This is a genomic window from Luteimicrobium album (assembly GCF_030161555.1).
GTDB lineage: Bacteria > Actinomycetota > Actinomycetes > Actinomycetales > Cellulomonadaceae > Luteimicrobium > Luteimicrobium album.
This window is the reverse complement of sequence record NZ_BSUK01000001.1, coordinates 1-52,036: the sequence shown is the minus strand read 5'-3', so window position 1 is coordinate 52,036 and position 52,036 is coordinate 1. Positions and strand designations below refer to the sequence as shown.

Sequence of the window (52,036 nt, the reverse complement as noted above, 5' to 3'; positions counted from 1 at the left end):
CTACGTGTCCGGCTCGCCGTTCGTGTTCCAGGAGCACTTCGGGCTGTCGTCGGGCGCGTTCTCGCTGCTCTTCGCGGTCAACGGCCTCGCGCTCGTCGCGTCCGCGCAGGTCAACGCGGCGCTCGTCCGCAAGATCGCGCCGATCCGTCTGCTGCGCACCGCGCTCGTCGTCCAGCTCGTCTTCGCGGCCGGGCTCGTCGCGTTCGCGGTCACCGGCGTCGGCGGCCTGCTGGGCGTGCTCGCGGGCCTGTGGCTCGTTCTCGCGATGCAGGGCATGGTCCCGTCGAACGCCTCGGCGCTCGCGCTCACCCGGCACGGCGAGATGGCGGGCACCGCCTCGGCGGTCATCGGCGCGCTCCAGACGGGCATCGCCGGCGTCGTCAGCCCACTCGTGGGGGTGCTCGGCGCCACGGCCGCGGCCATGAGCTCCGTCATGCTCGGCGCGATCGCCGTCGCGATCCTCGTGCTGGCGGTCGCCACCCCGGCGTTCCGGCGCGAGGGTGGTTTCCACGCGGGGGTCCCGGCGTCGTCCTGAGCCGGCCTCAGCGCGGTGGGCGAAGGGACCGGGCCGCGGTCTCGCGCACCGACGCCGCGAGCACGTCGAGCGCCGACGAGCGCACCCGCCACTGCTGCCAGTGCAGCCGGACGTCGTCCGCGCCGGCCTCGTCCAGCACCACGAGGTCGCCGCGCGCGACGAGCTCGGTCGCCTGCTGCTCGGGAAGCATCCCCCAGCCGAGGCCGAGGCGCACGGCCTGGGCGAACGCCGTCGAGCCGGGGACGTGGTGCCGCGGCGGGTCGATCCGTCGTCGCGTCTGACGGCGCAGGTACCGGTCCTGCAGGTCGTCCTTGCGGTCGTAGACCACGACGGGCGCGCCGGCCAGCGCGTCGGGCGTGACGTCCGGTGCCGTGCGCGAGCCGAACCACCGCCGCGCGAACGCGGGCGACGCGGCGGGCAGGTAGCGCATCGCACCGAGCGTCGTGACGGTGCAACCCTGGACCGCGCGCGCCTGCGTGGTGATCGCGGCCATGACCTCGCCGTCGCGCAGGAGCTCGACCGAGTGGTCCTGGTCCTCGCGCCGCACGTCGACGTAGACGCCGTCCCCGAGCCCGGCGAGCGCGGGCACGGCCCACGTCGCGAGCGAGTCCGCGTTGATGGCGACCGGGAGCACGACGCGCGGCGCGGCGCCCTCGCTGCGGTCCGAGCCGCCCGTCCCGGCGAGCGCGACCTCCGCCTCGGCGACGAGCAGGGAGACCTCGCGGGCGAGCCGGAGCAGCTCGCGCCCGTCCTCGGTCGCCGCCACCGGCTTGCTCCGGCGGACCAGCACCCGCCCGGCCTGCGCCTCGAGCGCCTTGATCCGCTGGCTCACCGCCGACGGCGTCACGTGCAGCGCGCGGGCGGCCGCGTCGAAGGTCCCGTGGCCGACGACGGCGTCCAGAGCCCGGAGCTGCGCGAGATCCCAGTCCATGAAGCGATGCTAACGAGTGTGCAGGAATCATCGTGGTACTTCAGCCTCGACGACGCCCCGCGGGGGTGCTGTCGCCGCTAGCGTCGTTCTTCGTGACCTCCGTGACCGCTGCGCTCTCCGGCCTCGCGTTCGGCCTGTCGCTCATCGTCGCGATCGGCGCGCAGAACGCGTTCGTGCTGCGGCAGGGCGTGCGCCGTGAGCACGTGGGGACCGTCGTCGTGATCTGCGCGGCGAGCGACGTGGTCCTGATCGCGGCGGGGACGGCAGGGCTCGGCGCCGTCGTCGCGCGGTCCGGCGCGGTGCTCGAGGTGGTGCGCTGGGTGGGTGCCGCTGCCCTCGTGGGCTACGGCGTGCGGTCGGCGCTGCGCGCGCTGCCGCGGCGCGACCCCGGGGCGTTGCACCCGACGAGCGAGCGGCCGCCGTCGGCGCTGGGAGCCACCGCCCTCACGACGCTCGCGCTCACGTGGCTCAACCCGCACGTCTACCTCGACACGGTGCTCCTGCTCGGCTCGGTCGCCGCCGGGCACGGCACGTTGCGCTGGGCGTTCGCGGTCGGGGCGTGTGTCGCTAGCTGGGTGTGGTTCACCGGGCTCGGGTACGGCGCACGCGCCCTCGCGCCCGTCTTCGCGAAGCCCACGGCGTGGCGCGTGCTCGACGGCGTGATCGCCGTCGTCATGGTGCTGGTCGCGGTCTCGCTCGTCGCGCGCTGAGCGCTACCCGGCGAGCGCCGCGAGCCTGCGGACGGCGTCGCGCAGCACGTCCTCACGCTTGACGAACGTGAACCGCACCCACGACCGCAGGGCGCGCTCAGTCGCTGAGCCCGGTGTGCAGAACGCCGCCACCGGCACGCCCACGACGCCCGCGAGCTCGGGGAGCCGGCGGCACAGGTCGGTGCCGTCGTCGAACCCGAGCGGGGCGGCGTCGGCCAGCACGAAGTACGTGCCCTGCGGCCGCACGACGCCGAAACCGGCCGCCTCGAGCCCCTCGCACAACAGGTCGCGGCGGGCGGCGAGCGAGGCGGCGAGCTCGCGCGGGTAGGTGTCGTCGGCGAGCGCCAGGGCGACCGCGGGCTGGAACGGCGCCCCCGACACGTACGTGAGGAACTGCTTGACCGTCCGGACGGCCGTGACGAGCGGCTCGGGCCCGGTCACCCAGCCGATCTTCCAACCGGTCAGCGAGAACGTCTTGCCCGACGACGACACGGTCAGCGTGCGCTCGGCCATGCCCGGGAGCGTCGCGAGGGGGACGTGGGCGACGCCGTCGAACGTGAGGTGCTCGTAGACCTCGTCCGTCAGGACGACGGCGTCCGCCTCGCGCGCGACCGCCGCCACGGCGTCCAGCTCGGCGCGCGTGAGGACCGCGCCCGTCGGGTTGTGCGGCGTGTTGAGCAGGATCACCCGGGTGCGGGGTGTCACGGCCGCACGAAGAGCGTCGGCGTCGAGCCGGAAGCCCTCCGGGCCGGGGACCAGCGGGACCGTGACGTGGCGTGCCCCCGCCAGCGCGATCCCCGCCGCGTACGAGTCGTAGAACGGCTCGAGGGTCACCACGTCGTCGCCGGGGCCCACGAGCGCCAGGAGCGCCGCCGCGATCGCCTCGGTCGCGCCGGTCGTGACGAGGACCTCGGTGTCCGGGTCGAGGTGGAGGTCGTAGCGCCGCGCCTGGTGGGCTGCGACCGCCTCGCGAAGCGCCGGGATCCCGGGGCCGGGCGGGTACTGGTTGGCGCCGCGCTCGGCGTCGGGTGCGATGGCGTCCGCGGCGGCGCGGCGGACCCACGACGGCCCGTCGACGTCGGGGAAGCCCTGGCCGAGGTTGAGGGCGCCGGTACGGAGCGCGAGCGCGCTCATCTCCGCGAAGACCGTCGACGCAACCGCGCCGTCTGGGGAGAGGAGGCCGGTCGCGCGGGCGACGTCGCGCCAGCGGCCGGGCGGGGACGGCAGGGTCTCGGGCGGCATGGCGGCAGCGTAGCGAGCGGGTGCTCCCTGCTGCCGTCCAGGTTCCCAGGGAGCAGGCAGGGGACTCACAGGGGGCGCAGGAGCGCGGCCGACGGTGGGCCCACGTCCGGGGAGTGGTCTAGGGATCGAGGCACCGATCGGTGCCGGACCCAGGAGGACCACGATGAGCACCGAGCACGACCACGAGCAGCAGCACGAGCGCACGCCCGAGGGCGTCGGGCCGGTCCCGCCGCCGCCCGTACCGGTAGCTGCACCCACGCCCCCTTCGCTCCGCCCGCACCTGCGCAGGCGGTCTCCGCGGTCCCGCCGGGCCTTCTCGTCGGCGCGGCCGAGCAGACGGAGCCGGCCGCCCCCTCGCTGCACGCCCGGAGCTCGCGGCGCGTCCTCGCCGGCTCGGTCGCCGGCGCCCTCGTCGTCGGCGCGATCGGCGGCGCGGGCGTCACCGCGCTCGTCAGCGGCGGCCAGTCCGCGCAGGCCGCCAGCGGGTCCGCGTCCGGAGCGCAGGTCGGCTGGCCGGGTGGCGGCGACGTCCCCGACCAGGGCAGCAGCGGCACCGGCGAGGGCGGCTGGGGCCAGGGGCAGATGCCGTCCGGCGCCCCCGACGGCGCGACCGGCCCCGGCTCGGACGGGACGGGCTCGGACGGGACCGGCTCGGCACCGGACACGGGTTCGGGCTCGTCGTCCGGGGCCGCGTCCGGCACCTCGACCGCGCTGGAGCAGACCACGGCGACGTCGTCGGAGGCGGCGGGCGTCGTCGTGGTCGAGGCGATCGTCGACGGTGGCCGCGCCGAGGCCGCCGGGACGGGCATCGTCCTCAGCGCGGACGGAGAGGTGCTGACCAACGCGCACGTCGTCGAGGGCGCGACCGAGGTCCGCGTCGTCGACACCGCGACCGGCACGACGTACACGGCCACGATCACCGGCGAGTCCACCTCGCACGACGTCGCCGTCCTGCAGCTCGCCGACGCCTCCGGGCTCACGACAGCGACGCTCGACGAGGACGACGACCTCGCCGTCGGCGACGACGTCACCGCCGTCGGGAACTCGGAAGGCACCGGGGTCCTGCGCGCCGCCGACGGCACCGTCACCGCGCTCGACGAGACCATCACGACGTCGCCCGAGTACGGCGAGACGAGCGAGACCCTCACCGGCCTCATCGAGGTCGACGCGGACGTCGTCTCCGGCGACTCCGGCGGCGCGCTGCTCGACGCCGACGGCGAGGTCGTCGGGCTGACGACCGCCGCGACGAGCGGGACCGCTGACGTCGAGGGTTACGCGATCGACATCGACGAGGCGCTCGCCGTCGTGCACGAGATCCTCGGCGAGACGTCGACGGGCGTCAGCGACACCGCGTACGTGGTCCTCCCGGACGGAGATCTCCTCACGATCGGAGGGCGCGGCGAATACTGAGATCCCGCGGTTCCCGCGCACCCGCGCGCCCCGACACGCGTCCCGCCCAGCGGCCAACCTACGGTGCCGAAGCCTACGGAGGGGTAACCTCCGCAGAGCCAGGCTGGACGTGCGACGACGCCGCGCCAGACCTCCACGACGGACGACGGGGAGCACCCCGTCCGTCCGCCGCGCGTCCGACGCGGGCCGCTCGTCACGTCCGCACCACGTGAGAGCGGAGGGTGTCGACGATGCAGCTACGGGTCGCGGGGACGAACGACGCGGTGGTCGGGGAGCTCGAGGTCCCCGTCTCGAAGTACCACGCGCACCGCGCGCTGGTCCTGGCCTCGCTCGCGCCGGGACGCAGCGTCGTGACGGGGGTGTCACGCACGCGTCAGGTCGAGTGGACGATCGGGGTGCTGCGCGCCCTGGGGACCCGGATCGAGGTCGTGGGCGACGACTACGTCGTCGACGGCGGGCCGTACTCGACGGCGCGCGCCGGGAACCTCGTGGACCACGGGTCGCACGCCGAGGACGGGATCCTCGACGTCGGGTCGTCGGGCACGACCCTCTACTTCATGACGGGCCTCGCGGCGCTCGCCGACCGCCCGGTCACCTTGACCGGCATGAAGTACTTCCGGCGCCGGCCGATCAAGGCCCTGCTCGACGCGCTCCGCGAGCTGGGCATCGAGCTCGAGTCCGACGCCGACCGGCCGCCCATCACCGTCCAGCCGCGCCGGCCGCGGGGCGGCGAGGCGCACATCGCCGGCACGCTGTCGCAGTGGCTGTCGGGCCTCCTGCTCGTGGCGCCGTTCGCCGAGCACGACACGACGATCCACGTCACGGGCGGCACGCTCAACGAGCGGCCCTACGTCGAGCTCACCGTGCGGATGATGCGCCACTTCGGTCTGGTCGTCGAGCCGTCCGACGACTGGCTGACCTTCCACGTCCCCGCGAACCAGACCCCGACGCCCGCGCGCTACGAGCTCCCGCCGGACATCGGGTCCGCGGCGTTCGGGATCGCGGCCGCGGCGGCCCACCCGTCCGACGTGCTGCTGCGGGGCCTGCGCGCCACGACGGCCGCCGACACCGACCACCCCGAGGCCGACTTCCTCGACCTCGCCGCCGCGATGGGCGTCCCGCTCGAGCGCGACCGGTCCACGGGCTTCGTGCGCGTGCGGCACGACGGCTCGCCGCTGCGCCCGGTCGACGTCGACTGCGGCCCCATCCCGGACCTGCTGCCCGTGCTGTCGGCCATGGCGTCGTTCGCGGAGGGGACGAGCCGGTTCCGCAACGCCGGCCACGTCCGGCTCAAGGAGTCCGACCGGGTCGGCGCGATGCTCCAGCTCGGCCGGCTCGGCGCCGACGCGGGGCTCGTGCGCGGCGACGAGCTCCACGTCACCGGCGGGAGACGCCTGCGCGGCGCACCGCTCTCGTCGTTCAACGACCACCGCGTCCTCATGGCGCTGTCCGTCGCGGCGACCCGCGCGGAGGGCGTCTCGACGCTCACCTACCCGCACGCGTACCGCATCTCCTACCCCGAGTTCCTCACGGCCATGACGTCGGTCGGGCTGGATCTCTCCGTCGTCGACAGCGCGCAGGCGGCCTCGGAGGTCGAGGAATGGACGGCGTCGGGCACGGCGACGGACGTGGTGTCGGAGGCCGAGGCGGGCGGTCTGGGCGCGCACGCGACGCCCGACGACGGCCCGCTCGTCCTGTCCGACCGCGTGCGTGAGCTGGCCCGCACCCGCCCGGACGCGACCGCCGTCGTCGAGGTCGGGGTCGCCGGGCCGGTGGCGACCACGTGGCGCGAGCTGCAGGACGAGGCCGACCGCGTCGCCGCGCTGCTGCTGGACCTGGGCGTCGAGCACGGCGAGCCCGTCGCGCTCCAGCTCCCCAACTGGCGCGAGTTCGTCGCGATCGCGCTGGGGGTCATGCAGGTCGGCGGCGTCGTGACCCCGATCATGCCGGTCTTCGGCCCGCGCGAGACGTCGATGACGCTCCAGCGGTCGCGGGCGCGCGTCGTGTTCCTCCCCACTTCCTACCGCCGGCGCCGACCGCCGCTCGAGCTCCTCGAGGCGGCGGAGGAGGCTCGGGCGGCAGGGCGACCCGTGTCCGTCGAGCACGTCGTCGTCCTGCGGACCGAGGCGCGACGCAACCCGGGCGCGCGCGTCGGCGAGCCGCCGCTGCCGGTCGAGGCCGCGGAGTCCCGCCAGGCGCAGGAGTGGACGTGGCGCTACTACGACGCGGCGCTCGCCTCGGTGGGTGGTGCGGCAGCGGAGCGGGTCGAAGCCTCGGGCCGCGTCGTCCGCCCGGACGACGGCTGCCAGCTCCTCTTCACCTCCGGCACGACCGGCGAGCCCAAGGGCGTCCAGCACCGGCACCGGACGCTCGCCCGGGCCACGTCGATGGAGGTCGCCCACCTCGGGCTGACCGGCGACGACCGCGTCTACGTCCCGTCGCCGCTCGCGCACCAGACGGGCTTCCTCTACGGGATGCTCCTCGCGTGGCGGCTCGGCGTCGCGGCGGTGATCCAGCCCGACTGGGACGCGCAGGTCGCCCTCGACCAGGTCTTCGGCGCCCGCGAGGACGCCGGCCGCGCGACGTTCGTCCAGGCGGCGACGCCGTTCCTCACCGACCTGGTGAGTGCCGTCGAGGCGGGTGCGCCCGCGCCGTCGACCCTGCGGATCTTCGTGCCCACGGGAGCCGCGGTGCCGCGGGCGCTCGCCCGCCGCGCGAGCGACGTCCTGGGCTCGGCGATGCTCGGGGCGTTCGGGACGACCGAGACGTGCCTCGGCACGCTCGCTGCCCCGGGTGACCGGCCCGAGGACGCCTGGGGCACCGACGGGCGGCCGCTGCCCGGAATCCGGATCCGGATCGTCGACGACGACGGCCGCGAGGTCCCCGCCGGCACCGACGGGAACTACGAGCTGCACTCGCCGACCATGTTCGACGGCTACCTCGACCGGCCCGACCTCACGGCCGACGTGTTCACGCCCGACGGCTGGTACCGCACGGGCGACCTCGCGCACGTCGACGAGCACGGGTTCCTCCACATCACGGGCCGCGTCAAGGACGTCATCAACCGCGGCGGGGAGAAGGTGCCGGTCGTCGAGGTCGAGAACCTCCTCTACCAGCACCCGCTCGTCGCGGACGTCGCGATCGTCGCCATGCCCGACGCCCGGCTGGGCGAGCGGGCGTGCGCGTTCGTCGTGCCCGCGAGGGCCGACGAGCACCTCGGGTTCACGTCGATGCAGAAGTACCTCGAGGCGGCCGGGCTGTCGAAGTACTACTGGCCGGAGCGGCTGGAGCACGTCGACGTCCTGCCGCGCAACGCCGTCGGGAAGATCCAGAAGAATGTGCTGCGGGAGCGCGCTGCCGCGCTCGTCGTCGCCGAGAGCGAAGGAGGACGCGCGTGAGCGCCGTCGTCGAGAAGCCGGTCGCGCTGGACGAGGCCGCGTTCGCGGACCTCAAGGCGGAGCTCACCGCGTGGGTGACGGGACCGGGCGAGGAGTGGTCCGAGCGGATCGAGGCGACCGGCGACGTCCCGCCGGAGCTGTTCGCCGAGCTGCGCGAGCGTGGATACCTGTCGCTCGCGGCACCGTCCGAGCTCGGGGGCCGGGGATCTCGTTCCCGCGCTACCTCGAGCTCATGGAGATCGTCTCCCGGTCGCACGCGTCGATCCGGATGCTCGTGCACGTGATCAACGGGACGTGGCGCGCCATGGCGCCGTACGCGACGCCGCGGCAGCTCGAGGAGGTCGTCAAGCCGTCGGTCGCGGGGGACAGGCTCGTCGCGTTCACGCTCACCGAGCCCACCGCGGGCACGGGCGCCGACATCCGCACGACCGTCCGGCGCGAGGGCGACACGTACTACCTGAACGGCGAGAAGCACCTCATCACGTTCGGCGTGAGCTGCGACTACTGGCTGCTCGCCGCACGCCTCGAGGGTACGCGCGGGCACGAGGGGACGGTCGCGCTGCTCGTCCCGAACACCGGCCTGCCGGGTGCCGAGGTGATTGACGACTCCGACACCATGGGCGTGCGGGGGACCGACCACGCGATCCTGCGCTTCCACGACGTCCCCGTGCCGGTGTCGGCGCGGCTCGGAGACGAGGGCCAGGGGCTCGAGGTCGCGCTCGGGGGCTTCCTGCTGCCGTCGCGCGTGTCCGTCGCGATGAGCTGCGTCGGGCTCGCGGAACGCGCCCAGGAGCTCGCGATCGACTACGCGAACCGGCGCGAGACCTTCGGCAAGAAGCTGCGCGACCGCCAGGCCGTGCAGTTCTACCTCGCGGAGAACTACGCCGACATCGCGGCCGCGCGGGCGCTCGTCCTGCAGGCCGCCCACGCCTACGAGGACGGCGCCCCCGACGCCGGCGCGCTGTCGAGCGCGTCCAAGATGGTCGCCGTCGACATGCTTGCCCGCGTCACGGACAAGGCCCTGCAGATCCACGGCGGCCAGGGCTACTGGCACCGCAACGCCATCGAGCGCGTGTACCGCGACGCGCGGGCGCAGCGGTTCGAGGAGGGCACCAACGAGATCCAGAAGCTCGTCGTCGCGCGGGCCGTCCTTGACGGCACCGCCGGCTTCTGAGCTCGCACCCGAACCCGTCCACCCGAGGGAGAACACCAGGCATGACCACCCCGAACCCGGCGCCGGTCGCCGTCGTCACCGGCGCATCCCGCGGCATCGGCAAGGTGCTCGCGCTCAAGCTGGCGCAGCGCGGCGTCGACGTCGTCGTCAACTACAAGACCAACGAGGACCTCGCCGAGAAGACCCTCGCCGAGGTCCGCGACGCCGGCGCCGACGGGATCGCCGTCCGCGCCGACATGGAGTCGCCCGAGGACATCGACGCGCTCTTCGCGGCCGTACGCGAGCGCTACGGCCGGCTCGATCACTTCGTCGCGAACGCGGCGGCGTCCGCGTTCAAGCCCGTCGCCGCCCTCAAGCTGCACCACCTCGACCGCAGCTACGCCATGAACGTGCGCTCGTTCGTGCTGGGCGCGCAGCGCGCCGCGGAGCTCATGTCCGGCGGCGGGCGGATCGTGTACGTATCGAGCTACGGCTCGCTGCGCGCCTTCCCGACGTACGCCGCGCTCGGTGCCGCGAAGGCCATGGCCGAGTCCTACGTCACCTACATGGCCACCGAGTACGGGCCGCGCGGCATCACCGTCAACGCCGTCAACGGCGGGCTCATCGACACCGACTCGCTCGACTACTTCTACGAGCGCGTCCCCGGTATGGCGCCCATGGAGACCGTCCTCGAGAAGCTCCCGCTCCAGCGCCCCGGAACGGCCGAGGACATGGCCGACGCCGTCGACTTCTTCCTGTCCGACAAGGCCGGGTACATCACCGGTCAGGTGCTGTCCGTCGACGGCGGGCTCACCGTCATCGCGCCGCCGTTCTGGTCCGACACGACGGGCGACCTCCGGGCCGCCGTGTTCGGCGCCGACGACGCGCACGACGCCGCCACGCCCGAGCAGGCGTGAGCGCCGACCCGCTTCCGCTGACCCGGCGGCCGTGGCGGCTCGGGGCCCTCGAGCTGCCGCACCGCGTGCTCCTCGGGTCCATGCACACCGGGCTCGAGGCGGCAGGCGCGTCCGCGCCGGGCGCCTGGTCGGCCGTGCCCGACGCGCGGGCCCTCGCCGCGTTCTACCGCGAGCGCGTCGAGGGCGGCGCGGCGCTCGTCGTGACGGGCGGGCTCGCGGTCGACGGCCCGGGGCGTGGGGGAGCGGACTACGCGGTCCTCACCGAGGCGGCGGTGGTGGACGCGTTCGCCGCCGTCACGGGCGAGGTCCACGCGGCCGGCGGGCTCGTCGCGGCCCAGCTCTTCCACGCGGGGCGGTACGCGCTGCTCGGGGGCGTCGTCGGGGCGTCCGGCGAACCCGAGGAGGCGGTCGCGCCGTCGCCCGTGCCCTGGCGCGCCGCGCGTGGAGCCGTGCCCCGTGAGCTCACGCACGCCGAGGTGCTGGCGACCGTCGAGCACTTCGCCGACGCCGCCCGCGCCGCCGTGCGCGCCGGGTTCGACGCCGTCGAGGTCATGGCCTCCGAGGGGTACCTGCTCAACCAGTTCTGCTCACCCCTGACGAACCTGCGCGACGACGACTGGGGCGGTGACGCCGAGCGCCGCCGGGCGTTCCCCCTCGCCGTCGTGCGGGCCGTGCGCGCCGCCGTCGGGCCGGACGTCCCTGTGCTCGTCCGGGTGTCGGGCGACGACCTCATGCCCGGGTCCTCGACGCCCGACGACGTCGCGGCGCTCGTGCGCGCGCTCGTCGGGACGGTCGACGAGCCCCTCGCCGACGCCGTGAGCGTCGGCGTCGGCTGGCACGAGTCCACCGTCCCCACCGTCCAGTCCTCCGTGCCCCACGGCGCCTGGATCCCTGTCGCGGAACGCGTCGCCACCGCGGTCCGGACCAGTGCCCGGCCCGACGTCCCCGTCATCGCGAGCAACCGCTTCACCGACCTGCGCGACGTCGAGGCGGTCCTCGCCCGCGGCACCGTCGACGCCGTCGCGCTGGCCCGGCCGTTCCTCGCCGACCCCGCCGTCGTCGCCAAGTCGCTCGCCGGCCGGTTCGACCTCGTCACCACCTGCCTCGGCTGCGACCAGGCGTGCATCGACCGGTCGCTCGTCGGGGAGCGCGTGTCGTGCCTCGTCAACCCCCGGGCGGGACGCGAGGTGGAGCTGCCGCTGCCTTTGTTGTGGGCGGGTGCGCAGCCATGGTCCGGTTCGCGTGGGGTTGGGTCGCCCCCTGTCGCCGAGCAAGCGGAGTCTGCGCCGAGCAAGCAGGGAAATCATGCTTGGTCGGCGCGGAATCCACTTGGTCGGCGGGGCGGGCGAGGGCTCGCCGTCGTCGGGGGCGGGCCCGCCGGGCTGGCAGCAGCCGTCGACACCGCCCGGCGAGGGCATCCCGTCACGCTGTTCGAGGCGCGGGACGTGCTCGGGGGCAGCTCGAGCTCGCCGCACGCGTGCCCGGCAAGGAGGACTACGCGGCGGCGGTGGCCGGGCTCGCCGCTGAGCTCGACCAGCTCGGCGCCGACGTCCGGGTCGGGGTGCACGCGCGGGTTGAAGACCTCGTCGGGTTCGACGGCGTCGTGGTTGCCACCGGCGTCCGGCCGCGACGGCTCGACGCCGGGCCCGGCGGGCTGCCCGGGGCGGACCTGCCGCACGTCGTCGACTACGAGACCGCGCTGCGCGACGGCGTGCCCGCCGGGAGCGTGGCGATCATCGGTGGGGGAGGCGTCGGCGTCGACGTCGCGACGTTCCTCGTCGAGGAGCACGACGAACGCGCGCGGGCCGCGCGGTTCGCCGCCCGGTTCGGTCTGCCGCCCTTCGGCGGGCTCGTCGGAGGGTCGCGCGACCAGCGCTGGCCCGCGCCGTCGGCCGCCCGGTTCCCGATGACGCAGCCCGGTCCCGGCGGGCAGGTCACCGTGCTGCGGCGCTCCGGGAAGATCGGGACCGGCATCGGGGTGACGTCACGCTGGGTCGTGCTCGGTGCGCTCCGGGACGCTGGTGTACAGATGCTCACCGGCGTCTCGTACACGCGGATCCGGCCCGGCTTCCTCGAGGTCGTCGCCGCCGACGGCGCGGCTCGCGAGGTCCCCGCGGACACCGTCGTCGTGTGCGCGGGGCAGGAGCCCGTTGCCGGCCTCGCGGGCGAGCTGGAGCGCGTCGGGGTCGCGTGCGCCGTCGTCGGGGAGCGCGGGACGCCCGCACCCTCGACGCCGTCCGCGCGACCCGCGAAGGGCTCGAGGCGTCCCGCGCGCTCCTGCCCGCCTGACGCCCCGCTCATTCGTCCGCCCCTCAGACGAACCTCAGATGTCCCACATCGTGGACAACGAGTGGACGGGTCACGGTTTGCACTGGCAACCTCGGCGCCGCGTCCCGGTTTTCCACAGGCCGCCGACGCGGGGCCACGCCCCCGCTACGGTGACCGGACGACGCGACGGTGGTCGGTCCGACGCCCGCAGGGGGCGCGACGAAGGGGTCGAGTGAACGGCGGGGACATCCTCGAGCGTGAGGTGCGCGAGCTCGTGCGCCGGCGTGGCATCGACCCCACGCGCGACGCGGCTGCCGCGCGGCAGCTCGTCGCCGACGCACTGAGCGACTACGACGAGCGCACCGCTCAGGGCGTCGTCCCGGCGCTCGACGACCCGCAGGCCGTCGCCCGGCGGGTGCTCGACGCCGTCGCCGGCTTCGGCCCGCTCCAGCCGTACCTCGACGACCCGGAGGTCGAGGAGGTCTGGGTGAACGGACCCGCCCAGGTCTTCGTGGCCCGCCGTGGCGAGCCCGAGCTCACCACGACGATCCTCAGCCCCGAGCAGCTCCGCGACCTCGTCGAGCGCATGCTCGCGTCGAGCGGCCGCCGCCTCGACCTGTCCAGCCCGTTCGTGGACGCCGCCCTGCCCGGGGGCGAGCGGCTGCACGTGGTCATCCCCGACGGAAACCGGCGACGCCGAGAGTGCTGACCGGGTGAGAACAAGGCCTCCGACTTAAGTTGCCCGAATCAAGGGTTGAGGCTTCAACCATCGCGCGGCGCCGTGTGGGTGGCGGCGGGGACTCTCGGGGCCATGGGTAGGCAGGACGAGTTCACCGCGGCGTGGCGGGCGACGCGGCATGACCCGGTCGAGCGGCTGAAGATCGCGCGCACGACGACGGACCGTGAGGTGCTCGCGATCGTCGCGCCGGAGTGGTTCGACCATGACGCCGCGCTCGAGCTCGTGCACGCCGTGCTCGGCAACCCGGTGTGCAGCGGGTCGATCGCCGGCCGGTACGTCGGTCACCGCGACGCCGGGGTGCGCCTGCTGCTAGCACGCCGGTCCGACGCGCACGACCCCACCCTGCAGGTCCTGGCGCTCGATCTCGACGACGACGTGCGCGCCGCCGCGCGAGCCGCGCTCGACGCACGCCCGGTCCGGCCGATGCACGGCGTGTGACACGATTCTCGGCGTGGAAGCTCTGGACGCCGTTCTGTGGTGGCTCGCGAGCGTCGTCGTCGTGGTGCCCGTGGCCGTCCTGACGAAGCGCCGCATGGACCGCAAGGCGCGGCGGTGACCTGGACGGCAGCCCAGCTGACCGGCGAGCTCGGCGTGCGCGAGCACCGGGTCGCACGCCTCGCACGTACCTGGGGTTGGGAGCGGACCGGCCACGCGTGGCTCTTCACGGACGAGCAGGCCGACCTGATCCGTGAGCACGTCCGCACGTGGGACACGAGGACCCCGGCGGTGTGCAGCGTGGACGGGTGCGACGAGCGCGCCTCCGCGAAGGGGATGTGCCACCCCCACTACCTCCGTGTCTGGCGCCACGGGTCGACCGAGGCCCGGACCGGCGGCGAGCACCAGCGCGCCAAGACCCACTGCCCCCACGGGCACGAGTACACCCCCGAGAACACGATCGTGTACCCGTCCGACGGGCGGCGACGATGCCGGACGTGCCGGCTCGAGGCGTCGAGTTGACGGTGTGAGTTCCGACACCGTTACGGCTTCGTTACACCATCCGCCGAGCGAACTTGCTATGGTCCTCGCATAGCTCCCCACCGTCCTCCGGGACTGGTGGGGCTTTTTCTACCCGGAGGGGCACGATGGAGCGTCGCTCGGTCAAGCTGGTGATCGACTACCAGAACATCCATCTCACCGGCCATGGCGTGTTTGTGCCGGACTCCGTGCCGCGGCACGAGTCGCTCATTCACCCCTCTACTTCGCGAATCAGTGGCTGTCCGTGCGCAACCATGTGCTCGCCAGCACCGCGATCGCAAGCCATGACGATCCGGTGCAGTACGTGATCGAGAAGGTCGTCGTCTATCGCGGCCTGCCGTCGAACACGGAGAACCCGAACGCGTACCGGAGGAACCTGGCGCAGCAGTCGGAGTGGACCCGCGACCCCCGCGTTGAGGTCATCCATCGCGGACTTCGCTACAGCTGGGTCAACGGGGAGCGGCACGCCCAGGAGAAGGGCGTCGACGTTCTCGTAGCCCTGGATTTCGTCCGCTCAGCCGATCGGGGTGACGCCGATGTCGTCGTCCTGGCATCTCACGACACTGACCTTGAGCCCGCGCTTGCAGCTGCCTTCGAGAGCGGCAAGGTCGGAGTCGAGACGGCAGGTTGGGACGGGTGTCGTGTGCTCAGGGTGCCGGGCCGACGCGTCTGGCACACCCGACTGCATGGAGACGCCTTCGTCAGAGCAAGAGATCGCAAGGACTACACGTAGCACGACAACGCCCCCGCTCACCTCGCGAGAGGTGAGCGGGGGCGGTGTCGTGTGCGGGGTGATACTTTCCGGTGGCATCTGGTGCCGCTGGCTCGAACGGTGGCAGGCTCCGCGCATGTCCACTGAGCGCAGGTTCATGCGGTTCGTCTACGAGTTCGAGGTCGAGGTCGAGGACCTCATCGATGGAGCGGTCTTCCGGAACGACGTCCTCGGGGACGGTGAGGGCAACATCGTCGGGATGCTTGCCCGTGAGGAGCCCGAGTTCGAGGTCGCCAGCACGTTGCTCCGGATGACGAGTGACATGTTCGGGCCCGGAGGGCGCCGCGCGGGGCTGAAGTTCGTCAGCGGATCCATGATGCCGCGGTACGTCGACGAGAACGGGAACTACACCGAGTTCACGTTGCCTCCGGTGCCGGGCCGCAACGACGGGTCGCTCGAGATGTCGTGAGGTCGTCGTCGCGGCCCCCGGCGCAGCACGACCGGACTGGCATGGCGCCTGCGGCCTCGTTGACAGCGAGCACGGCCCCGCAGTGTGGGCACTTCGTGATGATCACGTCACGGCCGTCAGGCATCGGGGGTGAAGTCCGGTGAGGGGTTGGTGACGTCGGGGTCGGAGATGACCGCCGTGCCGTCGTCGGGGACCGCGGGCGGCGCCTGGTCGGCGGGCTTGTCGGCGGTGAGGTGGAGGAGCGCGAGGACACCGCCCGCGGCGCCGACGACGCCGGCGAGCGAGGTCAGCCAGTCGGTGACGGACTGGGCGCGCTCGGACGCGTCGGCTGCGAGCGACGGGTCGACGATGCCGAGCCCGAGGGTCACGACGCCGGCGACCACGCCGATCACGTAGACGGCCTTGCGGTACTTCTTCGGGATCGTGATGCTCACAGGGTCACCCCGTAGGTCTTGAGGGCGGCGACGGTCTTCGGGCCGACGATGCCGTCGACGACCAGGCCCGCGCGCTTCTGGAACTCGCGCACGGCGGCCTCGACCTTCGGGCCGAAGATTCCGTCGACGGCGAGCTTCGCGTACGCGGGGAACTTCTTGTTCAGGCCGCGCTGGAGGTTCTTGACCTTCGTGCCGGTCGAGCCCTTCTTGAGCACGGAGCTCGATGCCTTCGCGGGCTTCGAGGGGGCGGGCTTGTGCGTGTCCCGGCTCGGCACGTAGTCGTAGTGCCACCGCTCGTTCTTGTCCTGGATCCACCCGTAGGCGGCGGCGTGCGCCTCGAGCCACGCGTAGTCCGCGGACCCGAAGTCGACCGCCTCGCCCCGGCAGTGGTTGGACTGGCTGGGCGGCAGGGCGAAGTTGTAGCCCGGCTTCCCGGCCTTGTACCCGTCGTAGAGGACCTGCTGGTCCGCGGTCGACCGGTAGGCGGACGTCACGTGGAACGCCGACCCACGGGCCTTCTGCATGCGCGCGAACGACGCCGCGGCGTCGGGCATGAGCCGGTGGCCGGCCTTGTCGATGGTGGTGAGCGTGCTCATCGTGGGTGCCTCCTGGGCAGGGCGAAGGGCCCCGACGTCGGGCGACGGCGGGGTGAAGGTGGGGTGGGTCAGTCGCGGGTGAGGTGCTCGTCGAGGCGTTCGGCGACCTCGGTGACTGCGGCCTCGACCCGGGAGAGCGTGCGGGCGGTGCGGCGTTGCGCGCCGGCGTTCTGTGCGGCGGCCTTCGCGACCCGTTCGACGGCGTCTGTCAGATGGTCGACGTCGTCGCGCAGGTTACGGTCGTGGTCGTTCTGGACCTGCGCGCGGATCGTCTCCGAGGTCTGCTCAGCGCGTGACTGCTGCTCGCGGATCTCGGCTAGGACCTCGCCGTGGTGGCGGAGCTCGCGGTGCGTGCGCCGGTTCAAGAGCCTCGCGAGGACCGGCGCGACGATCGCCGTGATGACCACGGACCCGATCGTCGCGATCAGCCAGTCGTGCCCGGTTGGCGCCGGGGCGGCGGTGTCGTCGGCGAACTCGGCCCAGAGGGTCACGACCAGGTGCATGCGGGGTCCTCCTCGCGTGGTGGGGGTGGCGCGTGGGTGTCAGTCGGCGATCTTCACGGCCGTGAGGAATGGGCTGTAGTAGGCGGAGGCGATGGTTAGCGCGCTGCCGCTGTTCTGGCCGAGCCTGATACCGAACGCCATTCCGCCCGTCGATGCGCGGTAGACCGAGCTGACGTTCAGCGAGTCGACGGACCCGGAGCTCTTCACCTGGGCGAGTGCGACGTTCGCTCCGAAGCTGCCGTCGGAGTTGACCACGCTGAGGTACAGGGACCGGACCCCGGTTGCGTTGGACGGGAACGCAGCCTGCGCGGACAGCGACCACAGGCCCTTGGGAACAATCAAGCACCCGACCTGTGACCCGGTCCCCAGGGTCACGCCGCCGGACAGCTCGGAGCCCGTCGCTCCTGCGAACGTGTACAGCGTGTCGGTTCCGGACGGGATCGACTGGCCGGCCACCGAGTTCTGGAAGCGGCGACCGAACACCGCCGGAGTGCTCTTCCAGACGAGGAGCCACTGTCCGCCGATCGCGTAATAGAGCGCCTTCTCACCCGTGACGGCCTTGAACATGCCGTCGGCTGGGGAGGGGATCGCGGACTGGAGCGCGGTGAGGGTCGGGTACTGCTCGGTGGACCTGTCGAGCAGGAAGCTGAACAGCCCGGATAGGTGGTCGGGGACCTTGGGCGGGTCGTTGTAGTCCGGGAGGCCGGTGAATCCCTGGCGCGGGTCAGTCTGCATCGGTGGGCTCCTCGGGCTGCGCGGGGACGGGTGGGTCGGGGTAGTCGGCCGCGACCGCGACCACGGACGTGGAGGTGATGACCACGGACCGCACCGTGTCGGGGTCGAAGCCGAGCGCCCGGAGCACGTCGACGGGCGGCGTGGTGTTGTCCACGGGTGTCGGGTCGGTGGCGGCCTGGGCGGTGTCGTCGCTCGCCCCGTCTGGGGTGTCGGTCATCAGGAGCCTCCCGAGTAGGTGATGAGCAGCTGCCCGGTACCGCTGTCGTCGCCGTCGCTGTCCTGGTGGGAGAAGAACGCGTCCAGGGACGTGGCGGGGGCGTAGAACCCGATCCCGGCGATGGTCGAGGCGAGCCACGCGGTGACCCACGCGGCGGGCACGGTGAGCACCTGGATCTCGCCGATGATGAACGTCGGGAACCGGATCGGCCCGTACCCGGGCGCCCACGCCGGCGCCCCTGAGGGCAGTGCGGTGTAGGTGTGGGCGTACATGATCGGGGCGACCGGGTGGGCCGAGCCGGAGCCGCCGGCGAACGTGGACGAGCAGCGCAGGATGATCTGGACCTGGGAGATCGTCGCGCCCGAGGGGACGGAGGCCGCGAGCGGGTAGGTCAGCGCCGTGGCGTGGAGGTAGTTGTACGGCGGCCGGTGCCCTTCGGTGTCGCCGGCCTGGGCGTCGGAGAGTCCCTGCTCGATGAACGTCCGAGAGAAGTCCGAGTCGGTGGCGTCGGTGTCGGCCCACCACCAGGCGCCGGGCGCGGACCCGTCGGTCGGGATCTCCTGCTCGCCGCCGTAGTTGTGCGACGGCAGCACGAGCACCTGCTGGTCGGGCACGAGCACGGGACGCGGGGTGGCCTTGGAGACCACGAGCCAGCCCGTGGTGTGCGGGACCACGGACACCCGGTCACCGACCGCGGGGGACGGGTAGGCCGACGACGCCCACGACAAGGACGTCGTCGTGGACCCGTCCTCGAACGCGACGGTCACGAGCTGCTGGCCGGTGTCCACGGCGGTGATGAACCCGAACCGGGGCTGGGCGGGGAGCATCTGGGCGACCATGCGCCGGATCGCGGCGGGGGAGGTCATGAGTCCGTCACCGCCCCGACGTCGCGTGTCGCCACGGAGAACTGGCCGCCCGGGACGAGGGGCAACGTGAAGTTGTCGACCATGTGCCGCCGTGCTGTCGCGAACACCCGGCCGGGGTCGGTGACGATCTCGACGACGTCGAGGGCTTCGAGCCCGGCGTGCGGGATCGTGGCCAGGTCCAGGGACTCCGCCCCGCCCGTGGACAGGGCGAGCTGGGTGGACGCGGCAGCCTGGCAGTCGGCGAGCGTGGTCAGGCTGGGCATCGACACGACCTTGGTGACCTTCCCGTAGGCGCCCGTGTCGGGGTCGCCGTAGAACGTCGGGGACGTCGGGTCCTTGTCCCAGTCGACGCCCGTGGTCGCGACCGTCGCACCGTCCGGGGTCGAGCCCTGCACCGCGACCCGGTTGTAGACCCCGGTGCGCGAGGACGTCCGCGCCGCCTCGAGGAGCGACCCACCCGCCTGGGGTTGGAACCGCCACACCGGCTTCGTGGCCAGGGTCGGCAGGTCCGTGATGACGAACCGGCCCGTCGGGTCGGCGTAGACTTGGACGGACAGCGACGCCGCGAGCTCGCTGATCGCCGTCCACCGGTCATCCCACGTCGTCGGCGTCACCCGGCGGTCCCGGCGGGTCAGCACCGCGACCTCCGCGTCGGGCAGGGTCTCGAGGATGAGCTGGCGGATGATCGCGATCCCCGACGGGTTCGAGAACGTGCGGGGCGCGGTGAAGATGTCGTCGACCACGTAGGCCTCACGCGAGACGCCGGCGATCGTGACTTCCGTCAGGCCAAGGTCCGACCCGGCGCCGGAGTCGATGCGGAACCGGCCGACCGGGACCACGAGCAGCGTCCCGTCCGCAGCGACGAGGGCGTGCCGGACCCGGAGCTCTTGGCCGTAGTGGCCCAGGACGTCCGAGGGCAGCGACGGGAGCGCCGGGACCTGGGTGTAGGTGCCCGACCGCAAGAACGGCGGCACCGTGATGTTGATGCTGCGCCGCGCCGACTGGGTGCGGTCCACCGTGATGGACCCGCCCGTGATCGGCAGCGACACCACCGACCCGTCAGGCCAGCGCACCGGCTGGCCGGCCCGCCATACGTCGGCGAAGACCCGCAGCCCGTGCGAGGCGACCAGGGTCTCCCCGTAACCGCCGGGAACAGGCCACATGTCAGTAGCTCCCCGTCGCCAGGTCCAGGTACGTCGGCACACCGTCCAGGAGGTCCTGATAGGTCGCGAACCGGTCCGCGACCTGGTTGTAGGTCATGCCCGAGAAGCCCGTGGCGTCGCCGGCGGGCATCGCGACCTGGTCGACCGTGAGGGTGTGGACTCGCCACCCAGACACGTCCGAGCGTGCACGGCCCGGGTTCGACGTCGACCACGACGTCACCTGGTAGTACCCGGACGGGAGTTCCGGCTCGGCCGGTTGCCCGGTCTGCAAGAGCACGACCCCACCGGGTGCGCCTTCGAGGACCGCTGCGAGCGCGGCGAGCTGCCCCGGGGTCCTGGTCGCGACCTCGAGCGTCGAGGACGCCTGCGCGAGCCCGGACGACTCGGCGACTCGCTGCCCGCCCGGGACCTGCCAGGACCCGCCCTGCGTCTGGCGGGTGACCTGACCGAAGTCGCGCAGCGGGACCCGGCAGTTCAGGTCCGCGCGGCCCGGCACCTTGACCCACAGTCCCCACGCGGCACCCGTCGTCTCGACGGTGCCCGAGAGCGCGACCGGGTCGTCGTCGCCCACCGCGGTCGCCGCATACGTGACCGCGGAGTCCATGGGTGCTTCGTTGTCCGAGGACAGCAGCACCCCACCCACCACGGCCACGGCGACAGACCCGCGCACGGGGACCGGGGACGCCCCAGCCACCGTGCGCGTGACCGTCACCGAGGTAGCCGTCGACCACCCGGTGTCGCGCCCGTCGATGACGAGCTGGACCAGGTTCCTCGCGGTGTCGAACGTCGAAGCGAACGTCATCACAGGCTCCCTGTGGAGTAGGCGGCCTGAGCGTCCTGGCGGGCCGTGTGGGCGACGACCACGCGGGACGCCTCCACCTTCATCCGCCCGACGAGCGCCCCATCGGTGTCGACGACGACGAGCTCGCGCGGCATCGTCACCTCCACGCGCTGCCCGGCCGCCGCGGCCGGTACCGGGGTCGACGAGGGCCGCTGCACCGTGAGCACCGCCCCGGCGTTCCCCGCGGCGAGCGCGGACTGGTTGCGGGCCGTGGACGCCGTCGTGGACACGAACTCGTCCGGCATGAGGAGGGCGTGCACGGAGTCCGCGCCGGCCTGCCCGCCGACGACGAGCCCGCCGCCGGCCTTCTTCACGACGTTGCCCTTGGCGTCGAGCTTGAGCCCGAAGGGCTTGAGCATCGCGTTCGTGAGGGTGTTGCCGACCTTCGCGATCGCGTTGTTCGTGTCGGTCAGCGACTTCGTCAGCGAGTTGACCGCTGTCGTCGCCGCGGTGAGCCCGCCGATGGTGTTCGCGGACGTGAGCGACTGGCCTGCTGACGTCCCCGCCTTGGCGACGGTGTTGTAGTCCGACTTCACCGCGCCGAGGTCCTTCACGCTCATGGTGTTGAGCGCCTGGACGAACTGGATGCCCTGCTCGGGGCTCGAGGCGAAGATCGACAGCGCCTGGTTGACGATCGCCTCCGAGGCCGGGGAGGTCCCGAGCTTCTTCTGCAGGGCCTGCAGCGCGTTGGTGAAGGTGGTGGCGTCCTTCGCCTGCTTGTCCGCCGCCGACGTGATGCCGGCGCCCGTGTAGCCGCCCTTGGTCGCAGCCGTGGTGTCGGTCGTGTACCAGACGTTCCCGTACTTGTCGGAGTGCTGGATCTGGTTCGACGTCGCGTCGGTGGGCGCGACGTAGGCCGCCGACAGGTCGAACGTCCCCTTCACCGCTGACGCCGCCGAGTCGGCGAGCGACTTCATGTCCGCGAGGTGGTTGTTCGCCTTGTCGAGCGCCGCCTGGTACTTGTCCGCCGCCGCGTAGAGACTCGTGAGCGACTTCTCGGCCGTGTTCGCTGCCGTCGTCAGCGCGGTCTTCTGCTTCTTCGACAGCGTCGACGACGTGGCCTCCTGCCGCGCCTGGTCCGTAACCCCGAGCGCGGAGTCGAGCCCACCCGTGATCGCGTCAGCGACGTCCCCACGGCGGATGTCGGTCTTGAGATCGGACCCCAGAGACTTGAAGTCCGCCGCCGCCTGCTTGGCCGCGGCGGTGTCGGCCTTCTGCTTGTCCGACGCGGCCTTAGCGGCGGCCTTGTCCTTGTCGCGCTGCTTGATCGCGGCCGCGAGGCTGCCGTACTTCTTCACGAACGCCCGGGCGGTGTCCGCGTCCTCGAGGGCCTTCTTGTCCTCGTGCTCCTCGCTGTCGCGACCGACCGGTCCAGTCCGCGCAGCACGTACCGGGTCTTGTGCTGCTTACCGTGCTTGTCCTTCGGCCCGTACTTCTCGGTCTCGGCGAGGTCCCGCTTGTCGTCACGGACCGTCTGCTTCAGCTCGAGGTAGTCCGACCCAGACGCGTACCGGTCCTGCCAGTACTCCAAGCTGTGACCCTTGTACGACGTCGGGGTCTTGCTGACCTTCCTCCGCCCGCGTACTTCGGCAGAGTGTCGTTGTTGATCGCCTCGACCAGTGCGGCGTGCTTGCGGTAGGAAGCCGCGTTCACGACGAACTCGTCGTTCGATGCGGCGATGAGGATCTTGTCGTCCCGTGGGCCGCCCGGGCCCCTGATCTTCCCTCCGCCCGCGTAGAGGTCGACCTTCCCGTTCGCGACATGCACGCCGACGACGGACTGCGAGCTCTTCACGCCGACGAGCAGCGTCGGGCGGGCCGACTTGATCTTCTGCAGGAACGCCTGGAGCTGCAGCTGACCCTCGTGGGTGTCCAGGTCGAACGTCGTCTTGACCTTCTCCGGGACGAGCCCGAGCTGCTTCGCGTAGGCCTTCGCCGCGGCTTCGCTCATCCCCGCGGCGTGAGCCTGCTCGACGAACGCGTCGTAGCCCTTCGCGATGATGCGGTTCGCCTCGGTCTGCGACCCGGTCTGCTTCTCCGTCGCGTCCGCGTACGCCAGGACGTCCTGGGACAGCGCGAGGAGGGCGCGCTGGTTGTCGCGGCCGGCCTGCGTCGAGTCCTTGAGGGCCTTCCCGGCCTTGACGTCCGCGTCGGCTCGCGCGATCGCGGACTTCTCCTGGGCGTCGGTGAGCTTCTTGCCGCCGTTCGCGGCCTTCTCCTGCGCCTCGTAGGCCTTGATCTGCTCGGTGCGGTACTTCGCGACGCCGTCGGCGACCTTCGCGACGGCGTCCTCGTAGTCGAGCTGCGCGGACTTCGTGTCGCCCATCAGGGCGGCATGCTCGCGAAGGGCCTTGTTCGAGTCGTCGATGGCCCGGTTCGCCTTGACCTGCTCGACCGTGACGCCCTGTGTCGCGGCCGTCAGCTCGTCCGCGGCGTCGGCGGCGTCTTGGAGCTCGTCGACGTGCGCCGAGATCGCCTTGATCGCGTCCTTGGTGGCGTCGTTCTGGTCGACGAGCGCCTGGTCGCGGATGATGATCGGACCGGTCGACGTCGCGATCGTCTTCGTCGTGAGCCCGATCTGCGTCTCGAGGTCCGAGGACGACTTCGTGAGCTCGTCGAGGGTCTTCTTCGCGCCGGCGAGGTCGCCGCCGGCCTCACCCTGCAACAGGGTCCCGATGGACTGCCCGGTCGCCTCGGACTCCTTGCGGACCTTGTCGAGGTTCGTGACGGCGTCCTTCTGCCAGACCTCCCACCACGACTTCTGGTCCACGATCGTCGTCCCGAAGTCGACGAGCTTCGAGTCCCAGTCGACCGAGTTGATCTCGCCACCCGCGGACACGATGTCCTTCGCGAGGTCCTGCACGTCCTGCTTCGCCTGGTTCACCGCGTCCGCGGTCCCCGACAGCAGCGCCTTCCCGAGACCGATCCCCGCCGCGGCGAGCGCGCCGCCGATCAGGCCAGCGGGCCCGAGGTCCGCGACAACACCGCCGAGGGTGCCCTGCACGACGTCGACGGCGGAGTCCATCGACCCCTGGAACGAGGACGCGACCTCGGACAGGTTCGCCTTCGCCTCGTCCCGGAACGTCTCCACCGACTCCGACGCCCCGCGAAGACCCCGCTCGGTGGTGTGCTGGTCGATGTCGACCGGGATCTCGACCTTCTTCTTGCTCAGGGCCTTGATCTGGTCGTCGACCTGCTCCGCGGTCCGCATCGCCTGCTGCGCGTCCGCGGTGATCTCCGCGACGGTGCGCGTCCGGTTCACGTTCCGAAGCTCCGCCTCGAGCGCCGCCAGGTCCGCATGTGCCTGTGCGGCGTCCGCGACCACCGTCGGGGACGCCTTCGCCGCAGACAGGTCCTGAACGAGGCGCTGCACCCCGGTCAGGCCCTGGGTTGCAGCCGCGGTGTCGGCGCCGACCTTGACCTTCGGGTCCTGTGTCTGCGCGAGCTTCGCCATCGCAGCCTGGACCCCGGAGATCGACTTCTCCGCGGCGTCCGCGCCGTCGATGCTGATCTTGCCTGCAAGGGTCCCCAGGTCCAGGCTCATGCGTCACGCCTCCGTGAGTCCGAGGGCCCTCGCGAGCCGGGTCGTGTACGGGGGGTCGAGGAGCGCGAGGACCCGCAGAGACAGCCACCGCCACGACCGGGCGGCCAGGAGACCTGGGGTGGCGACGTCGAGGCCGAACCGTGCGTGCAGGTCGACCTCGACGTCGTCCCACGCGTCGAGGATCGCCGCCCAGGTGACCTGGACGGACGGTGTCAGGAGGCGTGTTTCTTCTTCGGGCGGGATGTCGTAGTACTCGGGGATCCCGTCGCCGTCGTCGCCTCGGGCGTAGTCGTCGACGGTTCGGGGTCGGTGCTCGTCGACGTCTCCGCTTCCCCCAGCGGACGCTCCCAGAACGCCCGCGCCACGTCGACGTTCGTCACCACAGCGAAGTAGGCGGTGTACGCGGCGTGCTTGAGGACCTCGAGCGTGATGCCGGCGTCGGCCATCTCGTCGAACACGGGTCCCAGGGCGTCGCGCATGAACTCCTCCTCGTCGCGGGCGAGGAGGTCGCGCTGGGCGTTGGTGCGCTGCTTCGCCGGCGTGGAGGCGGCGGCGAAGACGCGTTGCAGGCGGAGCCCGACGAGCGCCGGCGGCGAGGGCACCACGAAGGTGCGCCCCGCCACCGGCAGCTCGAGGAGGTTGCCGTCGAGGACGTCGGACAGGTCGGTGAACTGCTCGGCCACGGGTCAGCTCTCCTCGTCGGTCAGGCGCCGCGCGTGTACGCGAGCGCGTCGGACGTGCCGGCCGGCGTGACGACCGTGATGTTCGCGGCGCCCGCCGACCCGGCCGGGACGACGGCGACGATCGTGGCCGAGTTGACGACGAGGAAGCTCGTGGCCGCGGTGGCCCCGAACTTCACCGACGTCGCACCGCCCAGGTATGCACCGCGGATCTCGACCTGCGCGCCCTGCGCGGCCGCCGACGGCGACGCGGACGTCAGGGCCGGCAGGGTCGCCTCCCCGGTCGGGTTCGTGATCGGCTCGCGGGCGCCCTGCCCGAGGAGTGTGATCGCGACGGAGTTGAGGCCGGTCGGGTCGCCACCGTTCGGTGCCCACTGCACGAGGGCGTCGCCCTCGTAGGCCTCGCCGTCGGAGCCCTGCCGCTCGTACCAGCGCACGTGCACGATCTCGAGGAGTCCGCGGCGCCGCGCAGGAACTCCTGGCCGACGTCGTAGGCCCCGGCGGAGTCGATCTTGCGGAGCGCGGTCGCGGTCAGCTGCCACTTGCGCTGCGTGACGGCGTCCGAGCCCCAGCCAGGGGAGTCGTAGTCGGATGCGTCCTGGGTAGTCGGGTTGACGACGGGCTGCAGGGCGTTGAGTCCGCGGACCTGCACCCACGACGGGTTGTCGGGGTCGGAGGCGACGTCGACGTCGCAGCGCCACGTCGTGTTGACGGTCGGGTTGAGGGCCTCGATGGGCATGGTGTCTCCCGGTGGTGGGGTGTGCTGGTGGTCGTGTGGGTGCGCCCGCCGCCCGGGCGGTGCGCGACGTGTCCCGCCTCCGGGGCGGTCAGTCGGTGACGTACACGGACGCGTGCGCGGTCGTGACGTAGAAGTTCGAGCTCGTCTCCTCGCGGCCGGCGTCGTCGGCGCCCAGGAGCGCGAGGGACGCGCGCCAGGCGTGCGCCACGTACACGCCTCCGAACGTGAGCTGCTCGACGCCGTGGAGGTGCTCGTACACGGCGTCCGTGAGGTCGTTGACGGGCCGCGGGTCAGCGCCACGCGGCCCGCGGGCGCGGACCTGCACACCGATCACGGTGTCCGAGAGGGCACTGGAGGTGACGGGGTAGGAGGTGATCGCGAGGACCTGGTCGGGGGACGCGGGCATGCGCCCGACGACGATCCCGACCTCGGACGCGGTGTACGCCGGCCCATCGGGCCGCCACACACCCACGCCCGCGTCAGCGAGCATCTGGGCGACGCCTTCGAGGAGGTCGGTGGTCCAGCCCATCAGCTGCTCCCGAGGGCTTCGCGAGCCGCCTGGGCGACGATGTCCCCGACGGTGCGGGCCTCGTCGTTCAGCGCGGACTCGAGGTACTTCGCCTGCCGGCCCTCGTCGTGCCGCAGTGACAGGTCCTCGTGCTGGCGGACCGCGTACGGCGTGTCGTACGAGATCGCGACCGTCGTGCCGTTCTGCGAGGTCGCGCCCGACCGCTCGAGGGTGCCTTCCTCGTGCGGGACGCGGGCGTTCGAGACGGTGAGGACGTGCTCGGCTGCGACGCCGAGACCGCGCTCGATGGCGGCGCGCAGGGCGCCGGGCCGGTACCTGCCGGGCTGCATGCTCGCCATCAGGTCACCGTCCATGCGACGTGGTCGGGCAGGTCGAGCGGCCCAGACGTGCGGCGAGCCTGCGTGATGACGGTCGAGACCCGGCCGTCCGGGAACGTGATCGTCGACCCGGGTGGCCCGTCGGGTGCACCGGGCGGCGCGTAGACGGTGGACGAGGAGACGACCTGTTCGCCGTCGGGGGCGCGGACGAGCTGCACGGTGTCGTCGACGAAGCACGCCACGTCGGTCGGGGTGCCGAAGGTGGGGCCGTAGCCGCTGTCTCCGGTCTTCGGGGTGAGGGTCACGGTGTGGACGAAGAAGTCGTCGAGCTCGCTCACGATCGCCTCCGATGACGCGTATGACGCGTATGACGCGTCTGCGGGTTGCTCTCAGGCGTGTGCGGGCGCGTAGGGCCGCAACCTAGAAAGTCGTGTCATCGCGTCATCTGCGTCATACGCGCAGGTCAGAGGCGTGACGCGTGAGATTCGGTCGCGTCATGCACGCGTCATCCGTGGGTGCGGACCCCACGAACCAGGCCCGCATCCGCGAGGATCCCCAGCGCCTCCGGGGTGAGGTCGTCGGCGAGCTGCGCGCGCCGCGCCGCGGTGTCGTCCGCGCCGGCGTACGAGATGTTCGCCGGGCCGAGGGCCCTCGACGCGACGACCCGCCCGCCCGTGCCCGTGTCCACGCCGGCCGTCGTCGGGTCGATCCCGAGCGTGGCCCACGTGGCGGCCTGCGCGCACGTCGCATCGCTGAACGCCTGCACGACGTCGGGGTCTGTCGGTGCGCCGGTGTCGTTGGTCGCGTACCAGGCGGTGACGGTCGCGCGGCGTACGAGGCCCGACGCGACCCGCAGCAGCGTCACCGCGTTCGCGGGCGCGGCCGTGCCCGTCCATGCGGCGAGGTCGGCGGGTGTGGCGTAGACGAGGCTCATCGTCGTGCCCTTCGTGTCGGTGGGTGCGCCGGGCCAGGGTGCGTGGCCGTCTCCCTGGCCCGGCGCGGTCTCACTCGGTCGGCTGCTCGCCGTCGCCGGTCTGCTCGTCGGAGGCCGCCTTGCCGACGAGCACGGCCAGGACGTCCTCCTTCTTGGTCGCGCCGCCGAGGTCGACCCCGTGCTCGGCGGCGTACGCCTTGAGCTCGGGGGCCTTCCAGCTCGCCGACGGGTCGCCCTCCGGGAAGGGCGGCGTCTCAGGCGCCTCGACCGTGTAGCCGTGGCGCGCGAAGTACGCCAGCGCCGCGGCGTCCTCCGTCTCGCCGGTGCCGTCCTTGAAGTCGACGCCGACGACGGTCCCGTTGAACCCCGCTACGGGGGTGCGCACGGTAGCCATCAGTCGCCCTGCACCTTGATGTTGCGCAGGACGGCCGCGGCCTTCGTCGCCTTGAGAGCGACACCGACCGGGCCGAGCTCGACCTCGCCCTTCTTCACCGCGCCGGGCGTGGTGAAGTCGGGCAGGAACGTGGCCACGAGCTGGCCGCCGACGGTCGAGATTCCGTGGAACCCGTCGAGCCCGACGCGGTACGCGTACAGGTCCGTCAGGCCAGTCGTCGAAACGGTCGCGACCGTGCGGGTCTCGATCGGGATGATCGGGTCGTTCGTCCCGGCCTTCGCGCCCGGGTCGGCGAACACGATCGACCCGTACTGCTCGCGGACGATCGGGCGCCCGTTCTGCCCGACGAGCCCGTCGACCGGGTTCTGCGTGTACATCCCGGCGCGGCGGGCCGCGGCCCGGAATCGAGCGAGCGCCTTCGCGTTGCCGAGCACGATCGTCGGTGTGCCGTCGAGGAGCGCGAGGAACTCGTCGATGACGTCGAGCGCCACGTTCGCGGCGTTCGCGTCCGAGAACGAGGACCAGTCCGTGACCACGTCGACGTTCATCTCGGTGTCAGACCCGGTGAGGGCCTTGTCGAGACCGTCGAAGCCGTTGGCGTCGGTCGCGGTGTCGCCGTTGATGACGAGGTCCTGGAACTTCGTCCGCGTCGCCTTGATCTTCTGGTTGAGGTTGAGGGTCACGGCACCCGACGCGGCGGGCCCGAGCTTCGCGACGACGCGGTCCACCTCGAAGCTGCCGCCCATGACGGCAAGGTCGGTCGTGTACCGGGTCGTGGTGACGTTCTGGGCCGTGTACTCGCTGTTGATCGCGCGGGTCGCGGCGGTGGGCTGGGTGACGAGACGGCGGTACCCGTAGGTCAGGGTGTCGCCGCCGCCGGACGGGTTGACGACGTCGTCGAAGACGAGGGAGTCGAGGATCTCGGACTCCTTGCGGAACTCGTCGATGACGGCGACGTCGACGTCGTCCTGGGTGTTGTTCTTGGCCTCTACGAGGGTGACGGGCATGGGTAGGCTCCTTGGGCTACTGGCCGTACGCCGCGGTGACGGCGTCGGCGAGGGACTTGGGCTTGGTCTTCTCGCCGGTCCCGCCGGCGTGGTCGACGCTGGACGCTCCGACCGCCTGGGTCGCGAGCTTGGGGTTGTCCTTGACCGCGTCGGTGATGGCGGTCTTCACCGCGTCGGCGAAGCCGTCGTCGGTGGGGTCGAGGTCCGCGACCTTCGTCAGGAAGGCGCGGGAGTCGAGGAGGGCGCCGGGATCGGCCTTGAGGCCGGGGGCGGCGCGGAACACGGCGAGCTCGACGCGCGCCTGCCGAGCCTCGGACGCGGAGTCGGCGGCGGTCTTGGCGAGCTTGGCGGGGTCGGGTGCCTCGTCGCCCTTGACGAGGCCGAGGGCCTTGCCGATCTCCTGGGCGAGGGCGTCGCGGGCCTCCTGCGCGGCGCTCTGCTTCGCGTTGACGCGGGCGTCGCCGGCCTCCTTGCGCAGGTCGCCGATGAGCTTCTGGACGCCGGGCGGCAGGGAGTCGACCTTGCCGTCCCACTCGCCGCCGTCGTCGCCCTTCGGCTGCTGCACCTGGCGCTGCTGGACGGCCGCGGCGAGGTCAGCGGGCGACGGCGTGGTCGGCTTCTGCCCGTCGTCGCCCGGTGCGCTCTCCTGGCTGGCGCCGTCGGGGCCGGCGATGGCGTCGGCGGGCGCGGAGAAGAAGCGCAGGCGCTCGAAGCGGCGGGGCATGCCCGGGGTGGGCAGGGTGACGTGCGTGATGCTGGTGGTGTGGAACATGGTCCAGTGCCTCCCGGGCGCTGTTGTGGGTGGTCGGCCCTACGGTTCGGGCCAGGTCGCACGCACCAGGCGCGCGACCAACGAAGGGATCGGACGACATGGCAGAGAAGGCAAGCGCGGACGCGCTCGAGGCAGCGATCGTGAAGCTCGCGGCGAAGGCGCAGGAGGCGCCCGGGGCACACGCCCTGGAGTACTCCACGGCGGCGAAGGACCTCGCGGAAGCGCGCGCGTGGCTCCTGAACCCGGCGCAGCCGCACTGAGCTAGCGCGCCTTCCCGATCTGCTCGCGCGCCGACTGCCGCTTCAGCTCCGGGTTCGCCGCCAGGTGAGCCCGGAGTGCGGCCTGCCACTCCGCGACCTTCGCCGCCGCGGCCCGGCGGCCGGGCTCGTCGAGGGCGATCGCCTCGCGCATCTTCCACGTTCGGATCCCGCGCTCGAGCGCTCGCTGCCGCTGCTGCGCCTCGTACCCCTCAGGCGAGCTGCGCGGCTTCGGCGCGACCGTGGCACCCGGCACGTACGCGTTCAAGCTGTGCCGGCAGTTCGGGTGCTGGAACCCCGCCGCCCGCGCCTCGGCCACCGACCCGGCGACGTGGACCTTCACCGGCTGGCCCGTCGTCGCGGACCGGACCTCGACCGTCCCGACGGACTGCCCGCTGATCGAGAGAACCTTGCCCTCCCACGGTCGGCACAGCGGGCACTCCCGCGGCGCGTCCGACACGAGCACCAGGTCCAGGCCCGACGCCGAGAGCGTCGCGACGTGCCCTTGGATCGCGGCCCCGCCGGCGCCGGTGCGCACGGCCATCTCGACGTACGACGCGAGCTGCCACCGCCGCCCGGCCGAGTCCGTGAACCCGCCGATCCCGCGACCCAGGAGCCCGTCCATCGCCTGCTGCGCGGCCTGCCGGCGCGTCTGCGCCCCGACGACGACCGTCGACGCGGCCTGCGCGACGACCCGCTGGTACGCGTCCGTCGACGCCCGCAGCACCGTCGCCGGGAGGGCGCGGAGCTTCCACGTCGTCTCCGCGGCGATCTGCTGCACCGCGGCCTGCGCCGCCGGCGACAGTGACGGCACCTCGAGGCCGAGCGCGGTCAGGTCGGCGGCCGCCGCGCCCTCGCCCGCCGCCGCGGCGTCGAGGATCACCTGCAGCAGCTCCTTCGTCGCCGCGTCCTGCACGGTCGCGAGCTGCTCGGCGATCTCCCGGCGCAGCGCCTCGAGCTGCAGCGCCTTCTGTTCCGCCCAGTCCGGTGCGTCCAGGCCTCGTGCGACGCGGTCGCGGATGAGGCGGAGGACGACGAGCTCGGCCTGCGCGTACAGGGTGGAGACGCGGCGCGCGAGGCGCTCACCGAACGACGGGTCGACCGGCACGACGGGCCTCCCGTCAGAACGTCGGGACGGTGTCCGGGGACGTCAACGACTGCTCGGCGACGATCCGGGCGACCTCCTCGTCGACCTGCTCCTTGCCCCAGTCCGGGTGCACGAGCTGCACCTTGACCTGGGTCGAGGCGGCGCGGCCGGCTTCGAGGGCCTGCGCGGTCTGCGCGAGCGTCAGGACGCTGTCCTGCACGGAGTCCGGGAACGTGACCGTGACGTGCGCGCTCGTGTCGAGCTGGGTGCCGAACACCGAGGCGTCGATCGTGAGCATCTTGCCCATGAGCTGCTGCACCGCGGGCCGCTCGAGCCGGATCTTCCGGTCCCGCGTCTGGAACGACGCCCGCTCCCGGGCATGCACCTCGGTAGCTGTGATCGCCCCGCCGTCGCCGCCGTCCTCACCGAACGTCGCACCGGCGTACCCGGCGGACTGGATGATCCGTGCGACGAGGCTGTCGGCGGTGCGCAGGTGCTCGTCGACGCGGATAGCGAACTGCTGCGCCGTGATTGCGAGCGCGCCGTTGACGTCGCCGAGCGGGGCCTTGACGGCCTCGTACACCTCGGCGTCCAGGTCGAACGACGCGCCCTTGCCGGGCCCGGCGTCCTGGAGGTACGTCGTCGGGACGATGAGGCGGGCCTTCGCGAGGCGGATGTCCCGCATCAGCGACGACCACGTCTCGTCGAGGTTGTCCATCAGGCCCTCGACGCCGTCCAGGTCCGAGCGGCCGAGCGCGCGGCCGATCGGGTGGTCCCGCCACCGCCGCTGCGGTGTCTGGTTCGGCACGTACACGACGGCGAGGCCCGGGGTGCGGCCCGCGGCGAGCGCACCGTCCGCTGCGACGAGGTCGGCGAGCGGCGCCGTCGCCGGCTGCTCGACGAGCGGGACCCCGCGGCCGAGGTTGTCGCCGGTGCCCTCGTACAGGGCGTGGAAGACCAGCCCGAAGCCGGCCGGGTCGAGCTCGTGGCGCTCGAGGTGCCGCCACACGGTCCCGCCGTGGTGACCGACGACGTGCCAGAACGTGACAGCGACAAGGCGCCCCCACCGGAACTCGGGGAGCGCGGCGTCGGCGTCGACCGTCGTGACGAACGGGGCGTCGGCGAGCTGCGGGTCCCACGTGACCCGGTGGTACCGGCCACCGAGCGCGGCGCCGAGCTCCGCCCCGGCGGCGAGCGTGGTGGCGAGGGCGTCGTCGACGTACCCGGCCACGCGCGCGTTCGTCGCCGTGTCCTCGCTGTCGGTCGTGACGACGGGCGGTTCCGCGTACAGCAGGTCCGCCGACGCGCGGCACAGGTCCGCGGCGATCGGGACGTGGGTCTGGTCGCGGCGCTGCGCGAGCCCGTTGTCGGGTCGGCCCCACCAGAACCTGGCGAGGGACCCGACGACGCCGCCGGCGTACTGGGCCCGGCGTGTGGTGGACGCGCGGTCGTCGCGCTGCGCCGTCCGGTACGCCGCGGTGAGGCGGTCGGGGGTGCCGACGTACCAGGCGTCCCAGACGTCCTGCTGGGTGCGGATCGGGGCGAGGACCTTCGGGGGCCACGCGGTGCCGTTCTGGGGCAGCGGCATGCGGGCCTCCTCGGTGGTGTGGGACGCTCGGGCCGTGGACGGTGTGAGCTGGCTGTATCTGGTCGTGCTTCTCGTCGTGCCGATCGCCTACACCGTGTACATCCGGAGGCGCGACAACCCGGAGCTTCGGAAGCGTCGCCGCGGTCGGTAGCCGGTCAGTCGGTCGTGTCGGCGCCGGGCGCGTCGTCCATCGCGGGTGCGACGGGGACGGCGGAACGCCAGTCGTGGCGGGTCGTGTAGATCGCGTACCGCAGGGCGTCGACCTCGTCGTCGTCGGCCTTCACCGGCGCCGTCTCACCACGCGCGGTGGCCTTGTCGTCCCACACGTACCCGGTGATCCGTTCGATCAGACGAGGGCACGTCGCCGACACGACGAGCTTGTCGACGGCGAGCAGCGACGCGATGAGCTGGATGCCGGGCAGGACGGCTTTGTGGGCGTTGCGGACGCCGGGGACGCCGTCGTGGAACAGCTGGTGCCGGAACGACGCCGCGGCGGAGTCGACGGCGACCCACTCGGGTCGCTGCCACGCGTCGTGCGGCCGGGCGGCGAGCCAAGTGCGCAGCGAGGTGGCGTGCTCGCCGATCGTCGCGTGCCCCGGCGCCCACTCGTCGAGGACGTACAGCCGGTCCCCGGTCGCGCCGTCGCGCGTGTCGGGCCCGACGCCGAGGAGGTAGCCGCGGGTCGCGTGCTGGTCGCCGTAGTCCACGCCGAGCGCGAGCACCCGGTCCATCGTGGGGAGCGCGTCGGGGTCGATGACGTGGCGGGCTGGGTCCCACTGCTCGTAGACGGCGCCGGCGGCCTGGACCCACTCGCCGAGGATGAACCGGCGGTACCAGAGGCCCACGTACTCGCGCTGCACCTGCTCGACGTAAGCGGGGTCGAGGTGCGTGTTGTCGGTGAGGCGGAACCGGTGGACCTGGTAGCCGAGCTCGGCGGCGCGGTCGATGACCTGCCGCTTGAGCCAGTGCGCGGGCCCGTCGGGGTTCGTCGTCGCGAACAGCTGCGCTCCGGGCACGGACATGCGGCCGAGGAGCTGCGTCCAGAACGCCTCGCTGACGAGGGTCGACTCGTCGACGTACGCGCCGGCCACGGTCAGGCCACGCAGCACGGCCTCGGAGCGGGCGTCAGACGCGCCGAGGACGTGAACCGTCCGCCCGAGGATGACGCCAGTCGGTGCGCCCGCGGTGTACGCGACGTGCCGTGCCAGGGTGCCGAACAGGGACGGGTCCTTGAGGGGGCCGAAGACGTTGCGGGCGATGGACTCGCGGGTGCGGCCGACGACGACGAGCTCACCACCGCGCGGGGCCTTCGCGACGAACAGCAGCCAGCGCAGCAGCGACGCGATCGTCTTCCCTGACCGGATGCTCCCAGTCCACTGGACGACGCGGGCGTCCGCGTGGGCGATAGAGCGGATCTGCGCGGGGAGAGCTGCTGGCGGACGGCGGCGACGACGGCCGGCGTCGCGGTCGCGACGGGCGTCATGGTGCACCATCCTGGTCGGCGGCGGCAGTGATCGCGTTCGCGATGCCGTCGAGCATCGACAGGGCGTCGACGATCCCGCCGTCCGCGTCGTGCACGGCGATCTTCAGCGACCGGTCGATCGCGGCCCCGGCGGCCTGGACGAGCTTCAGCTTGTCCGAGGGGATCGGCTCCGGGGCTTCCTTCTCGTCGTAGTCGTGGTCCTTGCCGCCCCAGTCCCAGTACAGGTGCGGCCTCCACAGCTGGGACCGCAGGCGTTCGGCGTCCTCGAGGAGCGCGAGCTCGAGCGCCGCGCGCCGGCCGCGGGCGTCGGTGACGTTCGCGGTCGTCGCGGCGAGGGTCGCGGTGCGGTCGACGAGGATCCCGAGGTGCTGCATGCGGCGCCCGACGGCGGTCTTGGACCGGTCGAGCTCGGCGGCCATGTCGCGGACGGAGTGGCCGGCGGCGGCGAGGTCGCGCAGGTGTTGGTCGTCGGCGGCGGTCCAGGGGCGGGCAGCGGGCATCGCTCGTCACCTGCCTGGGCTGGTCTCACCGCGCCGGGCGGGCTGTTGACGTCGCGCGGACATGGGGCGACCCCGGAGCTGGTGGGCTCGACGGGGGTCGTGTGGGTGTGTTCGGGCATGCCGAACGCACGCCCAGTATGCGGGCCTGTGGATAAGGGGTCAAGGCGCAGGTCAGTCCGGCGTGTCGTCGCTCGGCACGCCGTGCTCGTCGACGCGCTGCAGCCCGCCGTTCTCGAAGCGGCGCCACCACCGACCGGCCACATCGCGGAACGTCATAACGGCACGAGCGCGCCCGTCAGCTTCGAGCACGCGCTCGGGTGCGACGTAGGCCATGGGGGCGCCAGGTGGGAGGACGGCACAGTGCGTGACCTCGATCCAACGATTCGTGCTGTCGGTGACGAGGCCGACCTCGACGTCGAACACGGTCTGCTCCGAGCCGTTGAAGACGACTGCGGCGTCCACTGACGTCATGAACGTCGAGCCCAGCCGAGGGCCGACCTCGCGTTGCTGGACCTCATGCCAGGCGATGACCCTGAGCGCCTGCGCCTGGCGCGCAGCCGTGTCGCTTGCAATCTGCTCGGCGACGCGGACCTCGCGCGCCCGCTCGCGGTCATCGCGCGTGACCCACCAGCGAACGAGTGCGACGACGCTGGACGCGGCGACGATGACGAGCGCGCCGAACGATCCGATGGACGAGAGCACGTCCCACGTCGTGGTGGTGTCCTGCATGGGCCGGAGCGTACCGGCCGCCGCCCACCTCACGCCGCGGTGGCCGCGCTCCGGTGCGCGAGCACGGCGAGCCACGTCCCCGCGTCCCATCGCAGGGGCTGTCCGTCGTCGTCGCGGCAGGTGCGGCACAAGACATCGGCGGCGTCGCCGGCGTACTGCCATCCGGGCGCGAGGTACAGGCGCCGATTGCAGTCAGGGCACGGCGGGAGCGCCGAGGGTGCGGGCGTCCAGGGCTGCTCGTCGTCGTGGGCTTCGTCGAGGAGCGCGCGGCAGCGACGCGCCCAGGCGGTGAGGTCGTGGGCGGCGTCGCGGACCGGGGGCCGGCCGCCGTGCCCTGACGCGATGGCGTGGTCGACGAGCACGGGCAGGCGCCCGATGGCGTCGAGGGTCTGGCGGTCGCCGTCGGGCCGGAACCGCGCCTGCTGGAACAGGAGCAGCGTGAGCGTGGACTCGTGGCGGCGGACGGCCGCGGCGATGTCGAGGGCGAGGTTCGCGGCGGGCCCGTTCCAGGGGATGCGGTGGATGTCGGCGCGCCCGCCGAGCTGCGACTCCGCGACGGTGTTCGAGGCGTGGGGGATGAGGGCGTTGACGCGGCGGAGGAGGCCGTGGGGTGCGGCGGTGAGGGTGCGGGCGGTGGTGTAGAGCTCGTCGACAGCGATCACGGTTCCTCCTGCTCGTGGATTCCATCCTTGACACGTGGCGTTCTCGGATGGAGCGTCTCGGCATGGGGCCGAAGAAGAAGAAGTGCGAGTCCTTCGCGATCTTCGAGAAGAACAACGCGCGAGCAAGCTTTCTGATCCAGGACTTCACGCTGGCTCGGAAGGCTGGGCGGCCGCAGGAGATCGAGCGCGCTCTGCTGCAGGGTGCAGTCGTCTTTTCGATCGGGGCGCTGGACAATTTTGTCCACGAACTGATCCTCGAAATTGTGCCCCGGTTCGGCGGAAACGGTGACGCGCTGCACGAGCCGCTTCGCAACATCGCGAGAGACGACCCGGCCCTCGCGCTCCGTGTTGCGCTGGCACCGACGCCTGAGCGTCGGCGTGAGGAGTTGCAAGCAGCGCTCGATAAGTGGCTGGAATCGAAGTCCTTCCACGGAGTCAGCGCGGTCGTCAACGGGCTGAAGTACTGCGGCGTTGACTTGTCGGAGGTGGGGTTGCCGACGAACTGGCGAGCGCGCGTCGAACACTTCACGGAGATGAGACACAAGATCGTGCATCGAGGGATGAGGCCGAGCCTGACCGTCGAGAACGCAACGGAGTGTGTCGATCTGATGGGTCGGCTCGCCGCCAACATCAACGACGAGGCTGTCAAGAAGTACCACCCGTAACTCGCGGCTTCGACGCAGCCAATGAATCTGCCAACGCGCGAAAACCGTGACATCGCCGCGATGTGAGCGAATCGTGACACCGACCATGGACCCATCGTCCACACTGCAGTCAACACACACGGGACGCCCATGGGACGTCCCGGCGACGACTCTGCTACTGGAAGCTCTGTGCCGCGGGGCGCTTGTAGAAGTAGAACGCGACCTCGTCGGCGCCACGCTCGGGGAACCACCTCTTGCCGAGCAGGTTCGGGAGCGGCTGGCCAGGCTCGGTGATGGTGAAGCCGTGGCGACGGTAGAACTTCTCGAGCTGGTCCGCCTGCAGGTCTGCGGTGACGACGCCGAACCATGCGCGGACGCCTGTGGAGGCGAGGCGAGTCTCGAGGTGGTGCACGAGCGCGCCGCCAATGCCGCGGCCGCGGGCGTTCGGCTCAACCGCCAGTAGGTCGAGTTCGCTGTGCTTGTCCAGCACGTTCGCGTAGGGTCCTCGGCTCCCCAGGATCGCGGAGCCGGCCGCGACTTGTGCACGGCACGAGAGTGCAGCGCCGAGGAGGTGACCGTCTTCGTCGCGGGCCTGAGCGATGACGGGGGCGTAGAGGTAGTCGTGCTCCGGCGCGGGCACGGCGTTGGGTGCGATGCCGTGAATCGCACTCGCGAAGAGCCGCTGGACGGCGGCGCGTTGAACGGTCGTGACTGCCTCGGTGATCTGCACGGCGTCACCGTATCGGTGAAGGTCACGTTCACGCAGCGAGCTCCTCGAGATCGGGCCACTGGCCGCCGTTCATGGCGGCGAGGTGCGTGGCGGGGACGTCGTCGATGGGGTGGCCGAGGTGGCGTGCGCCCATGGCGGCGAGGATGAGGGCGTCGGCTTCGTCGTTGCCGGTGATGTCGACGGTGGGGTGGCGGCGGATGACGGCGGCGAGCACCTGGTCCTTGCCGGCGTTGCCCTTGCCGGTGGCGTACTTCGCGCGGGTGGTGGGCGGGACGACGGCGACGGCGTCGACGTGCTGGACGATGCGGTCGATGACAAGCCACCACAGGCCGGCGCGTTCGGTGGCGTGCGGGGATCGTGCGGCGTAGGCGAGGCCTTCGATGACGACGAGGTCGGCGCCGTCGGTCCAGGAGGCGACGTTCGCGACGATGCGGCGGAGGCGGTTGTGGCGGCCGTGGAGGTCGTCGTGGTCGGGCTTGGTCTGGATGCGGTCGACAGCGGCGTGGCGGCCGGCGATGACGGCGACGCCGGTGGAGGTGAGGAGAGGTCGAGGCCGACGATCTTCACGCGTGCGCCTCCAGTGTCCCGTACCAGGCGGCGTCGTAGCCGAGTCTGCTCAGGATGTCGGCCCGTAGCGTGTCGGTCTCTCCGGGGAAGCTCGCGGAGCCGTCGGCGAAGGTGGTGGCGAGGGCGGCGAGCATGTTCGCGGTGCGCAGCTCGTGGGCGACGGCGAGGCTCGCTTCCGTCTGGGCCTCGGCGAGCAGGTACCGGGCGTGGTCCGGGTCGGCTGTGTAGGCGCGGTCCAGGCGGTCTCCGGCCCGGTCGGCGTGGCTGTTCGAAGGCAGGTTGGGCATGGGGTGCTCCTTGGGGTCAGTACGGCGGTTCGCCGTGCATGGGGTCGGCGGTGCGGGTGGTGCGGAGGCGCAGGGGTGCGCGTGAGAGGGGTGGGCGCCCGCAGACGTGGGCGGCGAGGACGACGACGTGGTCGGCGGGTGCGAGGCGGGCCAGGGGTGGGACGTGGGGTTCGTGGCGGGGTGTGAGCTCGTGGCGGCCGGCGAAGGTCCAGAGCTGCCAGGTGGGGGTGTCGAGGATGACGGCGGCGGCTTCGAGTTGTGGGGTGAGGGGGTGGGGGTCGCAGCGTGCGAGGCCGGCGCAGCGGGGTGCGTCGAGGCCGACGACGGTCCAGCGTGCGCAGCGGGGGCAGGGGCGTGGAAGGGCTCGTCCGGAGGCGAGGGTGGGTGTGGCGCCGTGGGTGGTGGTGAAGGCGGTGACCCAGGCGGGCTCGGAGGTCGCGGCGGCGTCGAGGTCGTCGGGTTCGAGGTCGAACAGGGCAGTCATGCTCGTTTCGCCGCCTCGATGAGGAGTGCGGCGACGTCGCGGTGCAGCTCGTTGCGGCGTACGGCGTTGCTGGGCGGCGTCGCGGCCAGGGTCGCGAGGAGGTACGACCAGGCGTACCCCATGAGCTCCTTGTCGGTGCTGGAGCTCGCGAGGCGGTCGGCCCAGAAAGGGTCAGGCACCGAGGCGGCCGGGTCGTTCATCGGGTTCCTCCGTCGTGGTGGTCGTGACGCGTGATGCGTGGGTTGGGTATGACGGCAACGCACGTACGTACGTGCGGGCGTAGGGCGTCATGTTGGAAAGTCGCGTCATCGCGTCACCACGCGTCATAACTGCAGGTCAGAGCGCGTGACGCGTGCTGTGGGTACGCGTCACGAACAGGCACGCACGCGTCACGATTCGTTGCCATGGGCTACCGCCACCCCTGCTGGTCGAGGCGCTCGTCGAGGGTCGGTGACGCGTCCCGTGACGCGTCGGGGCCGTCGTCCTCGATGTCGTTGAGGCGGATGCCGGCGAGGTATCGGGCCGAGTTCGACCGCTCGGTGCGGATCCCGTACTTCGACCGCAGCGCGACGGTGAACGTCTTCGGGGACATGGGGGTTGCGCCGGCGTCGGTGCACCACCGCTCGTACGCGGTGCGCAGCTGCGCGGACCGCACGCGCAGGTCCTGCCGGTTCGGGTCGCCGGTGACGCAGCAGTCGGTGACGAACCCGGCGACGGTGTCCTGTTCGGTCTCGTACGCCTTCGTGGCTGCGGTGACGGCGTCGGGGGCGGCGAGGCCGCGGGCGAAGTAGTCGGCTGCGCCGCGGATCGCCCACGCGAGGATCGCGGGGCCCTCGTCGGCGATGAGGCGTTCCTCGAGGTCCTTGACGCGGGCGCCCTCGGGGACGGTGTGCACGAAGGGGACCATGACGACGCGCCGCCAGAACGCGAGCCCGCCGACCCGGACCTCCGGTTCGTGGTTGGACAGGACCCACAGGGTGTGGGTGGGCGTGAAGTCGAAGAGGTCCTCGCGCATGAACCGGGCGGAGATCGTGTCCTTGCCGGTCAGGGACTTGATGCGGGCCTCGTCGAACGTCTGGCCCTCGTTGATCTCGGAGGTGACGGTGAGGCGCTGTCCTTGCAGTCGGGCGAGCTCGGTGGGGTGCCCGTGGTTGCGGGTCGCGAGGAGCATCTCGGCGGGCGCTTGGCCGGAGTACCCGTCGGCGCCGAGGCCGACGATGTGCTGCAGGGTCGACATGAACGTCGACTTGCCGTTGGCGCCGGACCCGTGGGCGAAGAAGAAGACCTGGTCGAGGACGGCGCCGACGAGGGACATGCCGACGGCGCGCTGGACGAAGGCGATCATGTCGGGGTCGCCGGCGAACGTGTCGGCGAGGAACCGGTCCCACAGGGGTGGGACGCGTCGAAGTCGGGCGCGACGGTGGTGGTGCGGGTGTGCAGGGCCGCGGGGTCGGGTTGGGACAGTGTCCCGGTGCGCAGGTCGACGATGCCGGCGGGGGTGTTGAGCTCGTAGGGGCGAGCGTCGAGCTCCTTCGCGGCGACGACGATGCGCTGGTCGGATTGGGCGAGTCGCAGGACGTCGGTGACGCCGCGGGCGCTGAGGGCTTTCTTGCGGTAGGTCTCCCAGCCTTCGCCTCCGGGGAGGCGGCGGACGAGGGTGCGGGCGTGTTCGCGGACGAGCTCGCGGTCGTCGACGGACCAGTGGTGGCCGGTCCATGTGAGCCATCGTCCGCGGCCGGTGGCGTAGCGGACGGTGTCGGCGTGGGCGTCGACGAACAGGAGGGCGGTGTTGTCCTGGTCGGGGGTCGCGACGCGGTCGGCGACCTGCTCGGGGGCGGGCTCGTCGACGACGTGGAGCTGCGGGCGCGGCGCGGGCGGGACGGGGAGCGCGCCGTCGGCGGTGGGGGCGATGAGGCCGGCGAGGTCGTCGGCGGTCGGGTGGTCGGGCACGGGGCGCAGAGCGGTGGCGCGCTGCCCGAATCCGGCGGCGGCGAGGGCCTTGGCGGCGGCGGTGTGGTCGCCGCCGTGCTCGAGGACGGCGAGCGCGCCGAGCTTCGTGTACGGCACCTCGGGGGCGAAGTCGGTGGACGAGGTGAAGACGTAGAGGCGGTCGCGGTCGTCGGCGTGCCCGGTGGTCGCGCTGATGCCTTGCCCGCGGTCCTTGCCGGGGCGGAGCCAGTAGCGGGTGCGGCCGCGGGCGGAGACGAGGGTCCAGCCGTGGGGGTGAGGATGTCGGCCCAGTCGGTGCGGTTCTCGTAGTCGTCGCCGGGTGTGACGCCCTGGGTGGGGTCGTGCGGGGCGACGGGCGTCGACGTGGTGGCGTGCTCGGGCTGCTCGTCGAGGGTGCGCAGGATCGCGCAGAACGCGTCGAGCTCCTCGGGGGTGAGGACGGCAGCGTCTGCAGGACCGCCGGCGAGCCGCACCCACGGGCGCCCGGATGCGTGGTGGCGTGACGGGGCGACGACGACCTGGCCGCCTTCGCCGCGGGTCTCGGCGAGGACGAGGCCGTCGGCGGCCCGCGCGAGCTTCTGGTTGCCGAGGACGGGCTGGTGGGAGTCGGTGCGGACGTGGAAGTGGACGCCGCCGGACGGGGAGTGCTCGAGCCACCCGGAGGTGACGCGGGCCCACAGGTCGCCGAGGCCGGTGTCGGTGGCGAGCTGCGCGAGGTCGGGGAGGTGGTGGGCGGCGCGGCCCTCGATCTCGATCATGACGGCGTTGCCGGAGACGTGGCCTTGGACGACGCCGAGGTCGTAGCCGGGGTGGGTGAACCAGGCGCGAACCCGGGAGTCGTCGGGGCGCTGGTCGGTGTACTGCTTCCAGGCGGTGAGGGCGGGGGCCTTGGTGCCGTCGTCGCGGATGGGGATGACGGAGTAGCCGGCGTCCAGCAGCTCGAGGGCGGCGGTGAGGACGTCGTTGGTCACTGGGGCTCCTGGTCGTCTTCGGTGAGGCGGTCGATGCGGTCGTCGTCGAGTTCGTTGTCGGGCGGGTCGGGGTGCTCGGTCTCCCAGAGGTCGTGGGCGCGCCAGAAGGTGGTGTGTGCGGCGGCCGCGAGCGTCGTCATCGCGCGTTCCGGAGGCTCTTCGTCGCGACGGCGATGGCGCCAGCCGACCGGTGCAGGATCGACGCCGCGTTCCGGTTGACGTCGGCCCGCGCCGCGTCGTCGATCGGAAGGAGCCACCACGTCGACGACTCGGGCCCGGCAGACCACACCGACCAGCGACCGCGAAGACCGTCGACGGCGAGCACGTTGCCGGGTCGGACGTCGCCGGAGCGGAACGGCTGGGGGAGCTTGGTGTCGGTCATGTCGTCCTCCCGGGACGTCGAAGGTGTTGGAGGTGCTGGTGGTCCCCGCGCCCCGGATCGAACGGGCTGGGGCGCGCCGGTTGCGCGCGCGGGGTGCCGCGGTCAGGCGGCGGTGCGCAGGAGCGCGATGACGGACGCGTCGAGGCCGGTGGCGCCGGCGATCGTGGCGTCGTCGAGGCCGAGCGCGACGAGCTGCCGCGCCTTCTCCCCGGCGTCGGAGCCCGACGGCGCGGGGGCGGGCGGCGCTGCCTGGACCGGCGTCGTCGTCGGGGCCGGGGTGGTGCCGAGGAAGTCGCCCGACTGGGCCGCCTTGTCCGGGGCGGCGTACTGGGCCTCCCAGAGCTTGCGGTCGGAGTACCCGCGGGTCTTCGACGGCTCCGTCCCGACGAACGAGACGGTGAGGGTGCCCCCGACCTCGAGGCCCTTGGCGCCGGACTTCTGCACGGCGGCGCGGACGGCGTCGTGCACGGACTTCGACCCGGGCGCCTTGGAGCCCTTGACGTAGACGGCGCGCACGCCGTCGTCCTCGGGGTCGTCGCGCAGGTCGGTGGCGAGGGTGACGACGAGCTGCATGCGCGGGTCGCCGTTGTCCCAGGTGAGGAGGTTCCCGTCGAGGTCGGTCTGCTGGCGGACCTCGACGGACTGGACCTTGCCGGTCACGGTGTAGCCGACGGCGTCGTCGCGCCCGAAGGCGGACTTCGAGCCGGACCCCATGAGGAAGTCGTTGGTGTCGGTCATGGTGGTGCTCCTTGTGGTGTCGGTACTGCGGTGGGTTGGGGTCACCCGAGGAGGTCGGCGAACGCCTTCTCGGGAGCGTGGTGGCCGGGCGGGTTGAGCCCGGCGCCGTCGGGGAAGCGCGCGCAGTCGTAGCAGTGCCGCGCCCTGGGGAGGCTGGTGATCCACGCGTCGCGCTGCTCGACGCCCAGGGCGTCCTCGAGGGCGCGGAGGTTGTCGTGGAGGCGGTTGGCGCGGTCGAGGGCGGCGACGGCGCGGGCGCGGTCGTGGGGGCGTGCCACCAGATCGCGTCGTCGAGTCCGCGCACGCTGTTGCGGGGCAGGTAGACGATCGAGACGTGCTCGACGCGGATCCCGGCGTCGTTCCACCCCTTCGCGTAGAGGTCGGCCTGGACCCGGTAGACGGGCGAGGGTCCGACCTTGGCGGCGGTGAGGGTGGACGCGCCGACGAGCTTCCAGTCGATGGTCAGGCCGGCGGCGACGTCGAGAGCGTCGGTGGATCCCCAGATCTCCTGGCCGCCGATGTGGCCGACCATCGTCTTCTCCTCGACGAGGTACCGGCCCGGCCGCTGGTTGAGCCAGGCGTTCATCTCGCGGTCGAGGAGGACGCGCTCGAGGTTCTCGTGCATCGCGGTCCCGACGTACGGGAGCCACGCTGTGCTCGGGAGCTGCTCCCACTGCGCGAGCTTCGCGGCGAGGCAGTGGTCGCAGTCGGTGCCGATCTCCGAGGGCCCGATGATCTTCTGGTGGTTCCGCGGCTTGTTGGCGATCGCGTCCTCGACGAGCGTGCGCAGCTCGCGCAACGCGACGTCGGGGGCGGTGCCGGTGTGCAGGTACGCGTCGCGGTACTCGGTCGCGAGCGCGGACATGGCCGTCATGACTCGCCCCGCGTCAGCTCGATGACCAGCTGGGCGTACTCGGCGGCCGCGTGGGCGTTGTTCTGCGCGGCGATGCCGGCGAGGTGAGCGAGCGCTCGGCGCGTCTCGGCGCCACGTGCGGCGATCACGCGAGCACGCGTCTCGGCGTTCATCTCCCGGAGCTGCCCGACGCTGATCGGGGGCAGTGTGCTCATCGGTACGTGTCCTTCCTGGCGTCGTTGCGGGACAGCTGGGCCGCGATGTCGCGGCGCTTGTGGCGTTCGAGGTAGCGGTGCACCTGGCGGGGGAGCCACCCGAGGTCTGCGGCGACGGCGAGCGTCGTCGCACCGTCCGCGGCGGCGGCTTCGATGCGGGCGAGGCGGTGCCGGGCCCGCAGGACGGCCGTCACGGGACGACCCGGTCGTCGGACCAGGCGTAGGCGCGCATGCTCTTGTCCTGGTGCGGGCCGTCGTGCCCGGGCCGCCGGTCGCAGACCGCGATGTGGTAGATCGGGTGGCCGGCCTGCGTCAGGTACGCGATCGAGTCCGTGATGCGCTCGGCCCCGCACTGCACGGCGCCGCGGGCGCGAGCGCCGGCGCGGATCGTGGGAAGGCCCGCCTGCGACGACGGCGGGTGCACGGTGGGCTGCTCGTCGCCGGTCATGCTGCGACCGCCACGACGTGGACGCGCTCCGGCTTGGCGTTGCGCTTCACGCCGCCCCACACCCCGTACTGCTCCCGTGCGGCCTCCGCGCGCTCGGCGCACAGGGCCTTGACCGGGCACACCGCGCAGAACGCTGCCGCGCGGGCGACGTCCGACGGCGCCTCGGAGAACCACAGATCGGGGTCGAGGGACCTGCACACCGCCGACTCGACCCAGTCGCCGGCCAGGGCGCGGCGCGCCGCGACGTGCGGCTCGACGACCTTCGTCGCGATCGTCTTCGGCATGACGGGGATGACACCGCCGCCGGCGAGCTCGCGGCTGTAGCAGGCGCCGCACTTCCCGTGACCGGCGAGCTGCTTGGACCCGGCGGGCCACTCGTCGCGCGGCAGACCGCGGACGCGGAGCGGGACGCCGCACTCGGCGCAGGTCGTGGGCGCTGCGACGGCGGTCATCGGACCGTCACCGTGCGCGCGCCCGCGACCTGGAAGGGGCGCAGCTGGGCGGGGGACATGTGCTCCTTGACCGCGGCCGTGTCGATCGCGGCCCGGTAGAGCACCGGGTGCTGCGCCGGCCCGAACGCCTCGGCGAGCTTCTTCGTGTCCAGGCGCGCCGGGACGGTCACGATGACTTTGAGCTGCCCGGCCTGCGTCGTCCCGTCCGGGAGGAGCGCGCGGAGCTGGGTGTCGATCGCGGCGATCTCCTCGTCGATCGAGGTCTTCTCGTCGCGGAGCTTGGCCTTCCGGATCGCGAGCTGTTCGACGACGACGAGCTGGTCGTCGGTGAGGCCGTCCGACGTCGGGGTGGCGATGTCGTTGGTGGTCATGGTTGTGGGTCTCCGTTCAGGCGGCGAGGGCGTGGGTGGACAGCGGCTCGAAGGTGCGGAGCCGGGCGGCGAGGTCGTACCGGCCGAGGCGGTGCAGGGTCTTCTCGAGCGAGTTCGCGGAGCAGTACCCGAGGCGCTTCGCGGCGGCGGTGAGGCCGACGCCCCAGGACGCGAGGAACTCGGCGTCCTCGATGACGGCGGCGGCGCGCGGGGGACGGGCGGTCTTCATCGGGGCCTCCGGGTGTTGACGACGTGCAGGCGGACGAGGAGGCCGAAGCCCGCGGCGGCGAGCCCGACGGCCGTGAAGTGCGCGGCGGACAGGTTCCGCGCCGACAGGGCGAGGACGAGGCCGGCGGCGATGAGGCCGAACGCGGCGGCGGCGACGATCGCGACGCCGAGCGGGTTCGGGCCCGACGCGGGGCGGCGGGCGTGCCGGGGCGGACCGTCGGCCTGCTGGACGCGGGCGACGGCGGCGGCGGTCTGCTCGGCGAGGTGCGCGTCGAGGCGGTGGGCGCGGGCGGCGCGGAGGTCGAGGACCTCGGCAGGCGCGCGGTCGGCCGCGTGGGAGCTGAACTGCCAGCGCCCGCCCATCAGGCGGCCTGCTCGGTGAGCTCGTAGTCGATCGGCGCGTCGACCTCGGACGGGTCGGTGACGGCGAACCCGAAGTCGGTGCGGTCGAGGCGGTACCAGGTGTTGGTCTCGGGGTCCCACCACTCGCCGGTGATGGCGTTCGCGCCGGCGCGTCGCGCGCGGTCGGGGATGCTCAGCGTCGAGGTGACGGTGACGACGGTGTGCTTGGGGGAACCGCGGTGACGGCCTGGGACGGGCGGGCAGGTTTCGCCGTTGCGGGCGGCGAGCTTCGCGCGCTCTTCCTGGAACTGCAGCTTGCCGGTGAGGGGCCCGGGCTTCGCGTGTCGGGGGAGGTGCTGGGTGTTCATGGGACGATGTCTCCTGTTCGATCGATGAAGCCCGGTGTCTCGTGGTAGGGGTGCCGGGCTTCGTTGTGTTCTGCTTGGGTTCAGGCCGCGTCGGGTGCGGTCTGGGTCTGCTGGCCGCGCTGGGCGGCAATGAGCTGCTCGAGCTCTTCGATGGACGGCCCGCCGGCGACGTGGGCGCGGCGCGCAGCCTCCGCGACCGGCAGGGAGTCGCGGACACGCCGTCCCTCCGCGATGCACGCACCCGCCTTCGCGATCGCTTCGTCACGCGTCGTCACACCGCCACCTGACGAACGGAGCCGGCCGCGTTTGTCACTCGATGCGCGCGAGATCCGACATGGGCCTCGAAGAGGTCCTCCACGTCGCGGTCGAGGTACTTCGCAATCGTGCTGCCGAGATCTTGCGAGCAGCCGCGCATGGCGCCTGTCTCTAGGGCCGAGATTGCCGCCTGCGTGCAGCGCGCGAGCGCCGCGAGGTCGTACTGGGTGTATCCGGCTCGGAGCCTTGCGCGACGGATCGCACCGGGGTCCTTGACTCGCATCCACACCTCCCTGAGGAATCTGACTTTCGGTCGTCGGGTGACCATCGTGCCTCCGTTTGTCCCGGGTGACAAGTGGAGCCTGCCGCGCTTGTCACGCACTTGTCAAGAGGTGCGCACGAACTTGCAGGTCAGGCCGTAAGGTGGCGCTGTCACTTGTGTGTTCCCCTAGGGCCGAAGGTGGCATCAGCGAGAACAGCGCCGACAGGATCGGGACCGTGACCAAGAATCCACTCACGCTGAGGGACGTTGCGCTCAGGGCATCGGAGCGAGCTGGAGGGCTGCAAGGGCGAGCGCTCGATCGCGAAGCCAAACGGCGCGGCCTCACACTCTCGTACACGACGGTCGACAAGATCATCGCGGGCACCTACACCTCTCGGCCTACGCGCCGCACCCTCGAAGCGCTCGCCGAGCTTTCCGGCGTTCCGCTCGTCGAGGTCCTGCTGGCTGCCCGTGAACCGCTTCCGGTGCAGCCGCTCGCCGAACTCCTGCCGCCTGACGCGGATCTGCTCTCCGCCGACCAGCGTCGCGTGGTCGTTGACATCGTGCGGCAGTTCGCGCGGTCCAATCGTGAGCTCGACGAGGCGCGCCGCGATGCAGAGTCCTCCGCCGCGCTCGCCCCCGACGCGCTTGCGCTAGCGGCTCGCCCCGGAGTGCCGGCCGCCGCGCCTGACGCGACATCGGGGGAGGAGTCGCAGGACTCAGGCTCGGATGAGCCGTCGTGAGCGACAGCTCCAGGCGATAGATAGGGGTAGCAGGTGTTCGGAGCACGAGTCTTCGAGTTCTGGGTGACGCGGGGACCATCGAAGCGCACGCGCCTCGATCTCGGCGAGCCGGGGAGCGCCAGTGCCTCTGCGGAAGACCTTCTGGTGGCGTGCGGCGAGTCGCTGATGACGCGCGGGCTGGTCTCCGGGGTGCCGGATCTTCGCCGACCTGCCGAGTGGGAGGAGGACCCGCACCCTCCACGCGAGACTCCCCAACTGCGCTGTGACGACGTCCGCGCCGTTGGCCCGGGGCAGACGCTCTACAAGCTGAAGCACGGCTACCACGGCGAGTTCGACGAAGCGCTAGGCCGCGACGGCGCGGTCGACATCTCGCAGCGTGCCCCAGTCCACGAATACCGAGCCCTGCTGTTTGTCCCTGAGTCAGGACCCGAAGGGCGTCTCGTGGTTGAAACGATCGCGAGGACATGCCCCATCACGATGTTGGTTCGATGGTTGGGCTACGAAGGCTTTCGGCTCGATGCTGACAGGTGGCTGCGTCCCAAGGTCAACCAGGTTGCGGATCGTCGCCGGATCATGGAGCTCATCCGGAACGCCGAGAAGGTCACCGCAGAACTGCGGCAGTACCGGCCCAGCGAACCGGGGCGTCGAAGGTCTGTCGCCACCAAGCTGACGCACCACGTCGACGCGGACTACGAGCGTGAGGGTCTCCTTCGCGAGGCCCTCCGATGGGCGGAGGGTGGCGGTGACTCCGAGTACGTCGTCAGGATCGAATCTATCGCCGGCTACAGCCCAGAGGCTCTCGATGAGACTGGCCTCCGGTTCGACGATGCCGCTCTGGTTGTCGAGAATGACGAGGGCCGCAAGACGATCCGGCCCGATTCGATCCGCGCACTGTTCACGTACGAGTTCAGCGCGGATCTACCGCTCGACGACGACTCCTGGATCGCAAGTGCGCGCTCCCTCCTCAGTGGGACACTGTCAGAGGGCACCGATATAACCATCTGAACCAGGGAGCCGATCTGAGGAGCGTGACGCGATGCCTATGGGTCCGGCCGAGCTCTTCTTGCGACACTGGGAGGGACTGGCCGATCTCAGGAACCACCGGGGCGGAGCACCCGACTGGTGGTCCCGTGGGTTCCTCTACGGCATCCCGGTCGCACTGGCCGCAGTAGCGTTCTGGCGCCATTGGTCCGTAGCGACAGTTGCCGATGCCCTGATCGGGGGCTTCGCCCTCCTTGGCGGGGTCCTCATAGCGGTCTTCGCTCAGATTGCGGCCTGGAGAAGCCGCCTCGACGAACGGGCTGGCCGGCGCCCCGCGTCAGAGGCTCCAGCTCGGAGATCCGTCGACGCAGCGGCCGCTCACGCTCTCGTGGGTGTCATCGCTTGCTGCGCTGCGACCGCGGTCGCCGTCTTCGTCAAGGCTGGATTGGCGCCGACGCGCCTTTGGAACAGCCTCGCTGTCGGACTCGGCGCTTACGTGCTCCTCCTGGTTGTCCTCATCGTCAACACGGTCTTCGAGGGGTACGAAGCGAACGTGGATCCGGCGGTTCGTGAAGCTGATGACGAACTGCAGCGCCGCGAACCTCCGGAGCTAACGGTGCGCCACACCGCCTAGATTCGAACATGCGTTCGACAGTGGCCTCGGGCGGCGGTACGTTCACCTCGATGTTCCATCCCTGGCGTGCACTCGCGAACCGGCCCCACATCCGACTCCACTGGGCCGTCCTACCTGGACTCCTCGGCTTCACAGACGGCCGCACCATGATCGTTCTGCACCCGCACCAGACCCAGGTGCAGCGCCGCTGCACCCTCGCGCACGAGCTCGCACACGTCGACCTCGGCCACACGGACGGATGCCGGCGCCGTGACGAACAGGCAGCACGTGCGCTGGCCGCCCGGCGGCTCATCGACCTCGACGACCTCCTCGCCGCATGGAAGTGGGCGACGTCCGAGGCTGAGCTGGCTGACGAGCTGTGGGTCGACGTCGACACGCTCCGCGCCAGGATCGAACACCTCACCGACGACGAGAAGGGTCGCGTCGCCGCGATGATCCTCAACCAAGACGACCCCGCATGACGCGCTCACAGACTTCACCCGTTCGCACGGTTCGTCGCCTCGGCGCGGTACGGGATGATCCGTCCATGCCTCGTAAGTACGCTCTCGCAACCATCACTGTCGTCGCAGCTGGGACGCTCGCCGCGTGCTCGTCATCGGGCCCCAGTGCACCGCCCGTCACGGTGACGGCGACCGTCACTCAGACAGTCCAAGCCCAGCTCAAGCCGACCCCCACCGCTGAGGTCACACCGACCGCGGCTCCGACGAGCGCGCGAGGGAACGTGGAGAAGAAGGCCGGGGAGTGGGGCTGGGTGTCAGGTTCGAACGGGGACAATCTCGGGGACGCGGCATTCCAGATCCGGGTCACGAAGATCAAGGTCGACCCCACATGCGACGGCCAGTTCGCCACCAAGTCGAAAGCTGGCCACCTCGTCGCGCTCACGGTCGAAGCGCGCACGTCGAAGGAACTCGTGAAGGCGCTGTCGCTCACCGGAGGCACGGCTCTCGGTATCGGTCCAGCCACCTGGTCGCTCATCGGTTCAGACGGCTACAACCAGTCGAACCCCGCGACAGCAGCCGCGTTCGCATGCGCAGATGACTCCGAAGTGATCCCCACATCGATCGGCCCAGCACAGAAGGCGAAGGGCTTGGTCGTGCTCGACTCCAAGACCAAGCATGGGGTCGTCGTGTACAGCCTCAACGGCCAGGGCGACACGGGCTGGGAGTGGAAGTTCTGACCCGCCTATGACTCCTCGTGCTGGCCTCCGCCCCGTCCCCGACACGCCGCCGCGCGCGGTCCTCTACCTGCGCCAGTCGACCTACCGCGAGGAGTCGATCAGCCTCGAGCTGCAGGAGACCGCCGGACGCGACTACTGCGCCCGCCACGGATACGACGTCGTCGCCGTCGAAGCCGACCCCGGCATCTCCGGGCGCACCTGGAAGCGGCCCGCTGTTCAACGCGTCATGGACATGATCGAGACCCGCGCCGCCGACGTCGTCGTCCTGTGGCGCTGGTCCCGCCTGTCCCGCAACCGCAAGGACTGGGCCATCGCAGCCGACCGCGTCGACGTCGCCGGCGGCCGCATCGAATCCGCCACCGAACCCAACGACGGCACCGCCGCGGGCCGGTTCGCGCGCGGCGTCATGACCGAGCTCGCCGCGTTCGAGTCCGAACGCATCAGCGAGCAGTGGCAGGAGGTCCACGCCTCCCGCGTCGCCCGCGGCCTCCCACCCGGCGGGAAGCTCCCCTGGGGGTGGGCCTGGGCCGACGGCGCCGTCACCCCCGACCCCGACACGGCCCCGTACATCGAGCAGGCGTACCGCCGGTACCTCGCCGGCGCAGGGCACCGCGAGCTCGCAGCCTGGTTCAACGGCCTCGGCCTCAAGCCGATGCACGCCCCCGCGTGGCACGACACGACGATCGTGCAGTGCCTCGACTCGCCGATCCACGCCGGGTACGTCGTCTACCACGGCGAGCTCCACGACGGCGCGCACCAGGGCATCGTCGACGTCGAGACGTGGGAGGCGTACCGGGCCGAGCGTGAGGCGCGCGCGGCAGAGCGGCAGGTGAAGCGCCGGTACCTGCTGTCTGGGATCGCGCGGTGCGAGTGCGGGGCCGGGATGAACGGGTACCGCATCGCCCCGTCGGCGCGGAACCGGCAGCGTGAAGGGTTCCTCGGGTACCGGTGCGGGGACTTCGGCCGCGCCGAGGGACACGGGCCGCGCTGGTCGATCTCCTTGCGCCTCGTCGAGGACGCCGTGCTCGCGTGGCTGCGCGACGTCGCGGACGACGTCGAGAACACCGCGGCCCGGGCCGCCGTCGATCGGACGCGCGCCTCGAGGCGCAGCGCATCGCCCGCGAGATCACCGGCCTGGACCGCCAGCTCGCCGCCCTCACCGGGCACCTCGCCTCGGGGCTTGTGCCGGAGGCCGCGTACCGGGTGACGCGCGACGAGATCATGGAGCGCCGCGACCGGCTCACGTCCGGCCTCGCCGCGGCGGAGCGGCTGATCGTGCGCATGCCCGACGACCCGTCGAAGATCGCGCGCGAGGTCCTGGCGGACTGGGTGACGCTCCCGGTCGAGGCGAAGCGGTCCGCGCTGCGGGCTCTGATCGCGCGGGTCGAGGTGCGCTTCGAGGAGCGGCGCGCCGACGTCGTCCCGGTCTGGAGCACTCTGCGTCCCATCGGATAGCGGACGTCACGCGCGCTGAGATGGCGGTCAACATCCGCAAGCACGTCCTGCGCGCGTCGCACCTGGGCGACCTCGTCGCGCTGGGGTCCCTGACCGGGCAGGCGGCGTCGTTCCTCGACGCGACCGTGCGCGCCGGGCTCAACGTCCTCGTGTCGGGCGCGACGCAGGCCGGCAAGACGACGATGCTCAACGCGCTCGCCGGATCGGTGCCCGCGACGCAGCGGATCATCACCTGCGAGGAGGTCTTCGAGCTCCGGATCGCCGCGCGGGACCTCGTCGCGATGCAGTGCCGCCAGCCCAGCCTCGAGGGCACCGGCGAGATCACGCTCCGCCGTCTCGTCAAGGAGGCGCTGCGCATGCGCCCCGACCGCATCGTCATCGGCGAGGTCCGCGAGGCCGAGGCGTTCGACCTGCTGATCGCCTTGAACTCCGGCATCCCGGGCATGTGCACGCTGCACGCGAGC

At 72.0% G+C, this 52,036-nt stretch carries 71 protein-coding genes and 4 pseudogenes (1 of these 75 cut by a window edge); 25 read left to right on the top strand and 50 right to left on the bottom strand.

Annotated elements, in window-relative coordinates; genetic code table 11:
• Positions 1 to 535, top strand: the 3' end of a protein-coding gene (locus QQK45_RS00370; RefSeq protein WP_284294882.1) for a multidrug effflux MFS transporter. It extends 659 nt beyond the left edge of the window; only the last 535 of its 1,194 coding nucleotides appear in the window; the start codon falls outside the window, past its left edge; its stop codon occupies positions 533 to 535.
• Positions 536 to 542: 7 nt separating this feature from the next.
• Here the strand turns inward: QQK45_RS00370 and QQK45_RS00365 are convergent, their stop codons facing one another.
• Entirely contained in the window at positions 543 to 1,466 is a 924-nt protein-coding gene (locus tag QQK45_RS00365) for a LysR family transcriptional regulator ArgP (RefSeq protein WP_284291239.1), read from the bottom strand.
• 92 nt (positions 1,467 to 1,558) lie between these two features.
• Between QQK45_RS00365 and QQK45_RS00360 the strand changes: the two genes are divergently transcribed.
• The gene (locus QQK45_RS00360; RefSeq protein ID WP_431310312.1) at positions 1,559 to 2,176 is read left to right on the top strand and encodes a LysE/ArgO family amino acid transporter; all 618 of its coding nucleotides are present in this window, start codon (positions 1,559 to 1,561) and stop codon (positions 2,174 to 2,176) included.
• Positions 2,177 to 2,179: 3 nt separating this feature from the next.
• Here QQK45_RS00360 and QQK45_RS00355 read toward each other — a convergent pair whose 3' ends face one another.
• Positions 2,180 to 3,418 carry a pyridoxal phosphate-dependent aminotransferase gene (locus tag QQK45_RS00355; protein ID WP_284291237.1) on the bottom strand — a complete coding sequence of 413 codons (1,239 nt, stop codon included), beginning with the start codon at positions 3,416 to 3,418 and terminating at the stop codon, positions 2,180 to 2,182.
• Between the two features lie 582 nt (positions 3,419 to 4,000).
• Here QQK45_RS00355 and QQK45_RS00350 point away from each other — a divergent pair.
• The 12 genes and pseudogenes from QQK45_RS00350 (at position 4,001) to QQK45_RS00295 (ending at position 15,459) form a co-directional block, all read left to right on the top strand.
• Positions 4,001 to 4,828, top strand: coding sequence for a S1C family serine protease (locus QQK45_RS00350; protein ID WP_284291235.1), 828 nt, complete (start codon positions 4,001 to 4,003; stop codon positions 4,826 to 4,828).
• A 230-nt stretch (positions 4,829 to 5,058) separates the two neighbouring features.
• Positions 5,059 to 8,226: a 3-phosphoshikimate 1-carboxyvinyltransferase gene (gene aroA, locus QQK45_RS00345; RefSeq protein ID WP_284291233.1), complete on the top strand. Its 3,168-nt coding sequence runs from the start codon at positions 5,059 to 5,061 to the stop codon at positions 8,224 to 8,226.
• Entirely contained in the window at positions 8,223 to 8,510 is a 288-nt protein-coding gene (locus tag QQK45_RS00340) for a hypothetical protein (RefSeq protein ID WP_284291231.1), read from the top strand. Before aroA ends, QQK45_RS00340 begins: the two co-directional genes overlap by 4 nt.
• Positions 8,459 to 9,400, top strand: coding sequence for an acyl-CoA dehydrogenase family protein (locus QQK45_RS00335; RefSeq protein ID WP_284291228.1), 942 nt, complete (start codon positions 8,459 to 8,461; stop codon positions 9,398 to 9,400). Before QQK45_RS00340 ends, QQK45_RS00335 begins: the two co-directional genes overlap by 52 nt.
• A gap of 41 nt (positions 9,401 to 9,441) precedes the next feature.
• Positions 9,442 to 10,296 carry an SDR family oxidoreductase gene (locus QQK45_RS00330; protein WP_284291226.1) on the top strand — a complete coding sequence of 285 codons (855 nt, stop codon included), beginning with the start codon at positions 9,442 to 9,444 and terminating at the stop codon, positions 10,294 to 10,296.
• Positions 10,293 to 11,768, top strand: a pseudogene (locus QQK45_RS00325) (FAD-dependent oxidoreductase); the annotation flags it as partial. The gene QQK45_RS00330 and the pseudogene QQK45_RS00325, both read left to right, overlap by 4 nt.
• A gap of 5 nt (positions 11,769 to 11,773) precedes the next feature.
• Positions 11,774 to 12,430, top strand: a pseudogene (locus tag QQK45_RS00320) (FAD-dependent oxidoreductase); the annotation flags it as partial.
• Positions 12,431 to 12,796: 366 nt separating this feature from the next.
• A pseudogene (locus QQK45_RS00315) lies at positions 12,797 to 13,258 on the top strand (CpaF family protein); the annotation flags it as partial.
• 117 nt (positions 13,259 to 13,375) lie between these two features.
• Positions 13,376 to 13,741, top strand: coding sequence for a hypothetical protein (locus QQK45_RS00310; protein ID WP_284291224.1), 366 nt, complete (start codon positions 13,376 to 13,378; stop codon positions 13,739 to 13,741).
• A 114-nt stretch (positions 13,742 to 13,855) separates the two neighbouring features.
• Positions 13,856 to 14,260: a hypothetical protein gene (locus QQK45_RS00305; protein WP_284291222.1), complete on the top strand. Its 405-nt coding sequence runs from the start codon at positions 13,856 to 13,858 to the stop codon at positions 14,258 to 14,260.
• A 313-nt stretch (positions 14,261 to 14,573) separates the two neighbouring features.
• Positions 14,574 to 15,011, top strand: coding sequence for an NYN domain-containing protein (locus QQK45_RS00300; protein ID WP_284291220.1), 438 nt, complete (start codon positions 14,574 to 14,576; stop codon positions 15,009 to 15,011).
• Positions 15,012 to 15,126: 115 nt separating this feature from the next.
• Positions 15,127 to 15,459: a hypothetical protein gene (locus QQK45_RS00295; RefSeq protein WP_284291218.1), complete on the top strand. Its 333-nt coding sequence runs from the start codon at positions 15,127 to 15,129 to the stop codon at positions 15,457 to 15,459.
• 116 nt (positions 15,460 to 15,575) lie between these two features.
• Here the strand turns inward: QQK45_RS00295 and QQK45_RS00290 are convergent, their stop codons facing one another.
• From QQK45_RS00290 to QQK45_RS00195, 21 genes and pseudogenes are all read right to left on the bottom strand, one after another.
• Positions 15,576 to 15,893: a hypothetical protein gene (locus QQK45_RS00290; protein ID WP_284291216.1), complete on the bottom strand. Its 318-nt coding sequence runs from the start codon at positions 15,891 to 15,893 to the stop codon at positions 15,576 to 15,578.
• The gene (locus QQK45_RS00285; RefSeq protein WP_284291214.1) at positions 15,890 to 16,489 is read right to left on the bottom strand and encodes a peptidoglycan-binding protein; all 600 of its coding nucleotides are present in this window, start codon (positions 16,487 to 16,489) and stop codon (positions 15,890 to 15,892) included. The genes QQK45_RS00290 and QQK45_RS00285 overlap by 4 nt, the downstream gene beginning before the upstream one ends.
• Positions 16,490 to 16,557: 68 nt before the next feature.
• Positions 16,558 to 16,992 (bottom strand): cation:proton antiporter, encoded by a 435-nt coding sequence (locus QQK45_RS00280; RefSeq protein WP_284291212.1) that lies wholly within the window; start codon positions 16,990 to 16,992, stop codon positions 16,558 to 16,560.
• 39 nt (positions 16,993 to 17,031) lie between these two features.
• Complete coding sequence (locus QQK45_RS00275; protein ID WP_284291209.1) at positions 17,032 to 17,727, bottom strand: hypothetical protein; 696 nt, start codon at positions 17,725 to 17,727, stop codon at positions 17,032 to 17,034.
• A complete protein-coding gene (locus tag QQK45_RS00270) occupies positions 17,717 to 17,944 on the bottom strand; it encodes a hypothetical protein (protein WP_284291206.1) in 228 nt (75 codons plus the stop codon). Before QQK45_RS00270 ends, QQK45_RS00275 begins: the two co-directional genes overlap by 11 nt.
• Positions 17,944 to 18,810: a hypothetical protein gene (locus QQK45_RS00265; RefSeq protein WP_284291204.1), complete on the bottom strand. Its 867-nt coding sequence runs from the start codon at positions 18,808 to 18,810 to the stop codon at positions 17,944 to 17,946. Before QQK45_RS00265 ends, QQK45_RS00270 begins: the two co-directional genes overlap by 1 nt.
• A complete protein-coding gene (locus QQK45_RS00260) occupies positions 18,807 to 19,973 on the bottom strand; it encodes a DUF5047 domain-containing protein (protein WP_284291202.1) in 1,167 nt (388 codons plus the stop codon). Before QQK45_RS00260 ends, QQK45_RS00265 begins: the two co-directional genes overlap by 4 nt.
• Before the next feature lies 1 nt (position 19,974).
• Positions 19,975 to 20,775, bottom strand: a complete 801-nt coding sequence (locus QQK45_RS00255) for a hypothetical protein (protein WP_284291200.1) — start codon at positions 20,773 to 20,775, stop codon at positions 19,975 to 19,977.
• On the bottom strand, positions 20,775 to 22,112 hold the full coding sequence (locus QQK45_RS00250) for a hypothetical protein (protein WP_284291197.1): 1,338 nt from the start codon (positions 22,110 to 22,112) through the stop codon (positions 20,775 to 20,777). The genes QQK45_RS00255 and QQK45_RS00250 overlap by 1 nt, the downstream gene beginning before the upstream one ends.
• Positions 22,109 to 22,345: a hypothetical protein gene (locus QQK45_RS00245; RefSeq protein WP_284291195.1), complete on the bottom strand. Its 237-nt coding sequence runs from the start codon at positions 22,343 to 22,345 to the stop codon at positions 22,109 to 22,111. The genes QQK45_RS00250 and QQK45_RS00245 overlap by 4 nt, the downstream gene beginning before the upstream one ends.
• Positions 22,294 to 24,357 carry a hypothetical protein gene (locus QQK45_RS00240; RefSeq protein WP_284291193.1) on the bottom strand — a complete coding sequence of 688 codons (2,064 nt, stop codon included), beginning with the start codon at positions 24,355 to 24,357 and terminating at the stop codon, positions 22,294 to 22,296. Before QQK45_RS00240 ends, QQK45_RS00245 begins: the two co-directional genes overlap by 52 nt.
• Before the next feature lie 212 nt (positions 24,358 to 24,569).
• On the bottom strand, positions 24,570 to 25,040 hold the full coding sequence (locus QQK45_RS00235) for a DUF7426 family protein (RefSeq protein ID WP_284291191.1): 471 nt from the start codon (positions 25,038 to 25,040) through the stop codon (positions 24,570 to 24,572).
• Positions 25,041 to 25,060: 20 nt separating this feature from the next.
• On the bottom strand, positions 25,061 to 25,474 hold the full coding sequence (locus QQK45_RS00230; RefSeq protein WP_284291189.1) for an IPT/TIG domain-containing protein: 414 nt from the start codon (positions 25,472 to 25,474) through the stop codon (positions 25,061 to 25,063).
• Positions 25,475 to 25,500: 26 nt separating this feature from the next.
• Positions 25,501 to 25,776, bottom strand: a pseudogene (locus QQK45_RS22760) (phage tail tube protein); the annotation flags it as partial.
• An 88-nt stretch (positions 25,777 to 25,864) separates the two neighbouring features.
• The gene (locus QQK45_RS00225) at positions 25,865 to 26,305 is read right to left on the bottom strand and encodes a minor capsid protein (RefSeq protein ID WP_284291187.1); all 441 of its coding nucleotides are present in this window, start codon (positions 26,303 to 26,305) and stop codon (positions 25,865 to 25,867) included.
• Positions 26,305 to 26,643: a hypothetical protein gene (locus QQK45_RS00220; protein WP_284291185.1), complete on the bottom strand. Its 339-nt coding sequence runs from the start codon at positions 26,641 to 26,643 to the stop codon at positions 26,305 to 26,307. Before QQK45_RS00220 ends, QQK45_RS00225 begins: the two co-directional genes overlap by 1 nt.
• Positions 26,643 to 26,960 carry a hypothetical protein gene (locus QQK45_RS00215; protein WP_284291183.1) on the bottom strand — a complete coding sequence of 106 codons (318 nt, stop codon included), beginning with the start codon at positions 26,958 to 26,960 and terminating at the stop codon, positions 26,643 to 26,645. The genes QQK45_RS00220 and QQK45_RS00215 overlap by 1 nt, the downstream gene beginning before the upstream one ends.
• A gap of 167 nt (positions 26,961 to 27,127) precedes the next feature.
• Positions 27,128 to 27,556, bottom strand: coding sequence for a hypothetical protein (locus QQK45_RS00210; RefSeq protein ID WP_284291181.1), 429 nt, complete (start codon positions 27,554 to 27,556; stop codon positions 27,128 to 27,130).
• Positions 27,557 to 27,626: 70 nt separating this feature from the next.
• Positions 27,627 to 27,950 (bottom strand): hypothetical protein, encoded by a 324-nt coding sequence (locus QQK45_RS00205; RefSeq protein ID WP_284291179.1) that lies wholly within the window; start codon positions 27,948 to 27,950, stop codon positions 27,627 to 27,629.
• Positions 27,950 to 28,957: a major capsid protein gene (locus QQK45_RS00200; RefSeq protein WP_284291177.1), complete on the bottom strand. Its 1,008-nt coding sequence runs from the start codon at positions 28,955 to 28,957 to the stop codon at positions 27,950 to 27,952. Before QQK45_RS00200 ends, QQK45_RS00205 begins: the two co-directional genes overlap by 1 nt.
• Positions 28,958 to 28,973: 16 nt before the next feature.
• Positions 28,974 to 29,729, bottom strand: a complete 756-nt coding sequence (locus QQK45_RS00195) for a hypothetical protein (RefSeq protein ID WP_284291175.1) — start codon at positions 29,727 to 29,729, stop codon at positions 28,974 to 28,976.
• A 98-nt stretch (positions 29,730 to 29,827) separates the two neighbouring features.
• On the opposite strand from QQK45_RS00195, the gene QQK45_RS00190 reads away from it, so the two are divergent.
• A complete protein-coding gene (locus tag QQK45_RS00190) occupies positions 29,828 to 29,989 on the top strand; it encodes a hypothetical protein (RefSeq protein WP_284291173.1) in 162 nt (53 codons plus the stop codon).
• A gap of 1 nt (position 29,990) precedes the next feature.
• Here the strand turns inward: QQK45_RS00190 and QQK45_RS00185 are convergent, their stop codons facing one another.
• From QQK45_RS00185 to QQK45_RS00160, 6 genes are all read right to left on the bottom strand, one after another.
• Positions 29,991 to 31,094 (bottom strand): phage minor capsid protein, encoded by a 1,104-nt coding sequence (locus QQK45_RS00185; RefSeq protein ID WP_284291171.1) that lies wholly within the window; start codon positions 31,092 to 31,094, stop codon positions 29,991 to 29,993.
• Between the two features lie 13 nt (positions 31,095 to 31,107).
• The gene (locus tag QQK45_RS00180) at positions 31,108 to 32,661 is read right to left on the bottom strand and encodes a phage portal protein (protein WP_284291169.1); all 1,554 of its coding nucleotides are present in this window, start codon (positions 32,659 to 32,661) and stop codon (positions 31,108 to 31,110) included.
• Between the two features lie 155 nt (positions 32,662 to 32,816).
• A complete protein-coding gene (locus QQK45_RS00175) occupies positions 32,817 to 34,154 on the bottom strand; it encodes a PBSX family phage terminase large subunit (RefSeq protein WP_284291167.1) in 1,338 nt (445 codons plus the stop codon).
• Positions 34,141 to 34,644 carry a hypothetical protein gene (locus tag QQK45_RS00170; RefSeq protein ID WP_284291165.1) on the bottom strand — a complete coding sequence of 168 codons (504 nt, stop codon included), beginning with the start codon at positions 34,642 to 34,644 and terminating at the stop codon, positions 34,141 to 34,143. The genes QQK45_RS00175 and QQK45_RS00170 overlap by 14 nt, the downstream gene beginning before the upstream one ends.
• A gap of 171 nt (positions 34,645 to 34,815) precedes the next feature.
• Positions 34,816 to 35,373, bottom strand: coding sequence for a hypothetical protein (locus QQK45_RS00165; RefSeq protein ID WP_284291163.1), 558 nt, complete (start codon positions 35,371 to 35,373; stop codon positions 34,816 to 34,818).
• A gap of 29 nt (positions 35,374 to 35,402) precedes the next feature.
• Positions 35,403 to 36,035, bottom strand: coding sequence for a hypothetical protein (locus tag QQK45_RS00160; RefSeq protein ID WP_284291161.1), 633 nt, complete (start codon positions 36,033 to 36,035; stop codon positions 35,403 to 35,405).
• 14 nt (positions 36,036 to 36,049) lie between these two features.
• Between QQK45_RS00160 and QQK45_RS00155 the strand changes: the two genes are divergently transcribed.
• Entirely contained in the window at positions 36,050 to 36,700 is a 651-nt protein-coding gene (locus QQK45_RS00155; RefSeq protein WP_284291159.1) for a hypothetical protein, read from the top strand.
• 154 nt (positions 36,701 to 36,854) lie between these two features.
• Here the strand turns inward: QQK45_RS00155 and QQK45_RS00150 are convergent, their stop codons facing one another.
• The 11 genes from QQK45_RS00150 to QQK45_RS00100 all read right to left on the bottom strand — a co-directional run bounded on the left by QQK45_RS00150 (position 36,855) and on the right by QQK45_RS00100 (position 43,066).
• On the bottom strand, positions 36,855 to 37,409 hold the full coding sequence (locus tag QQK45_RS00150; RefSeq protein ID WP_284291157.1) for a GNAT family N-acetyltransferase: 555 nt from the start codon (positions 37,407 to 37,409) through the stop codon (positions 36,855 to 36,857).
• Positions 37,410 to 37,437: 28 nt separating this feature from the next.
• The gene (locus QQK45_RS00145) at positions 37,438 to 37,623 is read right to left on the bottom strand and encodes a hypothetical protein (RefSeq protein ID WP_284291155.1); all 186 of its coding nucleotides are present in this window, start codon (positions 37,621 to 37,623) and stop codon (positions 37,438 to 37,440) included.
• Positions 37,624 to 37,972: 349 nt separating this feature from the next.
• Positions 37,973 to 38,263, bottom strand: a complete 291-nt coding sequence (locus QQK45_RS00140) for a hypothetical protein (protein WP_284291153.1) — start codon at positions 38,261 to 38,263, stop codon at positions 37,973 to 37,975.
• 16 nt (positions 38,264 to 38,279) lie between these two features.
• Positions 38,280 to 38,747: a hypothetical protein gene (locus QQK45_RS00135; protein ID WP_284291151.1), complete on the bottom strand. Its 468-nt coding sequence runs from the start codon at positions 38,745 to 38,747 to the stop codon at positions 38,280 to 38,282.
• Entirely contained in the window at positions 38,744 to 38,947 is a 204-nt protein-coding gene (locus QQK45_RS00130) for a hypothetical protein (protein WP_284291149.1), read from the bottom strand. Before QQK45_RS00130 ends, QQK45_RS00135 begins: the two co-directional genes overlap by 4 nt.
• Positions 38,948 to 39,156: 209 nt before the next feature.
• Complete coding sequence (locus QQK45_RS00125; protein WP_284291147.1) at positions 39,157 to 40,092, bottom strand: DNA primase family protein; 936 nt, start codon at positions 40,090 to 40,092, stop codon at positions 39,157 to 39,159.
• On the bottom strand, positions 40,089 to 40,814 hold the full coding sequence (locus QQK45_RS00120; RefSeq protein WP_284291146.1) for a hypothetical protein: 726 nt from the start codon (positions 40,812 to 40,814) through the stop codon (positions 40,089 to 40,091). The genes QQK45_RS00125 and QQK45_RS00120 overlap by 4 nt, the downstream gene beginning before the upstream one ends.
• Before the next feature lie 850 nt (positions 40,815 to 41,664).
• A complete protein-coding gene (locus QQK45_RS00115; protein ID WP_284291145.1) occupies positions 41,665 to 41,808 on the bottom strand; it encodes a hypothetical protein in 144 nt (47 codons plus the stop codon).
• A complete protein-coding gene (locus tag QQK45_RS00110) occupies positions 41,805 to 42,050 on the bottom strand; it encodes a hypothetical protein (RefSeq protein WP_284291144.1) in 246 nt (81 codons plus the stop codon). The genes QQK45_RS00115 and QQK45_RS00110 overlap by 4 nt, the downstream gene beginning before the upstream one ends.
• Positions 42,051 to 42,152: 102 nt before the next feature.
• Positions 42,153 to 42,788, bottom strand: a complete 636-nt coding sequence (locus QQK45_RS00105; RefSeq protein ID WP_284291143.1) for a hypothetical protein — start codon at positions 42,786 to 42,788, stop codon at positions 42,153 to 42,155.
• A gap of 41 nt (positions 42,789 to 42,829) precedes the next feature.
• Complete coding sequence (locus QQK45_RS00100) at positions 42,830 to 43,066, bottom strand: hypothetical protein (protein ID WP_284291142.1); 237 nt, start codon at positions 43,064 to 43,066, stop codon at positions 42,830 to 42,832.
• Between the two features lie 147 nt (positions 43,067 to 43,213).
• Between QQK45_RS00100 and QQK45_RS00095 the strand changes: the two genes are divergently transcribed.
• On the top strand, positions 43,214 to 43,687 hold the full coding sequence (locus tag QQK45_RS00095) for a hypothetical protein (RefSeq protein WP_284291141.1): 474 nt from the start codon (positions 43,214 to 43,216) through the stop codon (positions 43,685 to 43,687).
• Here the strand turns inward: QQK45_RS00095 and QQK45_RS00090 are convergent.
• From QQK45_RS00090 to QQK45_RS00045, 10 genes are all read right to left on the bottom strand, one after another.
• Positions 43,659 to 43,856: a hypothetical protein gene (locus QQK45_RS00090; RefSeq protein ID WP_284291140.1), complete on the bottom strand. Its 198-nt coding sequence runs from the start codon at positions 43,854 to 43,856 to the stop codon at positions 43,659 to 43,661. The genes QQK45_RS00095 and QQK45_RS00090 overlap by 29 nt on opposite strands.
• A complete protein-coding gene (locus QQK45_RS00085) occupies positions 43,853 to 44,050 on the bottom strand; it encodes a type 2 periplasmic-binding domain-containing protein (RefSeq protein WP_284291139.1) in 198 nt (65 codons plus the stop codon). The genes QQK45_RS00090 and QQK45_RS00085 overlap by 4 nt, the downstream gene beginning before the upstream one ends.
• Positions 44,047 to 44,304, bottom strand: coding sequence for a hypothetical protein (locus QQK45_RS00080; RefSeq protein ID WP_284291138.1), 258 nt, complete (start codon positions 44,302 to 44,304; stop codon positions 44,047 to 44,049). The genes QQK45_RS00085 and QQK45_RS00080 overlap by 4 nt, the downstream gene beginning before the upstream one ends.
• Complete coding sequence (locus QQK45_RS00075; RefSeq protein ID WP_284291137.1) at positions 44,301 to 44,756, bottom strand: WhiB family transcriptional regulator; 456 nt, start codon at positions 44,754 to 44,756, stop codon at positions 44,301 to 44,303. Before QQK45_RS00075 ends, QQK45_RS00080 begins: the two co-directional genes overlap by 4 nt.
• Positions 44,753 to 45,127, bottom strand: a complete 375-nt coding sequence (locus tag QQK45_RS00070; protein ID WP_284291136.1) for a hypothetical protein — start codon at positions 45,125 to 45,127, stop codon at positions 44,753 to 44,755. Before QQK45_RS00070 ends, QQK45_RS00075 begins: the two co-directional genes overlap by 4 nt.
• Before the next feature lie 16 nt (positions 45,128 to 45,143).
• The gene (locus tag QQK45_RS00065) at positions 45,144 to 45,356 is read right to left on the bottom strand and encodes a hypothetical protein (protein ID WP_284291135.1); all 213 of its coding nucleotides are present in this window, start codon (positions 45,354 to 45,356) and stop codon (positions 45,144 to 45,146) included.
• The gene (locus QQK45_RS00060) at positions 45,353 to 45,718 is read right to left on the bottom strand and encodes a hypothetical protein (protein WP_284291134.1); all 366 of its coding nucleotides are present in this window, start codon (positions 45,716 to 45,718) and stop codon (positions 45,353 to 45,355) included. Before QQK45_RS00060 ends, QQK45_RS00065 begins: the two co-directional genes overlap by 4 nt.
• Complete coding sequence (locus tag QQK45_RS00055) at positions 45,718 to 46,065, bottom strand: Kelch repeat-containing protein (protein WP_284291133.1); 348 nt, start codon at positions 46,063 to 46,065, stop codon at positions 45,718 to 45,720. Before QQK45_RS00055 ends, QQK45_RS00060 begins: the two co-directional genes overlap by 1 nt.
• Before the next feature lie 80 nt (positions 46,066 to 46,145).
• Positions 46,146 to 46,340: a hypothetical protein gene (locus QQK45_RS00050; RefSeq protein WP_284291132.1), complete on the bottom strand. Its 195-nt coding sequence runs from the start codon at positions 46,338 to 46,340 to the stop codon at positions 46,146 to 46,148.
• Complete coding sequence (locus QQK45_RS00045) at positions 46,337 to 46,603, bottom strand: helix-turn-helix transcriptional regulator (RefSeq protein WP_284291131.1); 267 nt, start codon at positions 46,601 to 46,603, stop codon at positions 46,337 to 46,339. Before QQK45_RS00045 ends, QQK45_RS00050 begins: the two co-directional genes overlap by 4 nt.
• A 215-nt stretch (positions 46,604 to 46,818) precedes the next feature.
• Between QQK45_RS00045 and QQK45_RS00040 the strand changes: the two genes are divergently transcribed.
• The 8 genes from QQK45_RS00040 to QQK45_RS00005 form a co-directional block, all read left to right on the top strand.
• Complete coding sequence (locus QQK45_RS00040) at positions 46,819 to 47,325, top strand: radical SAM family protein (RefSeq protein ID WP_284291130.1); 507 nt, start codon at positions 46,819 to 46,821, stop codon at positions 47,323 to 47,325.
• Between the two features lie 33 nt (positions 47,326 to 47,358).
• The gene (locus tag QQK45_RS00035) at positions 47,359 to 48,330 is read left to right on the top strand and encodes a hypothetical protein (RefSeq protein WP_284291129.1); all 972 of its coding nucleotides are present in this window, start codon (positions 47,359 to 47,361) and stop codon (positions 48,328 to 48,330) included.
• A gap of 364 nt (positions 48,331 to 48,694) precedes the next feature.
• Complete coding sequence (locus QQK45_RS00030; protein ID WP_284291128.1) at positions 48,695 to 48,940, top strand: hypothetical protein; 246 nt, start codon at positions 48,695 to 48,697, stop codon at positions 48,938 to 48,940.
• Between the two features lie 8 nt (positions 48,941 to 48,948).
• A complete protein-coding gene (locus QQK45_RS00025; protein WP_348525096.1) occupies positions 48,949 to 49,401 on the top strand; it encodes an ImmA/IrrE family metallo-endopeptidase in 453 nt (150 codons plus the stop codon).
• 65 nt (positions 49,402 to 49,466) lie between these two features.
• The gene (locus tag QQK45_RS00020; protein WP_284291126.1) at positions 49,467 to 50,117 is read left to right on the top strand and encodes a hypothetical protein; all 651 of its coding nucleotides are present in this window, start codon (positions 49,467 to 49,469) and stop codon (positions 50,115 to 50,117) included.
• 7 nt (positions 50,118 to 50,124) lie between these two features.
• Complete coding sequence (locus tag QQK45_RS00015) at positions 50,125 to 51,324, top strand: recombinase family protein (RefSeq protein WP_284291125.1); 1,200 nt, start codon at positions 50,125 to 50,127, stop codon at positions 51,322 to 51,324.
• A complete protein-coding gene (locus QQK45_RS00010) occupies positions 51,321 to 51,572 on the top strand; it encodes a hypothetical protein (RefSeq protein ID WP_284291124.1) in 252 nt (83 codons plus the stop codon). Before QQK45_RS00015 ends, QQK45_RS00010 begins: the two co-directional genes overlap by 4 nt.
• A gap of 20 nt (positions 51,573 to 51,592) precedes the next feature.
• Positions 51,593 to 52,036, top strand: a 444-nt coding sequence (locus tag QQK45_RS00005) for an ATPase, T2SS/T4P/T4SS family (protein WP_284291122.1), incomplete at its 3' end; no start/stop codon positions are given.

Coding starts and splice junctions, on each gene's coding strand:
- QQK45_RS00220 (WP_284291185.1), bottom strand. CDS start 26,643: ATGGCGAGCATGCAGCCCGGCAGGTACCGGCCCGGCGCCCTGCGCGCC.
- QQK45_RS00170 (WP_284291165.1), bottom strand. CDS start 34,644: ATGCCCGCTGCCCGCCCCTGGACCGCCGCCGACGACCAACACCTGCGC.
- QQK45_RS00140 (WP_284291153.1), bottom strand. CDS start 38,263: ATGCCCAACCTGCCTTCGAACAGCCACGCCGACCGGGCCGGAGACCGC.
- QQK45_RS00115 (WP_284291145.1), bottom strand. CDS start 41,808: ATGACGACGCTCGCGGCCGCCGCACACACCACCTTCTGGCGCGCCCAC.
- QQK45_RS00270 (WP_284291206.1), bottom strand. CDS start 17,944: ATGACCGACACCCCAGACGGGGCGAGCGACGACACCGCCCAGGCCGCC.
- QQK45_RS00190 (WP_284291173.1), top strand. CDS start 29,828: ATGGCAGAGAAGGCAAGCGCGGACGCGCTCGAGGCAGCGATCGTGAAG.
- QQK45_RS00070 (WP_284291136.1), bottom strand. CDS start 45,127: ATGACCACCAACGACATCGCCACCCCGACGTCGGACGGCCTCACCGAC.
- QQK45_RS00275 (WP_284291209.1), bottom strand. CDS start 17,727: ATGCAGACTGACCCGCGCCAGGGATTCACCGGCCTCCCGGACTACAAC.
- QQK45_RS00265 (WP_284291204.1), bottom strand. CDS start 18,810: ATGACCTCCCCCGCCGCGATCCGGCGCATGGTCGCCCAGATGCTCCCC.
- QQK45_RS00200 (WP_284291177.1), bottom strand. CDS start 28,957: ATGCCCGTCACCCTCGTAGAGGCCAAGAACAACACCCAGGACGACGTC.
- QQK45_RS00355 (WP_284291237.1), bottom strand. CDS start 3,418: ATGCCGCCCGAGACCCTGCCGTCCCCGCCCGGCCGCTGGCGCGACGTC.
- QQK45_RS00135 (WP_284291151.1), bottom strand. CDS start 38,747: ATGACTGCCCTGTTCGACCTCGAACCCGACGACCTCGACGCCGCCGCG.
- QQK45_RS00020 (WP_284291126.1), top strand. CDS start 49,467: ATGCCTCGTAAGTACGCTCTCGCAACCATCACTGTCGTCGCAGCTGGG.
- QQK45_RS00335 (WP_284291228.1), top strand. CDS start 8,459: ATGGAGATCGTCTCCCGGTCGCACGCGTCGATCCGGATGCTCGTGCAC.
- QQK45_RS00015 (WP_284291125.1), top strand. CDS start 50,125: ATGACTCCTCGTGCTGGCCTCCGCCCCGTCCCCGACACGCCGCCGCGC.
- QQK45_RS00060 (WP_284291134.1), bottom strand. CDS start 45,718: ATGGGCGGGCGCTGGCAGTTCAGCTCCCACGCGGCCGACCGCGCGCCT.
- QQK45_RS00125 (WP_284291147.1), bottom strand. CDS start 40,092: ATGATCGCCTTCGTCCAGCGCGCCGTCGGCATGTCCCTCGTCGGCGCC.
- QQK45_RS00330 (WP_284291226.1), top strand. CDS start 9,442: ATGACCACCCCGAACCCGGCGCCGGTCGCCGTCGTCACCGGCGCATCC.
- QQK45_RS00205 (WP_284291179.1), bottom strand. CDS start 27,950: ATGGCTACCGTGCGCACCCCCGTAGCGGGGTTCAACGGGACCGTCGTC.
- QQK45_RS00365 (WP_284291239.1), bottom strand. CDS start 1,466: ATGGACTGGGATCTCGCGCAGCTCCGGGCTCTGGACGCCGTCGTCGGC.
- QQK45_RS00295 (WP_284291218.1), top strand. CDS start 15,127: ATGTCCACTGAGCGCAGGTTCATGCGGTTCGTCTACGAGTTCGAGGTC.
- QQK45_RS00225 (WP_284291187.1), bottom strand. CDS start 26,305: ATGGGCTGGACCACCGACCTCCTCGAAGGCGTCGCCCAGATGCTCGCT.
- QQK45_RS00195 (WP_284291175.1), bottom strand. CDS start 29,729: ATGTTCCACACCACCAGCATCACGCACGTCACCCTGCCCACCCCGGGC.
- QQK45_RS00285 (WP_284291214.1), bottom strand. CDS start 16,489: ATGAGCACGCTCACCACCATCGACAAGGCCGGCCACCGGCTCATGCCC.
- QQK45_RS00105 (WP_284291143.1), bottom strand. CDS start 42,788: ATGACCGACACCAACGACTTCCTCATGGGGTCCGGCTCGAAGTCCGCC.
- QQK45_RS00165 (WP_284291163.1), bottom strand. CDS start 35,373: ATGCAGGACACCACCACGACGTGGGACGTGCTCTCGTCCATCGGATCG.
- QQK45_RS00045 (WP_284291131.1), bottom strand. CDS start 46,603: ATGCGAGTCAAGGACCCCGGTGCGATCCGTCGCGCAAGGCTCCGAGCC.
- QQK45_RS00180 (WP_284291169.1), bottom strand. CDS start 32,661: ATGCCGCTGCCCCAGAACGGCACCGCGTGGCCCCCGAAGGTCCTCGCC.
- QQK45_RS00075 (WP_284291137.1), bottom strand. CDS start 44,756: ATGACCGCCGTCGCAGCGCCCACGACCTGCGCCGAGTGCGGCGTCCCG.
- QQK45_RS00065 (WP_284291135.1), bottom strand. CDS start 45,356: ATGAAGACCGCCCGTCCCCCGCGCGCCGCCGCCGTCATCGAGGACGCC.
- QQK45_RS00210 (WP_284291181.1), bottom strand. CDS start 27,556: ATGAGCCTCGTCTACGCCACACCCGCCGACCTCGCCGCATGGACGGGC.
- QQK45_RS00090 (WP_284291140.1), bottom strand. CDS start 43,856: ATGAGCACACTGCCCCCGATCAGCGTCGGGCAGCTCCGGGAGATGAAC.
- aroA (WP_284291233.1), top strand. CDS start 5,059: ATGCAGCTACGGGTCGCGGGGACGAACGACGCGGTGGTCGGGGAGCTC.
- QQK45_RS00260 (WP_284291202.1), bottom strand. CDS start 19,973: ATGTGGCCTGTTCCCGGCGGTTACGGGGAGACCCTGGTCGCCTCGCAC.
- QQK45_RS00110 (WP_284291144.1), bottom strand. CDS start 42,050: ATGACCGACACCAAGCTCCCCCAGCCGTTCCGCTCCGGCGACGTCCGA.
- QQK45_RS00175 (WP_284291167.1), bottom strand. CDS start 34,154: ATGGTGCACCATGACGCCCGTCGCGACCGCGACGCCGGCCGTCGTCGC.
- QQK45_RS00350 (WP_284291235.1), top strand. CDS start 4,001: ATGCCGTCCGGCGCCCCCGACGGCGCGACCGGCCCCGGCTCGGACGGG.
- QQK45_RS00130 (WP_284291149.1), bottom strand. CDS start 38,947: ATGAACGACCCGGCCGCCTCGGTGCCTGACCCTTTCTGGGCCGACCGC.
- QQK45_RS00025 (WP_348525096.1), top strand. CDS start 48,949: ATGCGTTCGACAGTGGCCTCGGGCGGCGGTACGTTCACCTCGATGTTC.
- QQK45_RS00240 (WP_284291193.1), bottom strand. CDS start 24,357: ATGAGCCTGGACCTGGGGACCCTTGCAGGCAAGATCAGCATCGACGGC.
- QQK45_RS00280 (WP_284291212.1), bottom strand. CDS start 16,992: ATGCACCTGGTCGTGACCCTCTGGGCCGAGTTCGCCGACGACACCGCC.
- QQK45_RS00080 (WP_284291138.1), bottom strand. CDS start 44,304: ATGACCGGCGACGAGCAGCCCACCGTGCACCCGCCGTCGTCGCAGGCG.
- QQK45_RS00055 (WP_284291133.1), bottom strand. CDS start 46,065: ATGAACACCCAGCACCTCCCCCGACACGCGAAGCCCGGGCCCCTCACC.
- QQK45_RS00310 (WP_284291224.1), top strand. CDS start 13,376: ATGGGTAGGCAGGACGAGTTCACCGCGGCGTGGCGGGCGACGCGGCAT.
- QQK45_RS00255 (WP_284291200.1), bottom strand. CDS start 20,775: ATGACGTTCGCTTCGACGTTCGACACCGCGAGGAACCTGGTCCAGCTC.